This window comes from Methylocystis borbori, from assembly GCF_036576025.1.
GTDB lineage: Bacteria > Pseudomonadota > Alphaproteobacteria > Rhizobiales > Beijerinckiaceae > Methylocystis > Methylocystis borbori.
The window spans coordinates 1-40,561 of record NZ_JAZHYN010000031.1; the positions used below are offsets into that span (position 1 = coordinate 1).

Genomic DNA, 40,561 nt, shown 5'->3' on the forward strand with positions numbered 1-40,561 from the left:
GCGGCGGCGCGCGCCGGCTGCGGGCGGGGCTTCGCCTGCGGCTTCTCCTTCGGCGCGTCCACCGACACCGGAGGCAGGGTCGTGCTGGCGTCTTGCGCCAAAGCAGCGCCGCCGAGCGTCGAAGCGAATGCAGTCGCGACGCAAATAGCCAGCGCGGAAGCCCCGCAAAGGGGATTCAACGCCAAGGGAAGAGAATTGCGCAGTTTCTCCAAAGATTTTGATGAAGCTATATTATGCATTGCCTCCGCCTTTCCTGCATTTGCATTGCCGAGCATGCTATTTTGTTAGGTTTCAGGCGCGAGAGCTGTCAATCGATCAAAGGCTTAGTTTAGAATGGATGTAGCTGCCACAGTAACTCAATTTCTTAATGTTGCTAAAATGCATCATTTTGTGCGGTAGACTGGAATAAATTCCAAATAGTGACGAGCTTCTAAAGAAGAACCATTGTAATCTAGCCCGTCATTCCCCGCGTACTATGGAATTGTTCCAGATAACGCCCGCTTGCATTCGCGAGATATTCATCGAGATGGATTCGGCCTGATCGATTCGCGCTGGAAGCGAGGGCGCGCGCGAACGCCCGGGACCTCGACGGCGCCGCGGATTAACGGTATCGAGCGAGTTCAAACGCCGGTTGCGAGACGTGCTCGATCTGACTCCGCAGGACTGGACGGCCATTGGCCTTTCCGTGAAAGTCGCCACGATCGCGACGCTCGCCGCGCTCCCTTTGGCGCTTCTCGCGGCTTACGCTCTGGCGCGCTGGCGTTTTCCGGGCCATGGCGCGCTCAACGCCGTCACGCATCTTCCCCTGGTGCTGCCGCCGGTCGTCACCGGTTTCGTCCTGTTGCTGCTCTTTGGACGGCGCGGCCCGCTCGGCGCGTTTTTCGCCGACTATCTCGGGATCGTTTTCGCCTTCCGCTGGACCGGCGCGGCGCTCGCCGCCGCGGTGATGAGCTTTCCGCTTATGATCCGGCCGATCCGCTTGTCTTTCGAAAGCGTGGATCGGCGCCTGCCCATGGCCGCGCGCTCGCTCGGCGCGAATCCCTTCTGGGCTTTTCTTGTCGTCGAACTGCCGCTGGCGCTGCCAGGCGTCATGGTCGGCGTGATTTTGGGTTTCGCGAAGGCCTTGGGCGAATTCGGCGCGACCATCACGTTCGTCTCCAACATACCGGGCGAAACGCGCACCATTCCGGCCGCGATCTACAGCCTGATCCAGACCTCGGACGGCGATGCGGCGGCGATGCGGCTCGCCATCATCTCGGCGGCGATCGCCGTGATCGCGCTCACGGTTTCGGAGATGCTGCAAAGGCGCGCGCGGTACGGAACGTGATCGCGCTCGACGTGACATATGCGCGCGGCGCCTTCTCGCTCGTCTGCGCCTTCGAGAGCGCGGCCCGCGTCCTCGCGGCGCATGGCGCGTCGGGCGCGGGCAAATCGACGCTCGCCAATCTGATCGCGGGGCTCGCGCGGCCCGACTCGGGCAAGATCATCCTTGGCGGCGAAACCATCGTCGACGTCTCTCGCGGTGTTTTCGTTCCGCCCGAGCAGCGCAGGGTCGGCTTCGTCTTTCAGGACGCGCTTCTCTTTCCGCATTTGAAAGTGCGCGCCAATATTCTTTTCGGCCGCTTCTTTACGCCTAAGGCGGAGCGCCGCGTCGCTTTCGAGCCCGTGGTCGAGACGCTCGGCGTTTCGCATCTCCTCGATCGCTGGCCGGCGACGCTTTCGGGCGGCGAGCGTCAGCGCGTCGGCCTTGCGCGCGCCTTGCTCGCGTCGCCGCGCCTTCTCGTCATGGATGAGCCCATGGCCTCGCTCGATCGCCCGCGCCGGCATGAGATCATGACGCTGATCGAGCGGATGCGCGACGAATTCGCCATTCCGATTTTTCTGGTGTCGCACGCCTCCGAGGAGATCGAGCGCCTCGCCGACGAGGCGCTTGTGTTCGACCAGGGACGCATCATCGCGCAGGGGGCGCCTTCCGAGGCGCTGCCGGGCGCGAGCCGCCTGATTGAAGGCGGCCGCTTCGCGATTGTGAGCGGCCTCGCGGCGAAGGTCGCCAAGATAGACGAACGCTACGGCGTCACGCGGCTCGCGCATCCCGCGGGCGAAATCATTGTCGCGGCGCGTCTCGCCGAAGGACCCGTCCGCGTCAGCATTCGCGCGACGGATGTGGCTCTGGCGAAGACGAGATCGACGGATACGAGCGTGCGCACGACGCTACGCGGACGCCTCGTCAAGATCGATGCGACCGACAGCCCCTTAGCCTTCGCGACGATGGAGCTTGTCGGCGGCGAGCGGCTTATCGCCGCAGCGACGCGGCTCGCGATGGACGAATTGGGCCTGAAGATCGGCGACGAAATCTTCGCGCTGGTGAAGTCGGTGGCGCTCGACGAACGCGAAATATGAAGCCCTCAAAGCGTCTTTTTCCCGCCGTTGCAATTTTGCGTCGGTGTGGGCGGCGATTCTGCGAGCTTGCGAAGAGGCGCGAAGATTTCCATCAGACGCACGCAAGATGCGTCTTTTTATATCTTGCTCTCGCCGGCCGCCGGGCCTTACTTGAGAATCGCGACAGACAATAATTCTCGCTGAAGGGAGAAAGATGATGAAGATTTCCGCACGGAACGTTCTCGACGGCGTGGTTAAGGACGTCAAGAAGGGGGCGACCACCGCTCACGTTCTGATTGATGTGAGCGGCATGACCGTCACGGCGTCCATCACCAATGAATCGGTCGATGAACTCGCCCTCAAAGCCGGCGCGAAGGTGAAAGCGATCATCAAATCGTCGGACGTGATCGTCGCGGTCGATTGATCCTTTCGTTGAAGGGGAGAGTCGAACGCATCGCTTCGACTAAGCGTTTGGAGCGCGGGGTTCTTTCTTCCCTTCACGGGCCATTGAAATGCACCGCGCCGAACTGCGCGCAATCATAGCCGCCAAAGGCCTCGGCGCGCTCTCGGAAAGCGGCGCTCGCGCAAAAGCGAACGAGCTTTTGAAAGGGCGGATCGAAATAGGCCCTGCGCCATATGAGCAGATCGAAGCGCTCCACGACCAAGGGCGTGAACTCGAGCTGAAATTGACGCGCCGCCGCTTCGATCCCTAACCCCACGTCCGCGCGGCCGGCGGCGATCGCCATGGCGAGATCCGATTCCGAGCGCTCGATCGCGTCCACCGATTTCAGATCGGACTTGCGCAATCCCTCCTTGGCGAGCAGCGCCGAGAGCACCAGTTCGCTGCCGGCCTCGGGCTGGCGGGACTGAAATCGAAGGTCCCCGATATCCGAAAGCCGTTTGATCGGACGGCCCAGTTTCGCCGAATACATGACGCCGCGCGTGCGCTTGGCCCATTCGATAAGCGCGACCGGCTCTCCCGCGAAAGATTTGCTCACAGGCTGCACATTCCATTCGTCGGACTTCGCGACTGGGATATGCAGGCCGGCGGCGATGCAGGCGCATTCCCGCATTCGCGCCAGGCCGTCGAGGGCGCCGTCCATCAGCGCGGCGATTCCGGAACGCGATTCCCGCAAGGCCCATTCGAGCAAGGGATCATGTCCGCCGGCCATCACCAGAGGGTAGTCGGCGCCGGCCGTTCGCCTGTTTGGCCGCTCGGCCTCAGAGCCGCTGGCGGCGATCCAGCTCTCGATCTCTTCCCGGGGAAAGAGGAGTTTCCCCGTGACGCGCCGGAAGGGAAGCGCCTCCTCGGCGACGAGGTCGTAAACTTTTCGCTCCTTCACCCGCAGTAGAGCGGCAAGTTCGCGGGTCGTCAAATATTCCGCCATCAGCCGTTCCATATCCGCAGCGCCGTGCGTAAAAATAGCCATAAAAAACATAGTTAGGAAGATCGACGGGCGACGTGCGGCGCCGATCCATTCTCATATCAACAGAAATATCCAAAAAACCGCGACATAGGGCGGCGAGACGCTGCGCCTATATGAGTTAATGTACGTATTTTACGCATGACGCGCTATATAGGGAAATTATAGAGTGAAATGCGGTTTATCGCATATTGGCGCGGCTCCGGCCGTTTACGCCGAGCGAACTCAAGGAGCCTTAAATGATTGATTTCCGTAGCATCGTCCTGGCGCTGGCGATCGTGTCATGCGCGGCGCGCGTTGGAGCCGAAACGCCCGCGGCCTCGGCTCAAAAGGGCGGAGAGGCTTCGCCGCCCGTCGTCACGGTTTTCGCCGCCGCCAGCCTCAAGAACGCGCTCGACGCGGCCGCCGCCGCCTATAAGGAGAAGACGGGCGTCGAATTGACGGTGAGCTATGCCGGCTCCATGGCGCTCGCCAAGCAGATCGAGGCCGGCGGACCGGCCGAAGCCTTCATCGCCGCCGACGTGGCTTCGATGGACTATCTCGCCGAGAGAAATCTCATTCAGCCGAAGACGCGCTTCAATCTGCTCGGCAATACGCTTGTGCTGGTCGCGCCGCGCACCGCGAAACTCGATAAGGTGGCGCTCACGAAAGAAGCTTTCGCCGCCGCGATCGGGTCCGGGAAAATCGCGACCGGCGACGTCGCTTCCGTTCCGGTCGGCAAATATGCGAAAGCCGCCCTCGATAAGCTGGGCCTGTGGAGCGTCGCCGAGCCGCATTTCGCCTTCACCGATAATGTGCGCGCCGCGCTCACATTCGTCGCGCGCGAGGAAGCGCCGCTCGGCATTGTCTATCTGACGGACGCCAAATCCGAGCCGAAGGTCAAGATCGTCGCGACTTTTCCGTCGAGTTCGCATCCGCCGATCGTCTATCCCGCCGCGCTGACCGCGAGCGCCAAGGGCGAAGCGGCGGGGAAATTTCTGGATTTTCTGAAAGGCCCGGCGGCGAAAGCGATCTTCGTCGACCAGGGATTCACCGTCCTCAAGTAATCTGAGAATTCGCGCCGCCATTCCTGCATTAACCCTTTCGGAATGGCGGCGCCTGTTGAGCCTTCAAACTTCGGCCTGGAGCCTGTTCGCGAAACCATCGATTCACGAACAGGCTCCTGGTTTTGAAATGACGCATTTCCCGCCAAACCGGCATCCGCTTCGGCGGGGAAAAGGCTTTAGAAATTCACTTTCGTCGCCACATAGAAGCTGCGGCCGGGGCTGGGATAGCCGTCGGTCGTCACATAGAGCTTGTCGAAGAGATTGCGCACGCCGGCCTGGAATTTGACGTTGTCGGCAGGCTGATAGTCGAGATTGAAATTCGTCAGGAAATTGGAGCCGGTCCGGTAATAGACATTCCCGTTCGTGGTGGCGGTCCAGCGATTGGTCGCCATCTCAATGTTCGGCGTGAAGGTCAGCTCTCGGATCGGACGATAGCCGGCGTAGAGAATGAGCTTTGCGTCGGGCACGCCGATTGGCTGGAGCGTGACGATCCCCGTGACCGTGGTTCCCGAGAAATTGAACACGGTCGGCGCATTCAGGCGCCGACGGATCAGCGTCAGATTGCCGCCCAGCGAGAAATCCTCGCGCACGAAATAATCGGCCGATATCTCCGCGCCCCCGAAGCGGGCGCTGCCGACATTCTGCTGCTGCGTGGTGGGGACGCCATCCGGCCCGAGGAGGGGAACGCCCTGGATGAATCTGTCGACAAGGCTGTAGAAGAGGTCGACCGAGACGCGGCTGCCGGGCGCGAATACGCTGGACCAGCCGAGATCGAAATTGGTGGCGCGTTCGGGCTTCAGTCCGGGATTGGACGTCTGGCCGCCAAAGCGCGAGCTGAATCGCTCGAACAGCGTCGGGTAGCGGGTTCGGCTCGAAACGTTGAAATAGAGGCGATCCTGGTCGGTGTAATGCCAGATCGCGGCGCCCTGATAATTGGGCGCCTGCACGTCCTTGGGCGTATATCGGAAGAAGCCGCGATCCGACGTAAACTCATCGGCCTGTCGCAAATGCCGCCAGTCGTAGCTGAAGCCGGCGACGAGATCGATATCCTTGCGCGGATGGAACGTGTTTTCGACCGCGACCGAATAAGTGTCCTCCTGGCTTGTCTGAAGCGGCTCGAACAAGCAGGGCACGCCGGTGAAGCATCCGCCGCGCGCGCCCGACACGCCGAAAGTATTCCGGCCGAAACCTTGCTGCTGTTCGCCATGATTGTCGAAGCGATAGAAGAACAGGCCTTTCAGCGTGTCGATGTCGCCAAATTGCGTGCCCGCCTCGACCTCGGCCCCAAGAGAATAATCCATATAGGGGCTGATGAAGGAACGCTGCTGGGATTGAACGAAGAATGTCGGATTGTCATAGGCGATGAGGCCATTATCGAATTTGGTCCAATAGCCGCGCGTCTTGACATAGGAGGCGTCGCCGAGCTGGGTCTTGGAGAGGAAATAGAGATTCTGCACCCGCCAGTAAGGCCATCTCCAGAAGCGTTGGCTCGAGAGCGGATCGGTCGTATGGAGCGGCGCGCCCTTCTGGCCTTCCTGGCGGTTGAAGCTCAGCGAATATTCGTCCGTCGCATTGGGCGTGATGCCGACCTTGGCGGCGATGTTAAAGTCGCGCGAATAGGATTGGCCGCGCATGCCCCAGCCTTGCGCCAGCGTCGACTTGTAGCTCTCGGGCAGCATCCAGCCGTCCATGGTTTGAAAGGTGCCGCTGAGCTGGGCGTAATAGAGATCCCTCTTGGTGCCGGCGTAGGCGTAGGCGCGCGGTCCGAGGAATGTGCCGTCGCGGCCGAATTCAAACTTCGCCCGTCCTTCGAGCTCCACTTCGCGCGACGGCTTGCGCGTGACGAGATTGATCTGGCCGCCCATGCCGCCCGGCCCGTCGAGCACCGAGACATAGCCTTTGGCGATCTGCACTTCGGCGATATCGGCGGTGAGAAAACGCGAGAAGTCGAGTCGGTTGTCGGCGGGCAGATAGACGCGCACGCCGTCGACGGTGAGCGGCACCTGCCAGCGGTCGAAGCCGCGCACGTAGATGTTCTGCTCGTTGCGCGTGCCGCCGACAAGCTGGCTGTTGACGCCCGGCGCGAGATTGACCGCGGCGTCCAGCGTATCGCGAGAGAAAGTCTCCATCTGCCGGTTGGTGATCGTATAGCCGCCGAAGTCGTCGGTATGCTGCTTTGGCGTCGGGCCGTTGTCGGCGGTCGCTATATTGTCGTCGCCCGTCCCAGCGCCGCTCGGCGCGCCCGCGCCGGTCCCCGTTCCGGTTCCAGATCCCTGACCCGGCGCGCCGGGCCGCGTCGGGACGGCGAGCCGTCCCTGGCCCACCTTGATCTCGCCGAGCTCGAAGGCCTTGGGCGCGCGGATCTCGATCGGCGGCAAGGTAGTTTGAGCCATGCTTGGCGTCGCCAGCGCCAGCAGAACGCCGCCCGAAAGAGCCGTCGACGCGAATAGTCTAGTCATGATCGCCCCCATTGATCGTCAGAGAGAGTTGAGAAAGGCCAGCAGCGCGTCGCGCTGCTTTTCCGAGAGTGTGCGAAAGGCGTCGGCTGCGGCCTGCGCTTCGCCGCCGTGCCAGAGGATCGCCTCGGCGACGCTGCGAGCGCGGGCGTCGTGCAGGTAATTCGCGCCGTCGCCGAATTTGCCGGCGAGCCCGAGACCCCAAAGCGGCGGCGTGCGCCAGTCGCGCGGGCCGGCGTCGTAATCCTCGCGCCCGTCGGCGAGGCCGTCGCCCATGTCGTGCAACAGCAGATCCGTGTAGGGATGAATCGCGACGCCGTTCAGCGCCGGCTGTGCGGGAAAGGCGCCGACATGCAGCGTCTCGCGATGACAGGCCGCGCAGCCGCTGCTCTGGAACAGCGCCTCGCCTTGCGTGACGAGAGGGTCGGCGGCGCCGCGGCGCGCCGGAACCGCCAGCAGCCGGATATAGTCGGTCGTTTCCGCGAGCTGCGACGGCTTAAGCTCGATGCGCGTCGCCGCCGCCGCTTTGCAGGCGGTCTGCGCCGCGGCGCAATTCTCCACCGGATAAAGCTCGTTCGAGATTCCGAGATCTTCGGCGAAGGCGTTGGCGATCTGCTGCCTGAGCGAAGGCTGATTCGCCTTCAGGCCGAAGCGGCCGAGACGTTTTTCGCCGCTCTCGACGTCGAAGACGTAATTCGCCTTGCCGAGTCCGGTCCGGGCGTATTCGAGAATTTCCTCTTCCCCGACCGCTTCGAGAAGGCCAAGGCCAAACGCCGGCGGCGCGTTGCGCGCCGAGGTTTTCACGGTTGCGTCGAGCGACCCATAGCCGAGATTGGAAAAGGACAGACGCGGGCGCCGCATCGAAACGATCGCGCCATCGGCAAGCGTCGTCTCAAACTCTTCATATGAGACGATGGCGCGTCCTTCGCCGGGAACGCCGGGAACGCCGTCGGGATTAAGCTGCGCGCCGTAAGCGGGATGCGGGAGCGATCCGCCATGCGCGTCCTTGCCCGCGACGCCCAGTCTCACGACCATCGCACGCGCGACGCCATTCTCGGGATCCGGCGACGCGCCGCGCCCGTTCTTGACATGGCAGGCGATGCAGGAAAGGCGGTTGTAGAGCGGGCCGAGGCCCGCGACTTCCTCCTGATCCCGCGACGGGCCGATCACCCAGGCTCTGCGAAACAGTCCGCCGCCCGCGCGAAAGCTTTGCGCGAGCGTTTCGTCGAGCCCGGTGATCGGCCGGCTGAAGGCCTCGCCGTCGCGCGTCTCGTTTTCATAGGGCGCGCCGGCGAGGAGAAAGACGCTTGCAAGAAGAATGGACGCCCGCTTCATGGCGCGCGACCAACGAGCGCCAGGGCCGTCGCGCGCGATTCGTCAAGCGCGGCGCGCCATTTGGCGAGGAGCGCCGGCTCGATGGCGTCGCGCTTGGCGTAGCCTTCGAGCGCTTTCGGATCATCGGCTTCGGACGCTGCGACGGGAACCAGTCCGGCGAGGCGCCGCGCTTCCGCGACGCGCTTCGCCGCTTCGGCGTCGGGGCTCGCGGCGAGTTTCGCTTCGGCCGCATGAATGGCGCGCCACAGGTCTTTTACCTGCGCATGTCGCTCTGTGAGCGCGATGTCGAACAGGAGATTGACAAGGCCGGGACGGCGGCGGCCGATGTCGCTGTCGTAGGCGAAAATCGCGTCCTTCCCGAGCGCAAAGGGATCGACGATATTGGCGGGCTTGTTTTGATAGGCGTCGGGACGCGCCGGATGACGGCTGCTGTCCGTCTCCATCATCAGTCTCTGCCCCTCGCGCGAGAGCGCGAAATCGACGAAGGCCTTGGCGAGATCGACATTGCGGGTCGACGCCGTAATCGCGATATGCGCGGGCAGGAAAGCCGTCCGCGCGGGATAGACGAATTCCACCGGCAGACCGTTCGCCTGCGCGGAAAGCGGGAAGAAATCGATCGACAGCGCGAGCGGGAAGCGGCCTTCGCGCACGCTCGTCGTCGGTCCGGCGCCCGAGGCAAGCAGTTCGGCGTTGCCGGACATTTCGCCGAGCAGGGCCCAGCCGCGCTCCCATCCCTCCGACTGCAGGATGATGTCGTAGAGCGCCGGCGCGAACCCAACTTTGCTCGGGATCGGCATCGCCAGTTGATCGGCGACGGCCGGGGCGGCGAGATCGCGCCAGTTCTTAGGTCTGGAGAGGCCGCGCGCATCGAGGAGCGCCGGATTGACGACGACGCCATAGCCGGCGATGTCGTAAGCCTCGAAGGTTCCGGCGGGATCGGAGAGCTGTTCGTCGCCGAGCCGGCCCGGCAGCGCCGCGCGATCGACGGAAAGTTTCCGAAAAGCGCCGCGATCCCGCAATATAGGGAAATTGCCGAGCGAAGGCGCCCAATAGACGTCGGCGCCGCCCTGATCCGGCTTGCTCAGTTCGGCGAGCGCGTCGCGCGACTGTTTCCAGACATATTGGACATGAACGCCCGGGAATTTCTTTTCGAATTCCTGTTCGTAGCGCGTCGTCAGCTCTTCGGGAAAGCTCGTGACGACGATGATTTTTCCCTCCTCCGCGCGCGCCGAACCGCTTAAGCCGCATAAATGCGCGAAAATGGCGGAAGGCGCGCCGAGGAGAAGCGCGCGGCGAGAAGGGGAGACGGCGGCCTTGGCGCGGCGAGTCGTTATGTTGTTTGTATACATGACGCAAAGTTATTTTTGCGGTCATGCCCAAGTCAACAATCGATCAGCTTAAAGAAATGGCGCCTCTCGCTTTTAGAGCGATTTTACGCTACAAAGATCCTATATGTTGCAACTTTGCAACGAAATATAAGCTGGTTATATGACGAGATAGGTCTGGTCTATGACGCAAGCCGACAAAGGGCCGGAAGGCTTTTTCCGCGCCATGAGCAGCGCCTTCGCGGCGACGATTCGCACGCGGCGGCGCCAGGGGGATTTCGTCGGCGTCCTTTGCGCTCAGGCTTTCGACTGCTTTCGCGGCAATCTCGACATTCAGTCGGAAGGCGCGCCGCCAACGGTCTGCAAGGGCGAGTGCGACGCCTGCTGCTGCATAAGGGTCGTCGCTACCGCCCCGGAAATTTTCCTTCTGGTCCGTTTCGTCAACGTCAATGCGCAGGCGTTCATCGACCGCGGCGTCGATCTGAAGCGGCGCATCATCGAGGCGGACGCCCAAACGGCCGGCCTCTCGGAAAAGGAGCGTCTGGCGCATCGGCGCATTTGCCCCTTCGTCCATGAGGCGCTGTGCGTTCCCTACAAGCTTCGGCCGCTCGCTTGTCGCGGCCATGCGTCCTATGACCGGGAGGCCTGCGAAAAAATCGCCGCGGGGGAGGACGTCGAAGCGCGGGTGTCGACGCCGCATATGGTCGTGAGAAGCCTCGTGCAGGGCGCGTTGATGTCGGCGTTAAGCGACGCCGGCCTGCCTTTCGGCCTTTACGAATTGAACCACGCCTTGGCGATCGCGCTGTCCCGGCCGGACGCGGAAGCCGCTTGGATCGCTGGCGGCGACCCGCTGAGCGGGGCGGCGATCCCGGATTTCAGCGGCCGCGAAGCCGTCGCCGCCTTCGAAGCCATCAAGCGCGGCGGCGCGCCTTTCGCGCCCTGACCGGTTAATCCGCGGCGAGAATGACGTTTTGGGCCTCGAAAACCGCGGCCGCCCGCATGCCTTCGGCGATTTTCAGTTTTTCCGCCTTTTGCCTCGGGATCACCGCGGTCATTGTCTTGCCGCCGCCGATGTCGAGCAGAAACTCGCTATTGCGCTCAGCGTCGACGCGCCGCGTGACGAGCCCGATGAAGCGGTTGCGCTCGCTGCTGGCGTCGGCGTCGGCAGGGGCCAGATCGACGAAGGAGGATTTGATCAGGGCCAGCACCTTGCGTCCCGGCGCGAGGCCGAGATCGGCGGCCGCGTCATTCGTCACGATCGAACAAATATTGTGCTCGCTGGAAAGCCGCAGCGTCACCTCGACGTCGACCGGCCATTTCTTCACTTCGACCACTTCGGCCTGGAAAACATTGCGCGCGGAAATCTTGACGCCGACGCTCCAGAGCAGGAAGTCTTCGTTCCCCTCGAAGCCTTCCTCGGCGATGATCGAGGAAATCCTCGAGACGCGCGCCTCAAGCTGGTGAAACATGGCGATCAGCCGCAGGCCTTCCGCCGTCACCTCGGCGCCGCCGCCGCTGCGGCCGCCCGCCTTCGTCACGAAGGCGGGGCTCGGCAGCAGATTGTTGATCGAGTTCACGGCGTCCCAGGCGCCCTTGTAGCTGAAGCCGACCGCCTTCGCCGCTTTGCTTATGCTTCCATATTCGGCGACCGCTTCGAGGATTTTGATGCGGTCGCGGCCGACGAGGAATTTTCCCTTGCTGCGCAGGGCCACCAGCGCATCGATTTTCTCTTCGCTCATCTATTCCACAGCCTCAGCTTGAAGGCGGACAACCTATTATCCAAAGGCATGTTTGATAATGTCCGGCGCATTTCCGATCGCGGGCGGGCGATTGATTCTGGAGCTGGAACTTAATTCATGCGGAAACGAAAGGACAATCGAACGAACTTTGCATCTTTTTTGATCTTGCCGCTCAACGCCGGCGAATTTTAGCTTCGATCGCTGTGCAGCATAGATATATAGAGCGACGCGCGTCGAAAAGGACCGAGCATGCGGATAGGCGTTTTCTGCGCGTATGAAAATCCCGGACGCGACTTCGCGCGCTGCTATGCGGCGCAGACGGCGCTCGTTCAACGCGCCGAGGCGCTGGGTTTCGACGAGGCCTGGGTCGCCGAGCATCATTTCGACGCCGAGACCGCCTGCCCATCCATTCTTGCGCTGCTCGCCTATCTCGCCGGCAAGACGAGCCGCATCCGGCTCGGCTCCGCCGCCGTGCTGCTCGCCTTCCACAATCCCATTCAGGTCGCCGAGGATATCGCGACGATCGATATGCTCTCGGGCGGACGTTTCGATTTCGGCGTCGCCAAGGGCGGGCCCTTTCCCCTTCAAAACAAGCATTTCTCGGCGACGCTCGACCATACGCGGGATATGACGATCGAAGCGCTGCAGCTCGTCAATCGGCTTCTCTATGAAGAGAGCGTCAGCTTTTCGGGCGCTTTTTATCAGGTCGACGACATCACGCTCGTTCCCAAACCTCTCCAAAAGCCGATTCCGACCTATCTTGCGACGCGAACGCCGGAGGCGATCCAATTCGCCGCGCGGAACGGTTTGGGGATCATGGCCGCGTCGCCGTTTCCGGTCGAGCATGTCGCGAATATGGTCGAAATCTACCGGGAAGCGGCCGCTCCCGGAGCGGATCCGCGTCTTGCCCTGGCGCGCTTTTACCATGGCGCGCCGACGCGCGAGGCCGCGCGCGCGCAGGCGCTTCCCTTCATTCGCGGCTTCGCCGAACGCATGCGCGCGAATTTCCAGGCGACGGGGGAGAAGGGGCCGGGATTCGATCTCGACGAGCTCGTCGAACGTTCGCTCATCGGCGGTTTCGACGAATTATCCGACAAGATTCAAATTTTGCACGAGCGCACGGGGTTTCGCTCCCTGCTGCTGACGCCTTGCGCGCGAGATGAAGATAAGAATAGACGCGCGCTCGAGGATTTCGCCCATCAAATCCGCCCGCGGCTCCCTGCGGCTCCGGCTGAAATGGCCGTCGCGGACTAACCGCGCCGGTTCACCGAGGGATTTCATAACGCCCTAGCGCGTCGCGCCGACAGCGCGGCGACGTGCGGCGCTTGCTCGCCGGGCCGCGGACCGCCTCGAAACGCTCGAAATCCATAAGCTTCGCCCATCGAGATTGCTGGCGGATGTGAGTTTTTCTACGCTCGCGCCGGATTCAATACATCGATTGCGCGCAAACAACGCCAAGTCTGCTGAGACATTGAGCATGCTGCGTCCTGATAAAACATCATTTTGAGGAAAAATTCGACTTGTCCTGACGTTTGCGCCATCTTTATAAAATATAAATATATAGCGATGGGCGGCGCGATTCCTAAGGAATCGCCGCCGAGCGGGGCGGGCGATGACAGACGAGCGGATATCCGGCGGGCGTCGGCGAAGAATCCTGTTGATGGGCGCGTCGCTCTCGACGCTGGTCTGGGCCGCTGGCGCCAAGGCGCAGCAATACCTCGCGACCATCGACATCGGGGCCGCGCGGGCCGCGCGCCCTGATGCGCGCGGCGCGCCAGCGCCCGCGACGACAGAGACGCAGACCGCCGAGCAGCGCGAGGCGGCGGAGAAAGGCGGCGCGATCATCGGCGCGCCGGCGAACAAGCCCTCCACCGTCTATCACGTCGATCAAAAGGGTCTGCAGCTTGCGACTGGCGCCGGCGGAACCAATATGCTGCGCGGGATCGGCTTTCTTCCCTCCGTCGACGCGCCCGCGATCGACGCCTACGGCCTCGCCAATTTGCCCGGCGGCAATAAGGGTCTGCGCATACGCGGCGAATTAAGCCAGCACGGCAACAGCATCAGCACGGTGGAAGGCCTGCCGCTCTCGGGCATTGATCCTGGGCCCGGCGCGACATTTCTCATCGACAATGAAAATCTCTCCGGCCTCGACCTCTATCAGGGGCCGGTGCCCTCCTATGTGACTTCCTATTTCACTCTGCCGGGCGTCATCGACAGCCGCTTGCGCTGGCCATCGGAGAAAATGAGCGCCGAGATTTCGCAGACGGTCGGCTCCGCGAGCTTCCTGCGCACCTTCGGCCGCGTCGACAGCGGCGAGATTCTCAACGGAACGACGCGCGTCTTCGCCTCCGGCTCCTGGACCGACGCGCATATGTGGCGCGGCGTCGGCAAGGCGCCGCAAGGCAAATCCGGCTTCGCCGTTGGCATTGCGACGAAGCCTTTCGAGGCCTTCGAGGCGAAGGCCTTCATCGCCAAGAGCAGCTTCGATTCGAACACCTATGCGGGGCTGACTTATTCGCAGGCGAGCAATCTCGGCGCCTATAGATGGTATAATTTCCTCCCCGTTTCGAGCGCGGTTCCGGCGGTGGCGGTGAATTACGCCGGATATAATAATCAGCATTTCGACAGTTGGACGGCGCTGTCGGAATTCACATTGCGTGTCAATGAAACGACGCGGCTTGTCGTCAAGCCATATTACTTCCGCGAGGACGGCTATTATTTCGACGGCATGCAGAACGGCATGGTCCGCCAATGGCTGATCAATCACGACACCTATGGCGTCACCAGCGAGATCGATACGCGCGCGCTCGACACCGACATCAAGGTCGGCCACTGGTATGGCGTCCAGAACGCGCCGGGACCGCCGACCGCCTGGAAAATGTTCCGGCCGAATGCGCTCGCCGGGATGACCTACGCGTCATGGCCGATTCTGACGCAGCAAAAGAGTCCGCAAATCTTCAACGCCGCCTATGGCGTCGCGCGCCGCGATTTCGATGCGCTGCACGCCGAAGCGGGCGCTCGCTATATTTGGATGCAGATCGCGAGTCTCGAAGCGCGCAATTCGGCGGGCATCGTCGGCGACGTTTCATATGACACGGCGCTCGCGCTTGCTCCCGTGCCGATTCCCGCGCGCAGCGCCTCGGCGCATGCGATCGGAACCTTTTTGCCCTATGGCTCGCTCGCCTATGACGTGACTCAAAATCTTCAGCTCAGGGTCAGCGCCGGCGGCGGCTACGCCGGCCCGTCCTATGACGTTTGGCCCGCCTATCAGCAGAACTCGGCGACCTTCATAAAAAACGGCATCACCGCCGATCAGCTATGGTCTGCGATCAAGCCAGAAACAGCCGCCATGGTGGATGCTGGCTTCCGCTGGTCTTTCTCCGATCCTGATTTCGGCTCGGGCTTCATCCAGCCCATCGCTTATTACAGCCGCAATCACAACAAGGCTGTCGTCTATGATCCGGGCCTTGGCGTTCAATATGGCCAGAACGTCGGCGAGAGCGAAAGCTATGGCGTCCAGGGGCTCGGTCACTACACGCCTGTCGAAGGCATCGATCTCTTCTCGTCGATCGGCTATCAGCACGCGGCCTTCGTTCGCGATCTGCCGACGCTTCCCTTCGCGTCCCTTGCACAAATTCTTGCGACGCGCGTGAGCGGGCGGCAATTGCCGAACGTGCCCTATTGGATATCGACGGTCGGCGCCAATCTGCGCGTCAACGCCTTCTCCTTTACGCCCATTCTTCACATCGTCGGATCGCGCGCCGGAGACACATCCGGTCTGCAGCCGATCGCCGGCTATGCGACAATTGACCTCAACTTCGGCTATGAGCAGGCTCTTGACGTCGGAAAGCTGGATTTTAATCTGCTCATCCTCAATCTGTTCGATCAAGCTTACATCGGACAGATCAACAACGGCTATTATCAGCAGACGGCGAGTTCCGGCATCTATTTCCCGGGCGCGCCGCGGACCGTTGTGGCGAAAATCGGCATGAAGTTCTAGCCGCTCTCTTGCGGGCGCCTATGGCTTCTTGTCTTGTGGAGAAACATTCGCTCATAGAGTCACGACGAGTCGGTTGCTCATCGCGAGCGCGAATTTGAACGCGAATACTCGGAGCGCCGACCGCTCAATCTGGAAGCAATCTTAGGACGCCGCCGCCGAATTGTGCCATGAACGAAGGCGCTTAAACGTGGGCCGCGCTCATTGAGCGGGCGCTTCCCGCGAAGCGGTAGGGAATTCCTAAAGACGCGCTGCAATGCGCGAGTTTTAACGTGCGCCGACTTCTCGGCCGCCGAATGGTTCGGCGCGTCCGCAGAGCCGGACAAAGAGGAGAAGAAGAACATGTCAGCTACTGCCGCCGCTCGCGTTTATATTGTAAATGACGACGCCCCCGAAGCCGCCAAGGACGCGGCTGTGAAGCCGGTGACTGTTTTCGTGCGCTTCTCGCCGAATGCGAGCGTCTTCGAAGTGTCCCACCTTCCGGCTCATCTCACCGGCGAACAGTGGGTCAAGCTGCTTCATATCCACGCCGGCGATCGCTATCAGTCGCGCGCCGGCGGCCGCGGCTTTTTCCAGATTTCGCCGGACGAACTTGCAAGGCTGCAAGCGCTGCCGCCGCTCTGATCGCGAAAGTGATTTGAATGGTTCGCCTGACTGTCATTCCCGGCAGGCCGAAGGCCTGACCGGGAATCCAGAGCAAACTTCATAGACTCGAATTGTAACTCTGGATTCCCGATCGCACGCGATGCGTGCGTCGGGAATGACATCCGTGCCGTTAAGCCGGATGTCGTTTGAGAATGCGAATTTGTTCTCGATAAGAGCGCGCTCTTCTATGTCGAGAAGGGCGGCATTTCAGGGATGGGTCGAGGTTCGATCTCGGCGTGTCGCAGCCGCAGCGAATTAATGACGACGCTGACAGACGACAGCGCCATCGCCGCCGCCGCGATCGTCGGCGAGAGCAGCAGACCGAGAGTCGGATAAAGCGCGCCCGCCGCGATCGGAACGCCGACTGCGTTATAGAAAAAGGCGAAGAACAGGTTCTGGCGTATATTGCGCATCGTGATCTTGGAAAGGCGCCGGCCGCGCACGATGCCCCGCAGATCGCCTTTGAGCAAAGTCACGCCGGCGCTCTCGATCGCCACATCCGTTCCGGTTCCCATGGCGACGCCGACATCGGCGGCGGCGAGCGCTGGCGCGTCATTCACGCCGTCGCCCGCCATGGCGACAATGCGGCCCGCTTCGCGCAAGCGGCTCACGACCTTGCTCTTGTCTTCGGGCAGGATTTCAGCTTCGACCTCGCTTATGCCCAGGCGCTTGGCGACGGCTTGCGCGGTCGTGCGATTGTCGCCCGTCAGCATCACGACCGCGACGCCGTCGTCGCGTAGCGCCTGCAGCGCCTCCAGCGTCGTCGGCTTGATCGGATCGGCGACGCCGATGACGCCGGAAATTTGTCCCTCGATCGCGACGAAAATCGCGGTCGCGCCTTCTTCGCGCAGGCGTTCAGCGTCGTTTTCGAGCGCCGCGGCGTCGATCCCGAGTTCGACGAGATATTTCCGATTGCCGATGACGATCCTCTTGCCCTCGACGCGGCCGATCACGCCTTTGCCGACAGGCGAATCGAAATCCGTCGCCTCTTTCAGCGCGAGCCCCCGCTCGGTCGCGGCCTGAACGATGGCAAGCGCCAGCGGATGTTCGCTCGCGCGCTCGAGACTCGCCGCCATCGCCAGGAGATCATTCTCCGAGACGCCCTCGACGGCGCGGAGGGCGGTGACGCGCGGCTTGCCTTCGGTGAGCGTCCCCGTCTTGTCGACGACCAGCGTGTCGACCTTTTCGAAACGCTCCAGCGCCTCGGCGTTCTTGATCAGCACCCCCGAGCGCGCGCCGCGTCCGACGCCAACCATGATCGACATGGGCGTCGCGAGGCCGAGCGCGCAGGGACAGGCGATGATGAGAACCGAAACCGCCGCGACGAGCCCATAGGTCATGCGCGGCTCAGGACCCCATATCGCCCAGGCCACGAATGCGAGAATGGCCATGAGGATGACGAGAGGCACGAACCAACCGGCGACCTGATCGGCGAGGCGCTGTATGGGCGCGCGGCTGCGCTGCGCCGCCGCGACCATTTCGACGATGCGCGAGAGCATGGTGTCGCGGCCAACTTTCTCGGCGCGCATCACGAAGCCGCCGGTCTGGTTGAGCGCGCCGCCGATGAGTTTGTCGCCGGGCCCTTTCGTCGCCGGCATGGATTCGCCCGTCACCAAGGATTCATCGACCGAGCCGCGGCCTTCGACGAGTTCGCCGTCCACCGGAATCTTCTCGCCCGGCCGCACGCGCAAACGGTCGCCGACCTTCACCTGATCCAATGGGACGTTTTCGTCGGAGCCGTCGGCGTTGACGCGCGTCGCCATTTTCGGCGCAAGATCGAGCAGCGCGCGAATGGCGCCTCCAGTTTGCTCCCTTGCGCGCAATTCGAGAACCTGCCCAAGCAGGACGAGGACGGTGATCACCGCCGCAGCTTCGAAATAGATCGGAACAGAGCCGTCCGCCGCGCGAAAGGTCGCGGGGAAAAGCGACGGCCGGAGGGTCGCGACGACGCTGTAAATCCAGGCGACCCCCGTGCCCATCGCGATGAGCGTGAACATGTTCAGATTGCGGGTGACGAGCGACTGCGCGCCGCGCACGAAAAACGGCCAGCCGGCCCAGAGCACGACCGGCGTCGCCAGCGCCAATTGAATCCAGTTCGATGTCTGTTGCGCGAGCAGATGGTGAAGATTGAAAAAATGGCCGCCCATCTCCAGCGCGAAGACGGGCGCGGTCAGCGCCAGTCCGATCCAGAAGCGGCGAGTCATATCGACGAGTTCGGCGTTCGGTTCGGCGTCGCCCGTCGCGATGAGGGGCTCCAGCGCCATGCCGCAGATCGGACAATTGCCCGGTCCGATCTGGCGAATCTGCGGATGCATCGGGCATGTGTAAATAACGCCCGTTTCGTTCGAATGGCCCCGATCGACGCCTTCTCGAAATCTTTTTGATTCCTCATGCGCGGCGTGATGATGATGCTCGTGGGCCATCGGACGTCATCCTTTCCGTCGCGATAAGTAGCGCGTTTTCCGAGGGTGGGGATAAGCCGCGGCGCGAAATCGCCAGTCACTTTTTCAACACAATCGAAAATCTACAATGGCGCGCCCGGGATTTTACGCGAGAAGGCCGGGCAATTCGCAAAATCGGGGATGCGCGAACCATCATGTCGAGCCGACACAATCGCAGCTTCCGCTCGGTCGTCGCGCTTGCGCTCGCCTGCCTTTATCTGCTTTTCGCCGCCGGCGCTTCCACGGCTTTTGCGCATGAGCTCCCCGGAAACCCCTGTCACCGCCATGATTTGAGCGGCGCCGTCGTCAAGACCTTCGCAGCCGCGCATAAAACGGCCGCGCATGGGCATTCGGCCAGCCATACGACGCAGAACGACCAGGGCGTCGTGGGGGGCCACTCGGATTTCGCTTGTCAATTCTGCTCGGCGATCGTGAGCGAGGTAGGGCCTCTCTCGCCGCGCCTGATCGCCATCGCCGCCGTTTTTCAAGATTGCGGCGCAAGTCTCCTCAGCCAGCCGCCCACGCGCCTGTCGCGCCCGCCTCGATCCTTCATCGCGCTCTGAGAACCCGTCGACGCGCGGCGAGAGCCTGCGCGCGGCGCAATCCTGCGACGCGATGAGGATTGGCTCATGCCTCCCTATTTTTATGCGCCGGCCCCCGGTCTTGGGCGCTCGCGCGGCGCCAAGGCGTCGGGACTGACGGCGCTTGCGCTGCTTCTTGCCGCCTGCGCGCCGAGAACGCCGCCGCTCGTCGGACCCAATCCCGTCGAGCCGGCGGCGCCGACGCGCGCTCTGAAAGCGCGTTCCCTTCTTCAGCCCTATGCGTCCCGTCGGCCGGTCGAACCGACGACTCCATGGAAGCAAGAAGGGCCGACGAGAACGGATGAGGCGCGATGATCTCCCCCGCATTCCTGACGCGCCTGGCGACGACGGGCGGGCTGAGCCTGCTGCTTGCCTCTTGCGCGACATTTGCTCCCGATGGCGGGACGCATGTCGCGACCGAGGCTGCACGGCGCGAATTCGGGAAAGACTTCGTCGCGCTGCGAAGCGAGGCCGACGACGCCTTCGTGAAGTCGCGCGTCGAGCTTTTGTTGAAACATCCGCTTACCGCCGATTCCGCCGTCGAAATCGCGCTCTTGAACAATCGCGGGCTGCAAGCCGCTTTCAATCGTCTGGGCGTCGCCGAAGCGATCATGACGCGGGAGAAGCTGCCGCCCAATCCGACCATCGCCTTTTCGCGTCTCGCCGGGCCGTTGGGCTATGAGATGGAAGGCGCCGTCGTCGCCAATATTCTGGCGCTGGCGACTCTGCCCGCGCGCGCGGAGATCGCCGACGACAGGTTTCGCGCCGCGCAATATGACGCCGCCGCCGAAACATTGCGCCTCGGCTATGCGGCGCGCCGCGCTTTTCTGAGGGCCGTCGCGGCGCGAGAGCTTATGGGCTCGCTTGCCGAAGCGAGCCGTTCCGCCGACGCGGTCGCGGCGACGGCGCGCCGGCTCGGCGAAACCGGCGCGATGAACCGTCTCGATCAGGCGAAGGATCAGCTTTCCTCCGCCGAAGTCGCGACGCGGCTGGCGAGCGCGCGGCTCCTCGCAAGCAATGAGCGCGAGCGCCTGGCGCGCGCTCTGGGACTTTGGGGAAAAGAGCTCGATTTTCTTTTACCGAATGCGCTGTCGGCGCCGCCGCAACGCCCGCGCAACCTGCCGCATATCGAAGAGGAGGCCGTCGGCCGCCGCGTCGATTTGCAGATCGCGCATGCCGAGATTCGCGCGCTGGCGAAGACGCTCGGCCTCATCGAGGCGACGCGCTTCGTCAATCTTTTTGAACTGTCGGGCGGAGCGATGATTAAGTCCGAGAGCCCCATCAATCCTGAAACTGGCCGGACCGAAACGACGCGTTTCCGCTTCGCCGGCGGCGGGGCGGCGCTTGAAATCCCGATCTTCGATTTTGGCGAAACGCGCGTGCGGGAAGGCGAGCAAACCTGGCGCGGCGCCGTGAACGCGCTTACCCAAAAAGCTGTCGAGGCCCGCTCGCAGGCGCGTCAGTCCTATCGGACCTATCGCTACGCGCATGAGATCGCGCAATTCCGCAAGCGCGAAATTCTCGCTTTGCAGACGATCGTCTCGGAAGAGACGCTGCGCCGTTACAACGGCATGCTGGTCGACGTGTTTCCCTTGCTCGAAAACGCCCGCAAGCGCGCGCTGCTCGAGGCGGCGGCGATCGAAGCGAAGCGCGATTACTGGATCGCGGAGACGGATTTGCGCGCGGCGATTTCGGGCCCGGCCGAAGCGCTCGGCGCGGCGCCGGTCGTGGGAATGAATTCCGAGGCGGAAGGAGAGCGCCCATGAGATCGATTCATCGTCCGGCGCCGCCGCTCATGTCCCGCAGGGGATTTCTGGCGTCGTCGCTCGCCTGCGCGAGCGTCGGCCTCGTCAGCGGGCGCGCGCAGGCGGCGGCGATTCCCGAAGCGGTTCGCTCAATGACGGCGGCGACGCAGCCGCCGCTCTTTCCTTCGAGCGGCCCCGACTATCGGCCGGTCGTGACGCTCAATGGATGGTCCCTGCCGTTTCGCATGGCTGGCGACTGGAAGGAGTTCCATCTTGTCGCCGAACCCGTCGAGCGCGAGATCGCGCCCGGCATGAAGGCGCGGCTGTGGGGCTATAACGGCCAATCGCCGGGCCCGACGATCGAGGCGGTGGAAGGCGAGAAGCTCCGCATCTTCGTCACCAACAAACTCCCCGAACATACCGCCATTCATTGGCACGGCATGCTGTTGCCGGCTGGCATGGACGGCGTCGGCGGCGTCACGCAGTCGCACATCCCGCCGGGCCGCACTTTCGTCTATGAGTTCCAGCTCAAGGAAAGCGGGACCTTCATGTATCATCCGCATTCCGACGAGATGGTTCAGATGGCGATGGGGATGATGGGCATGTTCATCGTTCATCCGCGCAATCCGCACGAGCGCCATGCCGATCGCGACTACGCCTTCATGATGAGCGCCTATCGCTTCGAGCCGGGAACCTATATGCCGCGCGTCTCGGAAATGACCGACTTCAACATATGGAGCTGGAATAGCCGGGTTTTCCCCGGCATCGATCCGATAGTCGCGCGTATCGGCGAGCGCCTGCGCATTCGCATGGCCAATCTGACGATGACGAACCATCCGATCCATGCGCATGGCCATCATTTCTCGGTGACGGGCACGGACGGGGGTTGGATTCAAGAGATGGCGCGCATCCCCGAGTCGACGACGGACGTTCCGGTCGGCGTCACCCGCGCCATTGAATTCGACGCCGCCTATCCCGGCGATTGGCCGATCCATTGCCATAAGTCGCATCACACGATGAACGCGATGGGGCACGATTTGCAAAATTTCATCGGCGTGAAAGCCGATGCGCGTCTGGCGAAAGCCATACGCAAACTCGCGCCCGGCTATATGCCAATGGGCGCGACGGGCATGGCGGATATGTCCGCGATGAAAATGCCGCTGCCGCAAAACACATTGCCGATGATGACGGGCGAGGGCGCTTTCGGGCCGGCCGAAATGGGCGGCATGTTCAGCCTCATTAAAATCCGCGAGGACCTCGCCGCAAATGATTATCGCGACCCCGGCCGATATAGGCATCCGCCCGGCACGGTCGCGCATGACGCGGAAGCGGCGCCGATCGATGTCGCTCCGGCGCAGGATGCGACGCCGGCCGCGCCGCATGGCGGCCATGAGCATCATCATTGACGCCGGGGCGCCCGCCTAATTTGAGATGCGCGAGTTGCGCGCGATCAGTCGGCCGGCGGTTTGACTGCGACTTTCTTGCCGTCGCGAATATCGGCCGGCGGATCGAGAATGACCGTCTCGTCGCCGGCCAGTCCGTCCTTGATCTCGACCGTCACGCCGAAGTCGCGCGCGATCGCGACCGACCTGAGCTGAACGATGTCGTCCTTTCCGACCGTCGCCACCTGCGGCCCGTTATCGCGGAAAAAGATCGCCGTGCCCGGCGTCATCACCGAGGGCTGCGCGCGCGGAATGTCGAGCCGCACGCGCGTAAAGAGACCCGGCCGCAAATCGCCGCTCTGGTTGGCGACTTCGACTTCGACGAGCAGGGTACGGGTGGCCTGATCGAGCGCGGAGGCGTTGCGCGCGACATAGCCTTTGAAAATCTTGCCGGGCTCTTCGGGCACGATGATCCAGGCGTCCAATCCGTCGACAAGGCCGATCGCCTGCGCTTGCGGCACCGCGACCTGAACCCTCAATATGTCGTCGCGGGCCATGGAGAAGAGCGGCGTCGGGCCGCCGGCGTCGGCCGTAACGAGATCGCCCATTTCGACATTGCGCGCCGTCACCACGCCGTCGAACGGCGCAAGCACGGACTCGAAGTCGACGAGCTCCTTCAGCCGGTCGACCGTCGCCTGCTGCGCGGCGATATTGGCCTGCGCCACGTCGACGCCCGCTTGCGCCGCTACGAGATTGGCCGCCTGAGTCTCGACATTCGCGCGCGCGACGTCGTCGTTCTGCTTGCTTTCGAATTTCTGCTTCGCCAGCGTCGCGGTCCGCGCATGGGTGCGCTGGGCGAGATCGAGACTGGCGCGCGTCTGCTCGACCTGGGCGACGGCTTGCTCGGCCTGCGCCTTCGATAAAACCAGTTGCGCCTTGGCCTGGGCATATTGTTGATCGAGCTCCGGCGCGGCGATGCGGGCGAGGAGATCGCCTTGCTTCACTCTGGAGCCGATGTCGACGCGGCGTTCGGCGATATAACCCGTCGCCCGGGCGAAAAGCCGCGCCTGATTAATGGCCAGGACCTGGCCGGGCAATTCGATTTCTACGGGACCATCCTCTCGCACGACCTTCGCCGTTCGGACGAAGGGGACGGCGGTTTCCTGCATGTGCCGGAAGGCGGCGGCTTCGTAGCTGCGCCAGACGTGCCGGATCACGCCAATGGCCAAGACGACCGCGAGAAGGGCGGCGCCGATGAGAAAAGGCCGCTTGTTGAGCGCAGGAGCGCGATCTTCCTGCGTCCCGATCCTCGACGCCGGCTCGAATTGGCTGGAGGGCGATGAGTGGTTCATAGATAATCCTTTAGCGGCTTCACGTCGCCGCGACGTAGGATGGCGTAAAGAAACGGCACGAACAGCAGCGTCGAGCAGGTGCCAAAGGAAATGCCGCCCATGACCGCGCGGGCCAAGGCGGCGTTCTGTTCAGAGCCGTCGCCAAGGCCAAGCGACATCGGCAGAAGGCCGACGAACATCGCCGCGGCCGTCATCAGCACCGGCCGGATTCGCGTCAGCCCCGCCTGGATCGCCGCCTCCTCGGAGGAACATCCGGTCGTTTCCCGATGTTCCCGCGCGAAAGTCACGAGCAGGATCGAATTGGCGGAGGCGACGCCGACGGACATGATGGCGCCCATGAGCGACGGAATTGAAAAGGTCGTGCCGGTGACGAAAAGTCCGAAGACGATGCCGCAGAAGGCGATGGGCAGCGCGAGAATGACGACGAACGGATCGCCCCAATCCTGGAAATTCACCACCATCAGCAGATAGACGAAGATGATCGCGGCGAGCAGGCCAAGGCCGATGCGCCCGAACGCCTCGTTCTTGCTCTCGATCTGGCCGCGGATGACGATGCGGTTGCCGGGCGCGAGTTGCGGCTCAATCTCGGCGATGATCTTCTTAATGTCGGCCTCGACGCCGGCGAGATCGCGATCCTGCAGATTGGCGTAAATGTCGTAGGCCATCTGCGTGTTGAGGTGATTGACGACGGACTGCTCGACGTCCCGCGTCAGGCTCGCGACATTGGTGAGAAGATCGACGCTCGATGCGACGCCATTCGCGGGCGAGACGGGCGTATTGTTGAAGGCGTTGAGCGAAGCGAACCGATATTCCGGCGTTTGCACGGACACCTGATAGGGAATGCCCGATTTCGGGTCCATCCAGAAATTCGGCGTCACCTGGAAGGATGAACTCAGGGCGACATTGACATTGGCCGCGATCTGTTGCGCGTTGACGCCAAGGAGCTGGGCCCGCCAACGGTCCACCTCCATGAAGAATTCCGGGCCGTCGAGAATTTGGTGAATATGCGCGTCGACGACGCCCTTCACGCCCTTCATCCGCTCGAGGAGCTTGCCCGCGACAATCTGGTTCTGCTTCACGTCGGAGCCGAGAACGCGCACGGCGATCGGCGCCGGCAGTCCGAAGTTGAGGATCTGCGTGACGATATCGGATGGCTGGAAATAGAAGACGCTTTCGGGAAAGCGCTGCGCGAGGACCTGCCGCAGCCGCTTCATATAGGTCTCGGTCGGCGCATGTCCCTCCGCCAGCGAGACCATGATCTGGCCGTCGTAATAGGCGACGGTGGAGCCGTCGCTGAAGGCGAGATTGTAGTTGATCTGCGGCAGGCCGATATTGTCGATGATGAGCTCGCGGTCGCCTTCGGGAATGACTTCGCGGATAACGTCCTCAACCTGCTGGAAGAGACGCTCCGTATCCTCGATGCGCAAGCCCGGACGCGCGCGCACATGCAGGGTCATCTGGCCGGAGTCGATCTGCGGATAGTAATCCTCTCCCACGAAGACAAAGAGAAGGCCGGTAACGCAGAAGAGCGCGGCGACAAAAACGCCGACGCGCTTCTTGTGGCGCAAGGTTCCCGCGAGCAGGAGATGATATTGCGCCTTCATGGCTTCAAAGCGCCGTTCGAAACCGCGCTGTATGCGATCTAACAGGGCGAAGGCGCCCGCGGGCGGCGCCTTTTCCCGCTCCGCCCCGTGTTTTTCGCTCGCGAGGAGTTCGTCCATGAGAATCGGCACCAGCGTCCGCGAAATGAGATAGGACGCGAGCATGGCGAAGACCACCGCGAAGGCCTGCGGCGTGAAGAGATAGCGCGCGACATCGGTGAGGAAGAGCACGGAAATGAAGGCGGCGCAGATGGCGAGCGTCGAAATCAGCGCCGGTTTGGCGATGCCCGCGGCGCCTTCGGCCACGGCGTGACGGAAGTCCTTTCCTTCCTCGAAGAGTCGATAGGCGTTTTCGATCGCGACCGTCGCGTCGTCGACCAGAATGCCGACCGCGAGCGCGAGCCCGCCGAGCGTCATGATGTTGATGGTCTGGCCGAGAGCGGCGAGGATCGCGAGCGAGGAGAGAATGGACAGCGGAATCGAGACGATCACGATCAGCGTCGAGCGCCAGGAGCCGAGGAACAGCAGGATCATGAGGCCCGTGAGGGCTGCCGCGATCATGCCTTCATGCAGAACCGACGATATGGCGTTCGAAACGAACACCGACTGGTCGAAGAGTTCGTCGACCCTGGTGTCGCTTGGAATGACGCCGCGAAACTGCTTCATCGCCTTCTTGACGTTTTCGACGACATTGAGCGTCGAGGCGTTGCCATTTTTGAGAATGGTGAGCAGCACCGCTCTCGCGCCGTTGACCCGAACGATATTCTGCTGGGGCGGACTGCCGTCGCGCACCTGCGCCACGTCGCGCAGCAGCACCGGCGCGACGCCATTGGACTGGACGGGAATGTCGTTGAGGGTCTCAATGGCGTCGGGCGAAGAATTCAGCCGGATGACATATTGAAGCGACCCGACCTTCACGCGCCCGGACGGAACCGTGACGTTTTGCGCCGAAACGGCGTTGACGATGTCGAGGGCCGTGAGGCCGCGCGCCTGCAGCGCCTCCATGTCGAGATCGACCATGATCTGGCGCTGCTTGCCGCCCCAGGGCGTCGGCAGCGTGGCGCCGGGCGTCGTCGTCAGCGCCTGACGCACCTTATACATGCCCATGTCGAAGAGCTGCTGTTCGTTCTGGCTCTTGCTCGACAGGGCGAGCTGCATGACGGGCACCTGGGAGGCGGAATATCTCAGGATGGTCGGCGGATTGATCCCGGGCGGCATCACCGCGCGGATCGAATTGGAGGCGGCGACCATCTGCGCGATCGCAAGGTCAATGTTCACATCGGGCTGGAAATAGATTTTCTGCACCGTGACGCCTTGCAGCGTCTGGCTCTCCATATTCTTGATGCCGTTCACATTGTTGGAGGTCGTAATCTCGGCGTAGGTCGCGACGCGCTTCTCCATTTCGTAGGTGGAGAGGCCGGTATAGGTCCAGATCACCGTCACGACGGGAATGTCGACGTTGGGGAACACGTCTTTGGGCATCGAGACGATCGCCGCGCCGCCAAGAAACGTCACGAGAACGGCGAGGACGTAAAACGTCAGCCTGAACTTCAATGCATATTTGACCAGTTCCATCTTGCTCTCGACCTTGGTCAATCCGGCCGCGTCATTCGCTGCTTGCGCTCCCTGGCGTCGATCACGCTCGCTCGCGGTCCCGAGCCGGCGCGCTGCTCGCCTCGATCAAATTGAGGCGCATCGTTTCGAGCGCCCGCATCACCGTCTCCCGATCCGCCTCGGCCACGCCAGCGAAGGCTTCGAGACGCGTCTCCTCGGCGATGGGCTTGATCGCTTCGAGCAGGGGGCGGGCGGCGTCGCGCAAATAGAGCCGCCAGATGCGGCGGTCGCGTTCATGCGGCCGGCGTTCGACGAGTTGCTGGGCTTCCAGCCGATCGATGGTGCGCCCCAGGGTAATCGGCTCGATGTCGAGCAATTCGGCGAGCGCGCCCTGGCTGACGCCCTCATTGCGCGAAAGATAGGCCAGCGCCTGCCATTGGGCGCGGGTCAGCCCGAAATTGCGCGCCTTCTGCTCGAAGCGCTTACGCAACAGGCGCGCGGCGTCATTGAGCAGGAAGCAAAGCGTGTGGGGCGGAACGGAAGACATAAGCCCACCTTCTTTAGGCATGCTATTAATAAGCATGCTTATTAAGCGTTTGCGTATGAAATATCAATATGGGGCGGCCGGCGGGCCGAGCAAATTCCGTCTATAGCCTTATTGAATTTGTTCAGCTTACGCTCCGTCTGGCCGCTGATCAAGCACGCCGAGGATGCGCGCCTTACACCAAATAAACCAGTCAAAGCATCGGGTTTTAATGGCATTTCAGAAATTTGGGCTAGGGCCCCATCGCGCTCGGCGCTGTTGCTTTGCGGCTCAATGTCGCATGCGCGCATCCGGACTTTCTCCGAAGCTGGCGCTCGGGCGGGCGGGTGGCCCCTTACTTGCGTCTCGTTCCAAACACGCAGGCAGATGGCCAATACATGAATGAGGATTCAAATGAGTGACGACGCCCTCCTCCCCGTCGTTGTGGTCAAGAAGGCCGTTGAGGCGCACAATATGGTTTTGTTCGAGCTGGCTGACCCGAATGGCGCGGAGCTCCCCGCTTTCTCGGCCGGCTCCCATATTGATGTGGCGCTTCCCGGCGGACTCGTTCGACAATATTCGCTGTGCAACAGCTCCTCGGAGCGCAATCGCTACGTCATCGGCGTCTGGAAGGACGCCAACAGCCGCGGCGGCTCGGTCGCGATGCATGAGTCGGTGAATATCGGCGACACGCTGCAGGTCAGCCCGCCGCGGAACAGGTTTCGCGTGCCGCGCAACACCAAACACGCTCTTCTCATCGCGCGTGGCATCGGCGTGACGCCGATCCTCAGCATCGCCGATTATCTGAAGGCGCAGAACATTCCCTTCGAGCTTCATTATGTGTACGCGCTGATGTCCCCCGGCTCTTTCGACACGATGATCTCGGAATCGAAATTCGCCGAGAACACGAAATTCTATCGCGAGGCGACGGAAGACAATCAGCTCCTCGACCCCGCCTCGATTTTGACAAGCCAGCCGGAGGATACGCAGCTCTTCATCTGCGGCGCCGACTGGTGGATGGATCCGCTCGTCAATTTGGCGAAACAGAAGGGCTGGGCGGAAGAGCGCATTCATGTCGAGCGTTTCACCGCGAAGGTCGCCGCGGCGGCGCTCGACAAAGTGTTCGAGGTCAAGATCGCGAGCTCTGGCAAGGTCTTCAAGATCCCCGGCGACAAGACGGTCAGCGCCTTCCTGGAAGAAAACGGAATCAAGATCCCCACTTCCTGCGAACAGGGCATGTGCGGAACCTGCAAGGTCAAGGTGCTGGAAGGCGAGATTGACCATCGCGACAAGCGTCTCAGCGAGGAGCAGCGGAAAGAGGGATATTTCCTCGCCTGCGTCTCCCGCGCGAAGGGCGATCTGCTCGTGCTGGATTTGTGACGGACTCTCGACGGCATTGCGAGGCGAGCGATGGCGACTCAAACTGACATTTGGCGCGCGGCCTGGATCATCGCCGAGCAATATGGCGAGGAGGGCGTCGGCTTCGCCGCGCAAATGGCGCAGAGCTTCGAATCAGGCGGCAAGGTCGACGCGCAGAAAGCCTGGCTGTCGATCATGGAGAAGGTGGAAGCGCTGACAACCGACAAGCAATTGGCGCTTCCAAGCCGCAAGGCTCATTAGGGCGTTTTCCGGCGAAGCGGATGCCGCACGTCGTTCCCGGCGGGCCGACGGCCTGACCGGGAATTCAGAGTCGTAATAAGCATCTTGGATGTTGTTCCGGATTCCCGATCGCGCGCAATGTGCGCGTCGGGAATGAGGTCCGTGCAGCGAAAGCGACGCCGCGCATCGGCGTCGTCCACGCTATATTCGATAGCCTTCTTCAGCGAGCACTTGGCGAACGGCGGGGCGCGTCTTCATACGCTCGTAATGCGCGCGGCAGTAGGGCGGCAACTCCATGGATATTTTGTCGGCCCAAAACTCGACGTAAAAAAGCGACGCGTCGGCGATCGAGAAAGTTCCGGCGACATAGTCGCGCCCCAGGCATTCGTCATTCACCGTCTGCAAGGCTGCGGCGACGATCTTTCGTCCTTCGGCCTGAACGGCTTCGATCGGCGTTTTAGACGTCGCATAGCGTTCCGGGGTGAAGACGCGCCGGAAGCCGTCGCCGTGAATATGATCGACGCAAAAATGCATCATCTCCAAAGCCGACTGTTTCGCGGCTTCGTCTTCCGGCAGGAGCTTGCGGCGCGGATAGGCGGTCGCGAGCCATATCGCGATGGCGGTAAAACTGGTCAGCGCGGTTCCGTCGTCGCGCAGAAGCGTGGGAATGGAGCCGTTCGGATTGATCGCCAGATATTCCGGCTTGAGGTGATCGCCCTTTACGAGATTGACGATATGCGCTTCGAAAATGAGGCCGATCTCTTCGAGCAAAATATGAATGCCCGTGGAGCAGGAGCCGGGCGTCATATAAAATTTCATCACTCTTGCGCCTCGTTTGTCGGACGGCCAGCGCGCCGCGACAATCTTTGGCAATAGAGGCGCCATGATCTTACGCAGCGATCGAACGACCGCGCTTCTTGCATGCGTGCGGCGCGAGAGCGCTCCGAGGCGCCTGTTGCGGGGATGGGGACGTCTCTGCTGCGCGATGGCGACGCATGCCGAGCTAATATGTCATAAACTTAGCAATTGCGGCCAAGCATGGGGCCAGTAGGCGCGCGGCAGTCGCCGATCGGCGCTTGAAGAAAGGCGAAAGAGCGCCCCCGGCGCGGGGCTTGAAAGCCTCAATTCAAGAAATTCAATATTCCAGTCGTGACGGCGGCCAACAATGGCCTGTCGGCCGCCTGCACCTCTTCCGGCGTCGAAAATTCAATCCGCGGCTTCCTCGATGGGCGTGCTCGGCGGCACTTCCCAGACGCGCTTTCCTTCGACCCAGGTAAATTCGCCATGCGGATCCTGGCATTCAACGCCTTGTTCCGCGATCAATTTGTCGCACAGCATCACACAAATTGCGTCGATCGGCGCGCTAGTGTCGTTCTCCTCGGTCATGCGATCGATGGAGATTTCTCCCTCTTCCTCGCCGTCGACGAGGTGAATGATGAACACTTCCTCGTGACCTGGAATGCCATGCGCATTCACTCGGAAGGTTTCGCCCTTATATTTAAACTCGCGTATCATTTTCCGCCCTTCGCATTTTTTCATGTTTTGACGTGATTTTCCGCGCGTCGCGGCGCCGGATGCTAGCGATATTTTTTTTTCGCGGTCAAGGCCCGGCGGCTCTCCGCGGCTTGAAAGATTGTCGCATTGCGAAGCGTCGGAGGCTTTGGGCGCCTTTATTGCTAAAAGAAGCGTGAGACGCGCAGGGACAGCCGCTTGCGAATTGCCTGTTGCAAATGAGCGTCGACGCCATAGGGGAATAAACATGCCGATGCCTGCCCAGGAGATCGAGCGGATCATCAAAACCGCTCTGCCGGACGCTGTGGTGGAGTTGACGGCGCTCGCGGATGACAACGACCATTGGGCCGCGACCGTGACCTCCGCCGCTTTCTCCGGTCTCAGCCGCGTGCGTCAGCACCAGCTGGTGAACGCCGCCTTTGGCGACAGATTGGGCGGAGAGCTGCACGCGCTCGCGCTCAAGACGCAAGCGCCCTGACGGCTTCTTTCTTCCATGCCCTTAAGGGGCGCGACTTCAAATTCTGCTCTGGAGTTTAAGACATGTCCGACACGATCGAGCGCATCAAGAAACTGATCGCCGAGGATGACGTCGTCCTGTTCATGAAGGGAACGCCTCAGGCTCCGCAATGCGGATTTTCGATGCAGGTCGTTCAAATGCTGAATCAGCTCGGCGTTCCCTATAAAGCGGTGAATGTGCTGGCCGACGGCGAAATCCGCGAAGGCGTCAAGGCCTATTCAAGCTGGCCGACCATTCCGCAGCTCTACGTCAAGAGCGAGTTCATCGGCGGCTGCGACATCACGCGCGAAATGTTCCAGTCGGGCGAATTGGCCGCGCTGCTCGGCAAGGGAAGCGCCGCCGCCCAGTAAGACGACGTCACGGCAAAGGCGAGATCATTCTTGGGCGGAAACACGCGGTGTTTCCGCCAGAGCGTGATAATATCGCCTTCGCGCTTTTTCCGCTCGCATGCGGGCGGCGGCGCGGCACAGACAATATCCAAAGGCTGAAAGCCGATGCGCGATTGACCGATCCGCGCATATGCCTTCAGCCTTTTTTGCGCATTCGCGGAACGCGATAGCGCGCGCGTTTCACTTCACGATTTGGCGACGGAAAATTCGAGCGGAACGCCTGCCGCTTGCGCCTTTTGGCCGGCGGCTAGCGCGTCTTCGAGACGATCGGTGCGGATAAGGGCGAGGCCTTCCTTACCCCAATGCGAACCTGTCACGCCGATTTTGATCTCGCCGGCGATGACCTCGGAGCCCGCTGCGGGCGGCGTTTCGCCGTCGAATCGGAAGGGCGTGATGCGCTTCCTGACCACGGTGCGATGCTGCATGCGGGACACGACTTCCTGGCCGACGTAGCAGCCTTTCTTGAAGTCGAGGCCGGAGAGGCGATCCATGTTGGTTTCGTGAGGATAGGCGTCGCCATAAGGGAAATCGACCGCGCCGTCGGGAACGCCGGCGCTAATCCGATGTTCGTCATAGGACGCATGGTCGCCGGGCGCGTCGACCGTCCCGCGCTGTGCGATCGCGCGCCAGCCCATCAGCGGCGAACGCGGATCGCGGGCCAGCGTCAGCAGATTTTCCTGCTGCGGCGTCTGTTCTTCTATATAGGCGAGGCTTTCATAGGCGTCGCTTTTGTCGGCGACCGTCGCATTCGCCCGCAGCCGGTAACGGTTGAGCCGCTGCAAAAGTTCGGGCGCCAATGAACGCGGGCAGTCGAGCAGCAGGAGCGGCCCCTCCGTCGTCTCTCTTCTGAACACTAGAAAATCGCAAAGGATTTTGCCTTGAGGCGTGAGCAGCGCGGCGAAGCGCGCCTCGCCCGCGGCGAGCGACTGGATGTCGTTCGTAACGAGATTATGCAGAAAGCTAATCGCGTCGGGACCGGAGATTTCGACGACGCCCCGTTCCGGCAGTAAAATGGCGTGCGACATGTTTTGAACGCTCCGACGGCATTGTCCGCCCGCCTTATCGGCTTCCAGAGCCAGAGCGGAAGCAAAGCAGGCGCCATAGAGCCCCTGAGGCGACAATGCCGGCGGGGCTGCGCTCTCGTTTTGACGCGCTCCCTATTCAAAGGAGGATTAGGAAAGGGACGCAAGTCTTTCTTCACGCCCTTGCGCCATGCTGTCGCAGGAGCGCGGCGCTTGAATGATGGGAGTCGAGGCGCCATGTCGGCGAAAGCGACAGTCTTTTGCTTTTTGTCCATACAAGCGGAAGGCGTGAAACCTTGCGGAGTTCTACTGGCGTGGGTGAGATGACGCGCGCGCGTCGTATCTAAATTGGATCGCGCCGCAAGCGTCGGCTGGACAGTAGTGAATAAGTTAGGTCAAGATAAGCGATAATAGGCGTTCATTACTTTTGGACGGCTATGGCGCGTCTCTGTCCTTTGTTTATTAGCTACATCTTTGCTTCATCTCTAGGGCATGGCGCGGCTGCTATTGAATTCATCATTGTGCAGCGCATTTAGGCCTTGTTTCGCCGATTGGCATTGAATATGCACACGACATTTTGTGCTCCTCATGTCATAATCCACACAGGCTTTTGCAGATGCGAGAGGCGGATGCGCGGTCGCAGTTGCGTGTGACTGTTCGCGCGGAGGACGGCCATGGCCGATGATGCGAAACGAGAACAAAAGATTGTCGCCGGCGGGTCGGGAGGGCTGACCGTGCGTCCGGCGCGAAGAAAGGCGCCGTCGTCGGATACGGCGTTGCTCGGAATTTATGAAATCTCGAAAATCCTGACGGCGCCCGCCCGTCTCGAGGAGACGCTCGGCAATGTCGTGAGCGTGTTGAGCTCCTTCATGGACATGAAGCTCGGCATGATCGTCATCCTCGACCAGGAAGGAAATCCGGAGATTGTCGCGACGTCCGGCTGGACGAGTCAGGCGCCGGGCCGGCCTATCAATACCTTGCCGGCGAAAATAATAGACCGCATCGTCGCGACGATGATGCCGGTCATCGTCGAGGATGTCTCCTCCGACCCGCTTTTCACCGGCGCCTCGGACATTATCGCGAAAAGTCTCGGCGGCCGCGTATCCTTTCTTGGCGTCGCCATCCGAAGCGACAATCGCGTCATCGGCACGCTTTCGATCAACAGAGCCTGGGACGGGCTTTCCAATTACGCCTTCGACAGCGACGTGCGGTTTCTCACCATGGTCGCCAATCTCGTGGGCCAGACGGTAAAACTTCATCGGATGCTATCGGCTGACCGCCAGCGCATGCTCAACGAACGCGGCGTGCTGGAGAAGGCGCTCGATATGCAGCTTTCGGAACGGATGCAATCCGTGCGGCCGAAGGTTGCGGGCATTATCGGCGAAAGCTCGGCGATCCGCGAAGTGCTCGACACCATATCGATCGTCGCGCGCTCCAATTCCACCGTCCTGCTGCGCGGCGAAAGCGGCACGGGCAAGGAAGTCTTCGCGCGCGCCATACATGAATTGTCGGCGAGAAAAGAAAAGCCCTTCATTAAGCTGAATTGCGCGGCGTTGCCGGAAAGCGTGCTGGAATCGGAGCTCTTCGGCCATGAGCGCGGCGCCTTCACAGGCGCGGTGGCGCAGCGCGCCGGACGATTCGAACTCGCTAATGGCGGAACGCTGCTTCTCGACGAGATCGGCGAAGTTTCCGCGGCCTTTCAGGTGAAGCTGCTGCGCGTATTGCAGGAAGGCGAGTTCGAGCGCGTCGGCGGCAATAAGACGCTCAAAGTCAATGTACGAATGATCTTCGCGACCAATAGGAATCTCGAGGAAGCCGTCGCGAAAGGCGAGTTCCGCGCCGATCTCTATTATCGCATCAGCGTCGTGCCGGTCTTCTTGCCGCCGTTGCGGGAGCGTCCGGGCGACGTCTCCCTGCTCGCGCATAATTTTCTCAGCCGCTTCAACAGCGAGAACAATCGCAACAGCGCCTTTTCGTCGACGGCGATCGAGACGCTTCAGCGCTGCTATTTCCCCGGCAATGTGCGCGAGCTTGAGAATTGCGTACGGCGCACGGCGACCTTGGCGCATAGCGAAACGATCCTCGACACCGACTTCGCCTGCGCCTCGGGCAAATGTCTTTCCGCCTTGCTCTGGACGGGAAGCGGGCATGGCGCCTTTCACAGTTCGAATGGCGGGGAAGCGTCGCCGGATGTCGGCAATGGATTGGCGTCGTCCGCGCTTCGCGACCATGAGCGAGCGTTACCGCCTCCGCCGCCGGCGCTGGACGATTTCGACGGCGACGACGCCGATGGAAGGCACAGGTCCACGCGAAAGATCATCGAGAAGGAGCGCCTGATCGAAGGCATGGAGCGCGCCGCCTGGGTGCAGGCGAAGGCGGCCCGGCTGCTCGGCGTCTCGCTGCGACAGGTCAATTACGCGCTCAAGAAATATAATATCGAGATCAAGCGGCTCTAGGCGGCCGCTTCCCTCTTTGTGAACTTCTTGCCAAAAGGCCGCGGGGCGAAGCGCTCTTCGACAACCGGATCGTCACGGCGGCGGGGAAAATATTCCGCCGCCTTTGTTCGTCCTGAGCGATGGCGCTCCGGCTTCGAACGAAGCCAAAACTCCCATGTCGCCTTTGCTACATTTTTGTCGACAACCATACGTAACGACGCGCTGGAACAGGCGGCGTGTGCCCGAAAAAGCGGCGGGGCAATTGGCACGCGATTTGATTAAAAGCGCTGCAGCGCCCAGCTATGACTCAATTGGAGAATCGCGCCATGGCCTATAAGATTATCGCTTCCCAGTGCACGGTGTGCGGGGCGTGCGAATTCGAATGTCCCAACGCCGCCATTCGTCTCAAGAACGACATGTATATCATCGACCCGAAGAAGTGCACGGAATGCGAAGGGCATTTCGATACGCCGCAATGCGCGGTCGTTTGCCCCGTTGAGAATACCTGCGTGCCGGCTTGACCCAGGGCGGGGGAACGGAAGCAGTCGATTGGCTGGGAAGGCTTCTGTCCTGCCGCGACTGCCCGCATCAGGAAATTCGGGCGCGGGGACTTTGCGATATCGGGCAGGCTTGCGTTCGCGACAGGCGCGCCAGGCGCATCGATCGTTTTTTCGCGGCGAATCCTGATGAGGCCCCCAAATATATCGACCATCCCTATTCCGAGGTGCGGGTGGGGGCGGCGAAATACGCCAATGTCTTTTTGCTCCCCCGGCTTCTCGCGGACGAAGAACCCGATGTGAGAGCGATGGCGGCGCAGCGGCTCCCGCTGCGTCTTGGCGAAAAACTGATGCGCGATCCCGAGCCGAAGGTGCGCAGAGCGCTCGCGCATCGAGTCGAGGGCGCATTGCTCGTGCACTGCCTGCATGACGCCGACAGCAGCGTTCGCCTCATCGCCGCGCGTCGCGCCGGGCCGGACATGCTGCCGCTTCTTATGAGAGACCAAGATCCGCAGGTGCGCGGCGAGGTCGCAAGGCGCATCGCGCTCAATAAGCTCGGCGCGATGTGCGGCGACCCGGAGCCGCGGGTGCGCATGATAATTGCAGAGCGTCTGGAGCCCCTGCAATTGGCCCTGCTCGCCGCCGATGAAGATCTGCGAGTGCGCTTTATCGTGGCCGAGCGCTGTTTGCCTGGCGAGCTTATGCGTCTGCGCGACGATCCCGATCCCGAAGTCCGGCAGGTCGCTCGAACCCGCCTTGGCGAAATTGAGAAGAGTTGAACGGAGATAAAAATGGCGGCGGTGCAGGAGACAGTCGAACAAGTTCGCCGTATCGGCGCCGATCAGTATAAATACGGATTTGTCACCGACATCGAATCGGATCTGGCGCCCAAAGGGCTTTCCGAGGATGTGATCCGCTTCATCTCCGCGAAGAAGAATGAGCCGGAGTGGATGCTCGATTGGCGCCTCGACGCCTATCGCCGCTGGCTGACGATGAGCGAGCCGACTTGGGCGCTCGTGAATTATCCCGCGATCGACTATCAGGACCTTTATTATTACGCCGCGCCGAAGTCGACGGCGGGCCCGAAGTCGCTCGACGAAGTCGATCCCGAACTGCTCCGCACCTATGAAAAGCTCGGCATCCCCCTGCATGAGCGCGAAATTCTCGCCGGCGTCCAGCGGCCCGATGAAGAGCCTGGCCGCCGCGTGGCGGTGGACGCCGTGTTCGATTCCGTTTCGGTCGCGACGACCTTCAAGGAAGAGCTCGCCAAGGTCGGCGTGATCTTCATGCCGATCTCGGAGGCGCTGCGCGAACATCCCGAGCTGGTGCGGAAATATCTCGGCACCGTCGTCCCGACGTCGGACAATTATTTCGCGACGCTGAATTCGGCGGTGTTTTCCGACGGCTCCTTCGTCTATATCCCGCCGGGCGTGCGCTGTCCGATGGAGCTTTCGACCTATTTCAGAATCAATGAGAAGAACACGGGACAGTTCGAGCGCACGCTGATCATCGCGGACAAGGGCGCCTATGTCAGCTATCTCGAAGGCTGCACCGCGCCCAAGCGCGACGAAAACCAGCTTCACGCGGCGGTCGTCGAGCTCGTCGCGCTCGACGACGCGGAAATAAAATATTCGACCGTTCAGAACTGGTATCCGGGCGACGAAGAGGGCCGCGGCGGCATCTATAATTTCGTCACCAAGCGCGGCGATTGCCGCGGCGCCAACGCCAAGATCAGCTGGACGCAAGTAGAAACCGGCTCGGCGATCACCTGGAAATATCCGAGCTGCGTCCTGCGCGGCGATAATTCCCGCGGCGAATTCTATTCGATCGCCATCTCGAACGGCCGTCAGCAAGTGGATTCTGGCACGAAGATGATTCATCTCGGCAAGGGAACGTCGAGCCGGATCATCTCCAAGGGCATCTCGGCCGGCCGGTCGTCCAACGCCTATCGCGGCCTTGTTTCGGCGCATCGCAAGGCCGATGGCGCCCGCAACTTCACGCAATGCGACTCGCTTCTTATCGGCGACGCCTGCAGCGCGCACACGGTTCCCTATATGGAAGCGAAGAACGCCTCTTGCACTTTCGAACATGAGGCGACGACGTCAAAAATATCCGAAGACGTCCTCTTCTACTGCATGCAACGCGGACTCTCGCAGGAAGATGCGATCGCGCTCGTCGTCAATGGCTTCGTCCATGACGTGTTGCAGCAATTGCCCATGGAGTTCGCGGTCGAGGCGCAGAAGCTGATTTCGGTCAGCCTCGAGGGCAGCGTCGGTTAGAGCGTTTTCCGCCGAAGCGAACGCGGGTTCGGCGTAGAAAACGCGTCGTGCGGTAGAAGTCGGATTTAGGAGAGGTGTTGATGACAGCGCTGTTGGAAATTAAAGACCTGCGAGCCGAAATCTCGGGCAAGCAAATCCTCAATGGCTACGATCTCGTCGTCAACGCCGGCGAAATTCATGCGATCATGGGGCCGAACGGCTCGGGCAAGTCGACGCTCTCCTATGTGCTTTCCGGCCGGCCCGGCTATGAAATCACCGGCGGGCAGGCGTTGCTGAACGGCGCCGACCTTTCGGAAATGACGGTCGACGAGCGCGCGGCGGCGGGACTGTTTCTCGCTTTTCAATATCCGCTCGAAGTCCCCGGCGTGCCCACCATGACCTTCCTGCGCGCCGCGCTCAACTCGCAACGAAAAAAGCGCGGCGAGGAGGAATTGTCGTCGCCGGAGCTTTTGAAGCGCATTCGCGAGGCCGCCAAGGTTCTGGGCATGGACCCCGAAATGCTGCGTCGGGCGGTCAATGTCGGTTTTTCCGGCGGCGAGAAGAAGCGCGCCGAAACCTTGCAGATGATGCTGCTGGAGCCCAAGCTCTGCATTCTTGACGAAACCGATTCCGGTCTCGACATCGACGCGCTGAAAGTCGTGGCGAGCGGCGTGAACCAGATGCGCTCGAAAGATCGCGGGATGATCGTCATCACCCATTATCAAAGGCTGCTCGACTATATCACGCCGGATGTCGTTCACGTTCAGTCGGCCGGACGCATCGTGCGCACGGGCGGCAAGGAGCTGGCGCTCGAACTTGAGGCGACAGGCTACGCCCAATATCAGAGCGAAGCGGCCTGAGCGATGGCTGGCGACAATCGGAAACCGCTTCAGCCGACCCAGGCAGAGTCCGGGCTCGTGGAGCTTTTCGCGGCCCGGCGCATAAGCGGAGACAATCTCCCCTCCCTTTGCGCCGAGGCGTTCGAGGCTTTTCAGGCGAAGGGCTTGCCGAGCCGTCGCGAGGAGGCGTGGAAATACACTGACCTGCGTTCCTTGATGCGGGACGTCAAGCCGCTCGCGACGCCGCCGGAGCCGGCCGCGAAGGAGCTGGCCCGCGAAGCGGGGCTATTGAAGGAAACGGGCTTTCGCCGCATCGTTTTCGTCGGCGGCTATTTCGCGCCGGAGCTTTCCGATCTGCAGGATATCGAGGAAGGACTGAGCATAGGCTCTCTTTCCGAGGCGCTGGCGACTCAAGATTCATTCGCCGCTTCCTATCTCGGCAAAATATATCCCGCAGAGGATTCCGCTTTCGCCTTGAACACCGCCTTCATGAGCGAAGGCGTCGTCGTTCGCGTCAGGCCGGGCGCGACGATTGAGCGGCCGCTGCATTTTGTCTTTGTCGCCAATGCGACGCAGCCCGCGACTTATTTCCTGCGCTCGCTCGTCGTCGTCGAGAAAGGCGCGCGCGCGACCTTCATTGAAAGTTTCGAAGGCGCGGACCAGTGCGACTATCATGTCAACGCCGCGACGGAAATGGTCGTCGGCGAAGAGGCGCGGGTCGAGCGGATAAAAATCAGCCGCGAGGGAGATCAGGCGCTGCATGTCTCGACTCTCGTCGCGACGCTCGCGCAAAACGCCCGCCTCAATGATTTCGCACTGACCATCGGCGGATCGCTGGTGCGCAACCAGACATTCGTGAAGCTTGAGGGGCGGGGCGCTGCGGCGAATCTGCGCGGCGCCAATATTCTCGCCGGCAAGGAACATGCGGACAGCACGTTGCTGCTCGATCACGCGGTCGAGGGGTCGGAAAGCAAGGCCCTCTTCAAGTCTGTTCTCGACGATGATTCCCAGGCCGTCTTCCAGGGGAAGATAAGGGTTCGTCCGGCGGCGCAACATACCGACGCGAGAATGATGGCGCGCGCGCTGCTGCTATCGGGCGCCGCTCAGGCGATCTGCAAGCCGGAACTGGAGATTTTCGCCGACGATGTCCAATGCGGACATGGCTCGACGGTTGGCGCGCTCGATCAGGAGCTGAAGTTCTATCTGATGGCGCGCGGCATTGCCGAGGCAGACGCCGTAGGCCTTCTGGTGGAGGCTTTCATCGGAGAAACGCTCGACGGAATAGAACATTCCAGCGTCAGGGATCATATGACAAGCCTGGTCGCCGAGCTTAATGAGCGGAAATGATTTCGCCGCGATGGCCGCGTCGCAGTGAGGCGAATGGTCGCAGCGACTAGGCTGAACGGCTTCCGACTTCGGCGAAACGGTTAGGCGCGACTCATTCCTCGCGTTCGATTGGTCGGGCTGGCGAGCGTTCTTGGCTCGCCAAACACATCCTTTCTTTGAGCCGTCAAAAACCCCGCGCCCTGGACGAGGCCGATCGAGCGCGGGCGTCGAAGCGCCCCTACCGTTCCGCTCCAGAATTTGTGAAATGTCATGTTGTATTTGTAACAGCTTGAATGTGACGCGCGTCGCGCGAATGTTCCAGGCCCAGAATCGCCGAAACAATCTATCCAATTGATAATATAATGTATTCTCTGCCAAGCCGGCGTTGGCATAGGAGTTGCGACCCTCCCGTCAGATTTGAGATCAAGATGGCGTCACGAGGCGCATAGACGACGCCAAACCGCGGAAGGGATCAAGCCATGGATTCGATAGGCACGGCGGGTGGGAGCGAAGGAACGACTGAGGCTCTTGCCGGGATTATGGAGAAGATCGCGGAGCACAAGGGGTGCGGGACGTCTGGGGGCAGCGGGAAGGCGTCCTGCGGCTCGGCGGCGGGCGAGGGGGATCTGCCGACGGACATAT

General features: G+C 61.8%; 34 protein-coding genes and 1 pseudogene. 23 read left to right on the plus strand and 12 right to left on the minus strand.

The window, feature by feature from the left end:
- The first annotated feature begins 640 nt into the window (after positions 1–640).
- From modB to V3H18_RS11065, 3 genes are all read left to right on the plus strand, one after another.
- Positions 641–1,327 carry a molybdate ABC transporter permease subunit gene (gene modB, locus V3H18_RS11055; RefSeq protein WP_332082101.1) on the plus strand — a complete coding sequence of 229 codons (687 nt, stop codon included), beginning with the start codon at positions 641–643 and terminating at the stop codon, positions 1,325–1,327.
- Entirely contained in the window at positions 1,324–2,400 is a 1,077-nt protein-coding gene (gene modC, locus V3H18_RS11060) for a molybdenum ABC transporter ATP-binding protein (protein WP_332082102.1), read from the plus strand. The genes modB and modC overlap by 4 nt, the downstream gene beginning before the upstream one ends.
- Before the next feature lie 196 nt (positions 2,401–2,596).
- On the plus strand, positions 2,597–2,803 hold the full coding sequence (locus V3H18_RS11065) for a TOBE domain-containing protein (RefSeq protein ID WP_332082103.1): 207 nt from the start codon (positions 2,597–2,599) through the stop codon (positions 2,801–2,803).
- 73 nt (positions 2,804–2,876) lie between these two features.
- Here V3H18_RS11065 and V3H18_RS11070 read toward each other — a convergent pair whose 3' ends face one another.
- The gene (locus tag V3H18_RS11070; RefSeq protein WP_332082104.1) at positions 2,877–3,767 is read right to left on the minus strand and encodes a helix-turn-helix transcriptional regulator; all 891 of its coding nucleotides are present in this window, start codon (positions 3,765–3,767) and stop codon (positions 2,877–2,879) included.
- A 275-nt stretch (positions 3,768–4,042) separates the two neighbouring features.
- Here V3H18_RS11070 and modA point away from each other — a divergent pair, with 275 nt between their 5' ends.
- Positions 4,043–4,849 (plus strand): molybdate ABC transporter substrate-binding protein, encoded by an 807-nt coding sequence (gene modA, locus V3H18_RS11075; RefSeq protein ID WP_332082105.1) that lies wholly within the window; start codon positions 4,043–4,045, stop codon positions 4,847–4,849.
- Positions 4,850–5,025: 176 nt separating this feature from the next.
- On the opposite strand, the gene V3H18_RS11080 is transcribed toward modA, so the two are convergent.
- The 3 genes from V3H18_RS11080 to V3H18_RS11090 are packed head-to-tail and all read right to left on the minus strand — an operon-like array spanning position 5,026 to position 9,989.
- Positions 5,026–7,308 (minus strand): TonB-dependent receptor plug domain-containing protein, encoded by a 2,283-nt coding sequence (locus tag V3H18_RS11080; RefSeq protein ID WP_332082106.1) that lies wholly within the window; start codon positions 7,306–7,308, stop codon positions 5,026–5,028.
- 18 nt (positions 7,309–7,326) lie between these two features.
- Positions 7,327–8,640 (minus strand): di-heme oxidoreductase family protein, encoded by a 1,314-nt coding sequence (locus V3H18_RS11085; RefSeq protein WP_332082107.1) that lies wholly within the window; start codon positions 8,638–8,640, stop codon positions 7,327–7,329.
- Positions 8,637–9,989, minus strand: a complete 1,353-nt coding sequence (locus V3H18_RS11090; protein WP_332082108.1) for an ABC transporter substrate-binding protein — start codon at positions 9,987–9,989, stop codon at positions 8,637–8,639. Before V3H18_RS11090 ends, V3H18_RS11085 begins: the two co-directional genes overlap by 4 nt.
- A 160-nt stretch (positions 9,990–10,149) precedes the next feature.
- Between V3H18_RS11090 and V3H18_RS11095 the strand changes: the two genes are divergently transcribed.
- Complete coding sequence (locus tag V3H18_RS11095) at positions 10,150–10,908, plus strand: hypothetical protein (RefSeq protein ID WP_332082109.1); 759 nt, start codon at positions 10,150–10,152, stop codon at positions 10,906–10,908.
- Between the two features lie 4 nt (positions 10,909–10,912).
- Here V3H18_RS11095 and V3H18_RS11100 read toward each other — a convergent pair whose 3' ends face one another.
- Entirely contained in the window at positions 10,913–11,704 is a 792-nt protein-coding gene (locus tag V3H18_RS11100; RefSeq protein ID WP_332082110.1) for a TOBE domain-containing protein, read from the minus strand.
- A 249-nt stretch (positions 11,705–11,953) separates the two neighbouring features.
- On the opposite strand from V3H18_RS11100, the gene V3H18_RS11105 reads away from it, so the two are divergent.
- The 3 genes from V3H18_RS11105 to V3H18_RS11115 all read left to right on the plus strand — a co-directional run bounded on the left by V3H18_RS11105 (position 11,954) and on the right by V3H18_RS11115 (position 16,325).
- The gene (locus tag V3H18_RS11105; RefSeq protein WP_332082111.1) at positions 11,954–12,958 is read left to right on the plus strand and encodes an LLM class flavin-dependent oxidoreductase; all 1,005 of its coding nucleotides are present in this window, start codon (positions 11,954–11,956) and stop codon (positions 12,956–12,958) included.
- Between the two features lie 406 nt (positions 12,959–13,364).
- A complete protein-coding gene (locus tag V3H18_RS11110; RefSeq protein WP_332082112.1) occupies positions 13,365–15,704 on the plus strand; it encodes a TonB-dependent receptor in 2,340 nt (779 codons plus the stop codon).
- A gap of 339 nt (positions 15,705–16,043) precedes the next feature.
- Positions 16,044–16,325 (plus strand): hypothetical protein, encoded by a 282-nt coding sequence (locus V3H18_RS11115; RefSeq protein ID WP_332082113.1) that lies wholly within the window; start codon positions 16,044–16,046, stop codon positions 16,323–16,325.
- A gap of 206 nt (positions 16,326–16,531) precedes the next feature.
- Here the strand turns inward: V3H18_RS11115 and V3H18_RS11120 are convergent, their stop codons facing one another.
- Positions 16,532–18,769 (minus strand): copper-transporting P-type ATPase, encoded by a 2,238-nt coding sequence (locus V3H18_RS11120; RefSeq protein WP_332082114.1) that lies wholly within the window; start codon positions 18,767–18,769, stop codon positions 16,532–16,534.
- A gap of 173 nt (positions 18,770–18,942) precedes the next feature.
- Here V3H18_RS11120 and V3H18_RS11125 point away from each other — a divergent pair, with 173 nt between their 5' ends.
- The 4 genes from V3H18_RS11125 to V3H18_RS11140 all read left to right on the plus strand — a co-directional run bounded on the left by V3H18_RS11125 (position 18,943) and on the right by V3H18_RS11140 (position 22,519).
- On the plus strand, positions 18,943–19,350 hold the full coding sequence (locus V3H18_RS11125) for a hypothetical protein (RefSeq protein ID WP_332082115.1): 408 nt from the start codon (positions 18,943–18,945) through the stop codon (positions 19,348–19,350).
- 66 nt (positions 19,351–19,416) lie between these two features.
- Positions 19,417–19,683, plus strand: coding sequence for a hypothetical protein (locus V3H18_RS11130; RefSeq protein WP_332082116.1), 267 nt, complete (start codon positions 19,417–19,419; stop codon positions 19,681–19,683).
- Positions 19,680–21,134, plus strand: coding sequence for a TolC family protein (locus tag V3H18_RS11135; protein ID WP_332082117.1), 1,455 nt, complete (start codon positions 19,680–19,682; stop codon positions 21,132–21,134). Before V3H18_RS11130 ends, V3H18_RS11135 begins: the two co-directional genes overlap by 4 nt.
- Positions 21,131–22,519 (plus strand): multicopper oxidase family protein, encoded by a 1,389-nt coding sequence (locus V3H18_RS11140; protein ID WP_332082118.1) that lies wholly within the window; start codon positions 21,131–21,133, stop codon positions 22,517–22,519. Before V3H18_RS11135 ends, V3H18_RS11140 begins: the two co-directional genes overlap by 4 nt.
- A 44-nt stretch (positions 22,520–22,563) precedes the next feature.
- On the opposite strand, the gene V3H18_RS11145 is transcribed toward V3H18_RS11140, so the two are convergent.
- The 3 genes from V3H18_RS11145 to V3H18_RS11155 form a co-directional block, all read right to left on the minus strand.
- Positions 22,564–23,847, minus strand: coding sequence for an efflux RND transporter periplasmic adaptor subunit (locus V3H18_RS11145; protein ID WP_332082119.1), 1,284 nt, complete (start codon positions 23,845–23,847; stop codon positions 22,564–22,566).
- Positions 23,844–27,023 carry an efflux RND transporter permease subunit gene (locus tag V3H18_RS11150; RefSeq protein ID WP_332082120.1) on the minus strand — a complete coding sequence of 1,060 codons (3,180 nt, stop codon included), beginning with the start codon at positions 27,021–27,023 and terminating at the stop codon, positions 23,844–23,846. Before V3H18_RS11150 ends, V3H18_RS11145 begins: the two co-directional genes overlap by 4 nt.
- A gap of 61 nt (positions 27,024–27,084) precedes the next feature.
- A complete protein-coding gene (locus V3H18_RS11155; protein WP_332082121.1) occupies positions 27,085–27,549 on the minus strand; it encodes a MarR family winged helix-turn-helix transcriptional regulator in 465 nt (154 codons plus the stop codon).
- Positions 27,550–27,939: 390 nt separating this feature from the next.
- Between V3H18_RS11155 and V3H18_RS11160 the strand changes: the two genes are divergently transcribed.
- Positions 27,940–28,905 carry a PDR/VanB family oxidoreductase gene (locus V3H18_RS11160; RefSeq protein WP_332082122.1) on the plus strand — a complete coding sequence of 322 codons (966 nt, stop codon included), beginning with the start codon at positions 27,940–27,942 and terminating at the stop codon, positions 28,903–28,905.
- Positions 28,906–28,935: 30 nt separating this feature from the next.
- On the plus strand, positions 28,936–29,145 hold the full coding sequence (locus tag V3H18_RS11165; protein WP_332082123.1) for a hypothetical protein: 210 nt from the start codon (positions 28,936–28,938) through the stop codon (positions 29,143–29,145).
- Positions 29,146–29,325: 180 nt separating this feature from the next.
- On the opposite strand, the gene V3H18_RS11170 is transcribed toward V3H18_RS11165, so the two are convergent.
- The gene (locus V3H18_RS11170) at positions 29,326–29,943 is read right to left on the minus strand and encodes a glutathione S-transferase family protein (protein ID WP_332082133.1); all 618 of its coding nucleotides are present in this window, start codon (positions 29,941–29,943) and stop codon (positions 29,326–29,328) included.
- 387 nt (positions 29,944–30,330) lie between these two features.
- Positions 30,331–30,639 carry a hypothetical protein gene (locus V3H18_RS11175; RefSeq protein ID WP_332082134.1) on the minus strand — a complete coding sequence of 103 codons (309 nt, stop codon included), beginning with the start codon at positions 30,637–30,639 and terminating at the stop codon, positions 30,331–30,333.
- Between the two features lie 244 nt (positions 30,640–30,883).
- Between V3H18_RS11175 and V3H18_RS11180 the strand changes: the two genes are divergently transcribed.
- Both V3H18_RS11180 and grxD read left to right on the plus strand, forming a co-directional pair.
- Positions 30,884–31,114 (plus strand): BolA family protein, encoded by a 231-nt coding sequence (locus V3H18_RS11180; protein ID WP_332082124.1) that lies wholly within the window; start codon positions 30,884–30,886, stop codon positions 31,112–31,114.
- A gap of 62 nt (positions 31,115–31,176) precedes the next feature.
- Positions 31,177–31,503, plus strand: a complete 327-nt coding sequence (gene grxD, locus V3H18_RS11185) for a Grx4 family monothiol glutaredoxin (RefSeq protein ID WP_332082125.1) — start codon at positions 31,177–31,179, stop codon at positions 31,501–31,503.
- Positions 31,504–31,727: 224 nt separating this feature from the next.
- On the opposite strand, the gene ygfZ is transcribed toward grxD, so the two are convergent.
- Positions 31,728–32,567, minus strand: coding sequence for a CAF17-like 4Fe-4S cluster assembly/insertion protein YgfZ (gene ygfZ, locus V3H18_RS11190; RefSeq protein WP_332082126.1), 840 nt, complete (start codon positions 32,565–32,567; stop codon positions 31,728–31,730).
- Between the two features lie 671 nt (positions 32,568–33,238).
- On the opposite strand from ygfZ, the gene nifA reads away from it, so the two are divergent.
- The 7 genes and pseudogenes from nifA to V3H18_RS11225 all read left to right on the plus strand — a co-directional run.
- Positions 33,239–35,020, plus strand: coding sequence for a nif-specific transcriptional activator NifA (nifA, locus tag V3H18_RS11195; protein ID WP_332082127.1), 1,782 nt, complete (start codon positions 33,239–33,241; stop codon positions 35,018–35,020).
- Positions 35,021–35,325: 305 nt separating this feature from the next.
- Positions 35,326–35,520, plus strand: coding sequence for a 4Fe-4S binding protein (locus tag V3H18_RS11200; protein WP_014892091.1), 195 nt, complete (start codon positions 35,326–35,328; stop codon positions 35,518–35,520).
- The gene (locus V3H18_RS11205) at positions 35,517–36,275 is read left to right on the plus strand and encodes a 4Fe4S-binding leucine-rich repeat protein (protein ID WP_332082129.1); all 759 of its coding nucleotides are present in this window, start codon (positions 35,517–35,519) and stop codon (positions 36,273–36,275) included. The genes V3H18_RS11200 and V3H18_RS11205 overlap by 4 nt, the downstream gene beginning before the upstream one ends.
- Positions 36,276–36,287: 12 nt before the next feature.
- Entirely contained in the window at positions 36,288–37,775 is a 1,488-nt protein-coding gene (gene sufB / locus V3H18_RS11210; RefSeq protein WP_332082130.1) for a Fe-S cluster assembly protein SufB, read from the plus strand.
- 80 nt (positions 37,776–37,855) lie between these two features.
- Complete coding sequence (gene sufC / locus V3H18_RS11215) at positions 37,856–38,614, plus strand: Fe-S cluster assembly ATPase SufC (protein ID WP_332082131.1); 759 nt, start codon at positions 37,856–37,858, stop codon at positions 38,612–38,614.
- A 3-nt stretch (positions 38,615–38,617) separates the two neighbouring features.
- Positions 38,618–39,940, plus strand: a complete 1,323-nt coding sequence (sufD, locus tag V3H18_RS11220; RefSeq protein ID WP_332082132.1) for a Fe-S cluster assembly protein SufD — start codon at positions 38,618–38,620, stop codon at positions 39,938–39,940.
- A 458-nt stretch (positions 39,941–40,398) separates the two neighbouring features.
- A pseudogene (locus tag V3H18_RS11225) lies at positions 40,399–40,561 on the plus strand (nitrogenase cofactor biosynthesis protein NifB); the annotation flags it as partial.

What these genes read in the sequence shown, in the direction of transcription:
- V3H18_RS11065 (WP_332082103.1), top strand. Translation starts at nt 2,597, where the DNA reads ATGAAGATTTCCGCACGGAACGTTCTCGACGGCGTGGTTAAGGACGTC.
- V3H18_RS11070 (WP_332082104.1), bottom strand. Translation starts at nt 3,767, where the DNA reads ATGGCGGAATATTTGACGACCCGCGAACTTGCCGCTCTACTGCGGGTG.
- modA (WP_332082105.1), top strand. Translation starts at nt 4,043, where the DNA reads ATGATTGATTTCCGTAGCATCGTCCTGGCGCTGGCGATCGTGTCATGC.
- V3H18_RS11080 (WP_332082106.1), bottom strand. Translation starts at nt 7,308, where the DNA reads ATGACTAGACTATTCGCGTCGACGGCTCTTTCGGGCGGCGTTCTGCTG.
- V3H18_RS11085 (WP_332082107.1), bottom strand. Translation starts at nt 8,640, where the DNA reads ATGAAGCGGGCGTCCATTCTTCTTGCAAGCGTCTTTCTCCTCGCCGGC.
- V3H18_RS11090 (WP_332082108.1), bottom strand. Translation starts at nt 9,989, where the DNA reads ATGTATACAAACAACATAACGACTCGCCGCGCCAAGGCCGCCGTCTCC.
- V3H18_RS11095 (WP_332082109.1), top strand. Translation starts at nt 10,150, where the DNA reads ATGACGCAAGCCGACAAAGGGCCGGAAGGCTTTTTCCGCGCCATGAGC.
- V3H18_RS11100 (WP_332082110.1), bottom strand. Translation starts at nt 11,704, where the DNA reads ATGAGCGAAGAGAAAATCGATGCGCTGGTGGCCCTGCGCAGCAAGGGA.
- V3H18_RS11105 (WP_332082111.1), top strand. Translation starts at nt 11,954, where the DNA reads ATGCGGATAGGCGTTTTCTGCGCGTATGAAAATCCCGGACGCGACTTC.
- V3H18_RS11110 (WP_332082112.1), top strand. Translation starts at nt 13,365, where the DNA reads ATGGGCGCGTCGCTCTCGACGCTGGTCTGGGCCGCTGGCGCCAAGGCG.
- V3H18_RS11115 (WP_332082113.1), top strand. Translation starts at nt 16,044, where the DNA reads ATGTCAGCTACTGCCGCCGCTCGCGTTTATATTGTAAATGACGACGCC.
- V3H18_RS11120 (WP_332082114.1), bottom strand. Translation starts at nt 18,769, where the DNA reads ATGGCCCACGAGCATCATCATCACGCCGCGCATGAGGAATCAAAAAGA.
- V3H18_RS11125 (WP_332082115.1), top strand. Translation starts at nt 18,943, where the DNA reads ATGTCGAGCCGACACAATCGCAGCTTCCGCTCGGTCGTCGCGCTTGCG.
- V3H18_RS11130 (WP_332082116.1), top strand. Translation starts at nt 19,417, where the DNA reads ATGCCTCCCTATTTTTATGCGCCGGCCCCCGGTCTTGGGCGCTCGCGC.
- V3H18_RS11135 (WP_332082117.1), top strand. Translation starts at nt 19,680, where the DNA reads ATGATCTCCCCCGCATTCCTGACGCGCCTGGCGACGACGGGCGGGCTG.
- V3H18_RS11140 (WP_332082118.1), top strand. Translation starts at nt 21,131, where the DNA reads ATGAGATCGATTCATCGTCCGGCGCCGCCGCTCATGTCCCGCAGGGGA.
- V3H18_RS11145 (WP_332082119.1), bottom strand. Translation starts at nt 23,847, where the DNA reads ATGAACCACTCATCGCCCTCCAGCCAATTCGAGCCGGCGTCGAGGATC.
- V3H18_RS11150 (WP_332082120.1), bottom strand. Translation starts at nt 27,023, where the DNA reads ATGGAACTGGTCAAATATGCATTGAAGTTCAGGCTGACGTTTTACGTC.
- V3H18_RS11155 (WP_332082121.1), bottom strand. Translation starts at nt 27,549, where the DNA reads ATGTCTTCCGTTCCGCCCCACACGCTTTGCTTCCTGCTCAATGACGCC.
- V3H18_RS11160 (WP_332082122.1), top strand. Translation starts at nt 27,940, where the DNA reads ATGAGTGACGACGCCCTCCTCCCCGTCGTTGTGGTCAAGAAGGCCGTT.
- V3H18_RS11165 (WP_332082123.1), top strand. Translation starts at nt 28,936, where the DNA reads ATGGCGACTCAAACTGACATTTGGCGCGCGGCCTGGATCATCGCCGAG.
- V3H18_RS11170 (WP_332082133.1), bottom strand. Translation starts at nt 29,943, where the DNA reads ATGAAATTTTATATGACGCCCGGCTCCTGCTCCACGGGCATTCATATT.
- V3H18_RS11175 (WP_332082134.1), bottom strand. Translation starts at nt 30,639, where the DNA reads ATGATACGCGAGTTTAAATATAAGGGCGAAACCTTCCGAGTGAATGCG.
- V3H18_RS11180 (WP_332082124.1), top strand. Translation starts at nt 30,884, where the DNA reads ATGCCGATGCCTGCCCAGGAGATCGAGCGGATCATCAAAACCGCTCTG.
- grxD (WP_332082125.1), top strand. Translation starts at nt 31,177, where the DNA reads ATGTCCGACACGATCGAGCGCATCAAGAAACTGATCGCCGAGGATGAC.
- ygfZ (WP_332082126.1), bottom strand. Translation starts at nt 32,567, where the DNA reads ATGTCGCACGCCATTTTACTGCCGGAACGGGGCGTCGTCGAAATCTCC.
- nifA (WP_332082127.1), top strand. Translation starts at nt 33,239, where the DNA reads ATGGCCGATGATGCGAAACGAGAACAAAAGATTGTCGCCGGCGGGTCG.
- V3H18_RS11200 (WP_014892091.1), top strand. Translation starts at nt 35,326, where the DNA reads ATGGCCTATAAGATTATCGCTTCCCAGTGCACGGTGTGCGGGGCGTGC.
- sufB (WP_332082130.1), top strand. Translation starts at nt 36,288, where the DNA reads ATGGCGGCGGTGCAGGAGACAGTCGAACAAGTTCGCCGTATCGGCGCC.
- sufC (WP_332082131.1), top strand. Translation starts at nt 37,856, where the DNA reads ATGACAGCGCTGTTGGAAATTAAAGACCTGCGAGCCGAAATCTCGGGC.
- sufD (WP_332082132.1), top strand. Translation starts at nt 38,618, where the DNA reads ATGGCTGGCGACAATCGGAAACCGCTTCAGCCGACCCAGGCAGAGTCC.